This window comes from Psychromonas sp. B3M02 (assembly GCF_003318165.1).
Classification (GTDB): Bacteria; Pseudomonadota; Gammaproteobacteria; order Enterobacterales; family Psychromonadaceae; genus Psychromonas.
Genome location: NZ_QOCB01000110.1, coordinates 57,672 through 113,578 on the forward strand (window position 1 = coordinate 57,672; position 55,907 = coordinate 113,578).

Consider the following 55,907-nt stretch of genomic DNA (forward strand, 5'->3'; position numbering starts at 1 on the left):
TTTAGGCGGACTCCCTTTCTTGTTAATGATTAGAGGGTTGCATGAAAAATCACTAACACCACTTTGGCAAGATGCGCAAATTCAAGGATTCCTGAAGCTCATTTTAGTATGTACTTTGAGTTTAACTATCTATTTAGTAAATTCTGGCCAGTTCATGTGGTTAGATGCCTTACGTCTCAGCATGTTTAATGTTGTATCGGTTATCACTACCACTGGTTTTGGTCTAGACGACTTCTTAACTTGGGGTGATTTTAGTGTTATTGTTTTTGCTGGCTTATTATTTACTGGTGCCTGTTCAGGTTCAACATCCGGTGGTATTAAAATTTTTCGATTCCAAATAGCCTTTAGTTTGTTGCAACGCCAGCTGATGTTACTTATGCATCCACATGCGTTATTCCCTCAAAAATATAATAATCGTAAAGTCAGTGATGAGATATTGCGTTCTTTAGTGGCGTTTATTCTCGCTTATATGGCGACTATTGCTGTGTCTACATTATTGCTGACTGCATTTGGATCTGAAGCAATGATTTCATTAACGGCTTCAATTACCGCCGTATCGAATGTTGGACCTGGTTTAGTCCCTTCCATTGGTCCATCAGGTAATTTTGCTGACTTCCCTAATGCATCAAAATGGGTATTATCAATTGGCATGTTAATGGGACGTTTAGAGATATTAACGGTGGCAGTAATGTTGACTCGACACTTTTGGCGTCGTTAAGTCACTACTTAATACTTCGAAGTTAAGCGCTCGCTGCAAAGGTAAATCATGATCAATCAAAAACATTTAAATACATTTATAACATTAGCAGAAACTGGACACTTCACCCAAACCGCAGAGCGTTTATTTATGACGCAACCTGGGGTGACGCAGCATATAAAAAAGCTAGAAAAGCACTTTAATACCTTGTTATTAGAGCGTTATGGTAAGCAATTTGAATTAACTTTAGCGGGTGAAAAACTCTATCAAACTGCATTAACCATGCGTGATTTAGAAACACAGTTAAATGAACAAATTAACCATGATGAAATGACTAAGGGAATATGTTCAATTGCTTGCTCAGGTGCATTAGCGAACCTGTTATACCCTCACTTTGTACAACAACAGACGGTTCATCCAGAGTTAAGTGTATTCGTTGAAGCTGCCCCGAATAAGAATATTATTGCTGATTTACTGAGTAACAAAGTTGACCTAGGTATCGTCACTATTGAAAGTTCTCATGAACAACTTAAGCAAACCTTAGTAGGAGTTGAAGAGTTACAGCTTGTATTGCCAGCCAGTATAAAATTTGATGGCGTATGCCGCTTTGAGGATTTGAATGAAATTGGCTTTATCAATCATCCAGACGGATTACATTTTGCTGAAAAGGTATTGTCAGTCAACTTTAAAGCGGACTATAAAGGGCCAAATAGCTTAACAATTAAAGGCTATGTTAATCAGCTACAACAGATTCTGTTACCGGTAGCGAAAGGGGTTGGTTATACGGTGTTGGCAAAAAGTACCGTGGAGCAATTTCAACAACCAGCCTTATTACAGGTCTTACCATTAGAGCATGTTATTCAAGATTCATTGTATTTAACGCAGAAACGTTATCGTCAGATACCTGCGCGTTATCAATGGTTTGAAGATACGATCAAAACCCTATTAAGTGAGTGAGTTATTGTTGTTATTAGCGTGGTCACTTATCTGATTATTTTCTGCTGTTAACTTATCTGCAATAGGGCGCTTAATAGGAACACCAAGCCCTTTTAATTGCTCTGCTTGTTGAATCACATTCCCACGTCCATCACTAAGCTGTTTTAACGCACTTTGGTAAGTTTTCTGGGCTTTATCAAGCTGTGAACCAACTTCTAAAAAGTTATCGCTGAATAGGCGTAATTTGTCGTATAGTTTACTGGCTTGTTGTGCGATCAATTGACCATTCTTCTCTTGCCGCTCAAAGCGCCATAGATTTTCGATAGTGCGTAGGGCAATCATCAAGTTACTTGGACTAGCCAATAGAATGTTATTATCCAGTGCTAATTGTACTAAGCTAGGGTCGTGCTCTAAAGCCACAATAAAAGCAGGTTCAACGGCCACAAACAGCAATACGTAATCCAAAGTATTTGCGCCAATTAAGTCTTGATAATCTTTTTTACCTAAGCCTTTAATATGTTGTCTTATCGATAGGCAGTGCGCATCTATCGCTTGTTTCTGCTCACCGACATCTTGGCTATTAAAGTAACGTTCATAAGCTACTAATGACACTTTTGAATCGATAATGATATTGCGGTTTTGTGGTAAGTTAACAATCACATCGGGTAAAAAGCGTTGCCCTTTATTGTCTTTTAAATTGACCTGAGTTTGGTATTCATGCCCTTCGCGTAACCCTGAGCTCTCTAAAATGCGCTGTAAAACCACTTCACCCCAATTGCCTTGCTGTTTGTTATCACCTTTTAAAGCATTGGTGAGATTTTGTGTTTCTTGGTGCATTAAGCTATTTAAATTAGCAAGCTGATCAATTTCTCGCTTTAAGTTGTAGCGCTCTTTACTCTCGTTAATATAACAATCGCTAACTTGTTTTTTAAAGCCTTCTAACTGAGTGCTTAATGGATCAAGTAGTTGTTTAATTGATTGTTCATTTAATTGCTTAAATTGCGATGATTTATCATTAAAAATACGTTGTGATAATACTTCAAACTGCTGACTTAATTTGGCTTCTGTTGCTTGTTGATCGCGCAGACGTTGCTCACCAGCTTGTAAACGAATATCTGACTCTCTGACACGGGTTGTTAGCTTATTCGCCTGCATTTGTAAGCTTTCATTGTGTAATGATAAATCGCGCGCTTTATCTTCCAATATTTGGTTTTGCTGCTCTTGCTGCGCTAAATGCTGTTCGGTGAGCTTTAAGGTGAGGTGTTGTTCTGCCAGCTGGCTTTTAACATTCGATAATCTGTTAAATACTAGTACCAGTAGTACAATAAAGAAAATGCTTACAATTGCTAATAGAGTAAAGATATTGTCGGAAAATAGCTCCACAGACATACTAATATTCCATTTTTTTCAATGCACTAATTACGTGAGGATTAAGCCTATTCCAACACAGTAAAAAAGTGAGATAAATACCAATAATGCCCCACTTATGTAAATTCTTACCTTGGTCTAAATCAGAAAAAACAAAGGGACCGAAGTAGCTGTCTACCACTTCAACATAAATAACCATAATAATAGGCAAGATCAATACCGTTAATAACTTCCAAACTAAAGATAAGGCTTTGGTGAGTGGATGATTGAGCATGATATTTCCAACTAAGAACAACTGACCTGTAACTTTAAACAGTAAACTTAGAGAAGGGAATAGCTAGGCTGAAAAATAGCGATATTGGTAAAAGTCCAAAGTAGATGATGTAATTAACAATTTTACTGCTATTTGCAGGTTTTAAGTGTTTTTGCGCATAAAATGCTGCCGTTAATCTTTAGTGTTGCATGTTTTAGCAGTTTTTATGATGATCTTTTATAATAAATGCTCTAAAGTATGTTTAAATTAATTTCTAACTAACTATCTGGGGAAATGTATGTGCGGTATCGTTGGTGCAATTGCGCAAAGAGAAGTATCTGAAATCCTAATCGAAGGTCTAAAAAAATTAGAATATCGTGGTTACGATTCTGCCGGCGTTGCTGTTGTTGATAGCGAAGGCAAATTAACTCGTGTACGTCGTTTAGGTAAAGTGAAAGAGCTAGCCGATGCCGTTGATGAAATGCATACAATGGGTGGTACTGGTATTGCACATACTCGTTGGGCTACACACGGTGAACCATCAGAAGCGAATGCACACCCACATGTTTCTGCCAACATCTCTATCGTACATAACGGTATTATTGAAAATCACGAACCATTACGTGCACTATTGCAAGAACGTGGTTACATCTTCAATTCACAAACCGATACAGAGGTCATTGCACACTTAGTTGAATGGGAATTAAGAAGTTCTGCATCATTACGTGAAGCTGTGCAAAAAACCGTATTACAGCTTGAAGGTGCTTACGGCATGGTTGCGCTTGATAGCCATGACCCATCTCGTTTAGTCGTTGCTCGTTCAGGTAGCCCATTAGTTATTGGTCACGGCATTGGTGAAAACTTCCTAGCCTCTGATCAGTTAGCGTTATTAAACGTAACACGTCGTTTCACTTACCTTGAAGAAGGTGATGTCGCTGAAATTACACGTCGAGAAGTGGCTATTTTTGATAAAACAGGTAATGCCATTGAACGTGAAATGGTTGAATCAAATGTTGAACAAGATGCGGGTAGCAAAGGTAAATACCGTCATTTCATGCAAAAAGAGATTTTTGAACAGCCAAGCGCACTAATCAGTGCTTTAGAAGGCCGTATTAATGACGATAGTATTGTTGTTGAAAGCATTGGCAATGGCGCAAAAGAAATCCTAGCGAAAGTACAACATGTGCAAATCATCGCCTGTGGTACTTCATACAATTCAGGTATGGCGGCTCGTTACTGGTTTGAGTCATTAGCTGGTGTCAGTTGTGATGTTGAAATCGCTTCTGAGTTCCGTTACCGCGACTTTGTAGTACGTCCAAACAGCTTATTATTAACCCTTTCTCAATCAGGTGAAACCGCTGATACGTTAGCAGCTTTACGTTTAGCGAAAGAAAAAGGTTACATGTCAGCAATGTCTATTTGTAACGTATCAGGTTCTTCATTGGTACGTGAGTCTGACCTTGCATTCATGACCCGTGCTGGCACAGAGATTGGCGTAGCATCAACCAAAGCCTTTACTACACAACTTGCTGCAATGTTGATTCTAGTTACTGCGATCGGTAAAGAGCAGGGCACAATCAAACCAGAGAAAGAAGCTGAAATTGTTAAATCACTTCACTCATTACCAGCACAAATAGAAAAAGCCCTAGAGTTTGATAAAAAAATTGAAGCACTAGCAGCAGATTTTGCTGATAAACATCACACACTCTTCCTAGGTCGCGGTGAATACTACCCAATTGCAATGGAGGCCGCGCTTAAAGTAAAAGAGATCTCTTACATCCACGCAGAAGCCTATGCAGCAGGTGAATTAAAACATGGCCCGTTAGCGTTAGTAGATGCGGATATGCCAGTTGTTGTGGTAGCACCGAATAACGACTTATTAGAGAAACTAAAATCAAACGTAGAAGAAGTGCGAGCGCGTGGTGGTTTACTGTATGTATTTGCTGATGAGAATTCAGGTTTTGAACCTTGCGATGGAATGAAAATCATCTCATTACCGCATGTAGACCCAATTATTGCACCGATTTTCCATACCGTGCCAATGCAATTATTGTCATACCACATTGCCCTAATCAAAGGTACTGACGTAGACCAACCACGCAACTTGGCTAAGGCTGTTACGGTTGAATAATACTTAAAGGGTAAACCTTTATTAAGATGCATTAAAAAAACCGACGAAAGTCGGTTTTTTTGTTTTTAAGTTGTTTCAAGTAGAAATGGGAACGATAATCCGCGCTTATCGAATAATCATCTGCTCGCGTTCAGGGCCAACGGATACCATACTCACTGGCACACCCATCAGTTCTTCAATGCGTGTTACGTAGTTTTGTGCTGCGATTGGTAGGCTATCAAAGGTACGACAACCGCTGATATCTTCATTCCAGCTTTGCATTTGTTCATAAACGGGGGTTAATGATGCTGTTTGTGGCCAAATTGGGTTTTCTGGATGTTGTCCTTCATAAGCGACACAGATTTTTAAATCCGTCATGCCTGATAAACAGTCGATTTTTGTTAATGCAATTTCTGTTGCTGCTTGTAACTCAACGCCATTACGGGTAGCAACCGCATCAAAAAAACCCATATCACGAGGGCGACCTGTTACTGCACCATATTCATTGGCACTTTCACGGAAGTTATCTTGATGCTCCATTGCTGTTACTAGTGTGCCGGTACCTACTGATGAGCTAAATGATTTGGCTACTGCAACAACACGCTCAGGGTATAGCGCTGGTAAACCACTGCCGATACCTGCATAAGCAGCGGTTACATTCGATGATGTTGTCCATGGGTATTCGCCGTAGACTAAGTCTCTGCCTGCACCTAGTTGTGCTTCAAATACTAGATTCGCTTTCTCTTTTTGTAACGCTTTTAGTGGTTCTGTTACGTTACAAATAAATTGACGCCAAGGTGCGGTGACTTCTAATAACCAGTTTGTCATCTCTTCTGCTGTTTGGTTAAATTCGCAGTCAGGGTAAAGCGCTTTTAATTGAGGTAATTTCCAATCTAGTAGGAATTGAATGCGTTGTTGTAATACTTCAGGTTGTTTTAACCAGCCAACGAGAATCCCTTTTTTCATTACGCGGTCGCCGTAAGCTGGTGCGATACCTTGTCTTGTTGAGCCGTAAGCAGCATCGCCAAGGCGTTGTTCTTCTAAAGTATCTTCTAATGCGTGTAAAGGTAGACATAGGGTTGCACGGTCTGAGATAGACAGTTTTACATCAATATTTGCTTGTTTAACTTCGTTGATCTCTTCGGTTAATGCAGCAGGGCTGATCACCATGCCAGGGCCAAGTACCGCTAAACAATTTGGGTTAAAGATGCCACTTGGTAACTGGTGTAATTTAAAGGTACCGAAGTCATTGACTACAGTATGACCTGCGTTATTACCGCCTTGAAAACGAATACTTGCGCTTGCGTCTTCTGCTAAAAAGTCAACGATACGACCTTTACCTTCGTCGCCCCAGTTTGCGCCTACAACCACTATTGATGTCATGCTTTACCCCTTGAATGATGAAAAGGCTATGCTACATAATCATTATTAATATGATAAATTAATAATTGTTATTAGATTAATAAGTATTCCATATAGGTTGTGGTGCATTAGTTGGATAGGGTGGACGATATAGTATGTTTGATATTAATTGGTTAAAAACCTTTGTGACCTTAGCGGAGTTACAACATTTTGGTAAATCAGCTAGCGCATTACATATGACTCAACCTAATGTTAGTTTGCATTTAAAGCAGCTAGAGAAGGTGACTCGAACTAAGTTAATCGAGCGAAGTCCCTTTAGGTTAACGCAAGCAGGACAACGCTTATTAGAAAGTAGCCAGAAAACCTTACAAGAATTAACCGTGTGCCAAGCAGATATTAATGCCTTGAATGATCTTCGCCAAGGTACGTTAACTATCGCGGCCAGTGATATTATTTCCAGAGCATTGCTGATCGAACCTTTCCAATTATTCAAACAAGCTTATCCTAATATTGACCTTGCGCTGTTTAATACCACCTCTTCACAATCTTCTGCGTTAGTTAAAAGTGCAGAGGCCGAGCTAGGTTTTGTGATTGCTCAGAAAGAGAGTTTACCGTTACATTTTAGTGAATTAAAAGCGGTGCACTGGTGTGCTGTTGGACATCAACTGCAATTTGTACAAGGTGAAGTGGTACAAAAGGATAGTGCTGATCTACCGACTTTTATTCTACTTGGGCACGATACACGTACTCGCGATTTGATCGACCTAGCTTTACCTTCTTTAAACATTCCCCGTTACCGAGTAATGGAAGTTGGCAGTGTTGATGCGCAATTAGATTGGGCTGAAGCAGGCTTTGGTACAGCAATAGTGCCTGATTTTTCATTAGACAGCAGACCTTACTTAAAAGCGGAAGTGGTCACTTTGGTGGATTTTCCTTGTACCAGTTTGGGGTACGTCGTACGTAAAAACCAAATTTTATCCAAGGCTGTTAAGCATCTTTTACGTTTAGTGGGTGAGAAGATCGCTATTAATAAGCACCCGCTATAATTTACTGTTATGGGTAAGGCTTCATTATTTTTATCTAGCTTATGCTAATAAAAACATGACGGAGTCATTATAGGATAGGGAGTAAAATACGAATGATTCAATACACGCGATTTCTACCTAACGATTTGGCTTTGTATAAGGCTTTATCCGCTGCGTTGATTAATTTATCTAAATTCCAGCTAGTGATTCTATCGGTATGAGTTACGCCAATACTAACGGTGATCTTGATTGTATGCCCTGCAAATTGGTGTTCATTTTTTTCAATACTTCGGCGAATTTTCTCTGCTAAGCTAATTAATTGTTGGAACTCTATGCCTGCGCACGCCACTAAAAACTCTTCTCCCCCCATACGAATGAACAGATGCTCACTTGATAAGCAATCAGCAATCACTGCTACTACTTTTTGCAAGCTCATATCCCCAATGTGATGCCCATAATTATCATTGATCAGCTTAAATTTATCGATATCAATGGCCAGTAATCCACCTCGAAATGCCTTGCCCTCAAACAATTCTGGCAATTGGTTATCTAATGCGCGTCGGTTATTGCAACCAGTAAGTGGGTCTGTATTGGCCATTACTTCTAATTGCTTAGATTGATTTTTTAACTTTTCTTGATTGATCATCAGTTGTTGATTCATCACGGTAACATCCGTAATGTCATAGATGGTTCCTACTAAGTAAACTTCTCCATTAGCAAGGGTAAGGCGGCTTTTTCGCGTAATAACTTCTCGTTGTTCTGCATTACTATCAAATATTGATTCGTAAGCTTCATCTATTTCACCAGTGGCTAGTACACGTAAATCGCCGCCATTACATTGTGCTACTTGTCGGTCTGAAAATACTTCTTTATCTTGCTTCCCTAAGATATCTGCCCGATTAACTTGAAATAATGCTTCAAAGGCTTTGTTGATGAAAATGTATCTGTGTTGGGTATCTTTTATTAAAACGGGGGTAGGCAAAATCTCCATGACTTCTTTAAATAGAATAAAATCAGTAACGTGATGCATTTAAGGAGCCCTAAACTTAGTAGTCATTTAGATGAAATGTAAAATAGTTGTCTTGAACACAATGCGACTACATTCACCAGAAAATCAAAAAAATATAACTTAAGTGTTAATTGTTGACCATGTGCTAAGTTTTTTCAAGCGGTATGTTACAAGAATGTAAATATCGCTAGCTCTCTATACGATTTCTCCCTTTTTCTTTCGCTTTATAAAGCATATTATCTGCTTGGTGAACCAATGTATTTTCATGGAGACCGAAGCTTGGATGTAAGGTCGCTAAACCAATGCTGGCGGTTAAATAAGGTTGTACCGAAGAGTTTGGATTCGCTATGTCGAGATGAGCTATCTCATCTAATAGGCTAGCCAGTAATGCTTGCGCTTCAGTGGTTGAGGTATTGCCTAAAACAATAGCAAACTCCTCTCCGCCATAACGAGCGCAAATATCACTTGAGCGGTTAACAAATTGTTTGAGTAGCTTTCCTATTTTTATTAAGCATTGGTCACCATGTTGATGACCATAGGTATCATTCAGTAATTTAAAATGATCGAGGTCGATAATCGCTAAGCTTATGGGGAGTTCTAAACGCAAACAGCGCCGCCACTCCGCATTTAAGAATTCATCAAAGTAACGTCGATTAGCAATATTTGTTAGGCCATCCATTCTTGCTAGGTCTCTTACTTTTTGTTCTGCGAGTTTGCGTTCCGTGATGTTTTGGTGAGTGATGACAAAGTAATTTTGTTGATCATATTTAAGAGGGGTGACGCGCATCATAAACCATCGCTTTTGCTTTGGGCTATGGCATGGATATTCGAAATAGAAGTTTTCAATCGTTTGGTTAATAACACTTCTAATGCCTTGCGAGACTTGTTTCCCATAATCACTATCAACTTCACTGGCTTGATCGCAGGCTTCAATATAATTAATACCTTGCCACTTTTCTTTAATTAAACAGCCATTTTGAGATGCAAACTCTGTCCAGCTTTTATTGACATATTGGATAATGCCAGAGCTATCAATGACGGTGATATGGTCGGTTATAGAATCAAGTATTGCGCTCAAAAACCCTTTAACATCTTTCATGTGGTACTCGCTATTTGTATTTTCTATCCTTAAAAACACATATTCAAAGACATTACTTTTTGTGTATTAGCTTCGATTACTTAACTATTGTTATATTGTTTAAATATATCAATATCTTTAGCAGGTGAAGGGCCTTGAAATAAGTAACCTTGTGCAAAATCGCATTTTTGAGCACGTAGAATATCCAATGTTTTCTTTGTTTCAATCCCTTCTGCGACTATTTTCATATCTAATTGTTTGCCCATTGCAATAATAGTTGAGGCGATGGTGTCATAATCAGTAATAAAGCTTTTATCGATTTTTAATACATCAAATGGTAAGTGACGAAGGTTGCTCAAGCAGGAATAACCCGTACCAAAATCATCCATCAATAGCCTTACTCCCATCTCTGAGAGTTCGTTTAACGTTTTTAGGAAGTGTTCATTTTCAGTGATGATCATGCTTTCTGTTATTTCTAATTCCAGACAGTGACGTGGGATTTCAAACTCACTGATTACATCTTGAACAGAGTTAGCAAAATGAGGGTTATATAGTTGATAAGGAGAAACATTCACAGCTATTTTGAGATCTTTAGCTCCACTGTCTCGCCATTGTTTATTTTGTTTACAAGCTATTCTTAAAACCCAATCGCCAATTTCCACCATCTGTCCTGAATACTCTGCAATGGGAATAAATACTTCTGGAGAGACAAGCGTCTCTTGATCTAATTGCCAACGTAATAATGCTTCAGTGCCTTTAGTCGCAAAGTCATTGAGATCGACCACTGGTTGGTGCATGACCTGGAGTTGGTTCTTGTTAAGCGCAGATCTAAGTTTAGATTCGTAAGATAAACGACGAGTATGTTCTTTACTGAATCTATTTTTGTAAAATAGGTATTGGTTTTTTCCCTCTTTTTTGGCTTCATACATGGCGGTATCGGCGTATTTTATTAAATTCTCAGCGTTATTAGCGTTTGTAGGGTAAATTGAAATACCAATACTACCTGTGATGAACAGTTCTGTTTTTCCGATAAATAAAGGCTTTGAAATTACATTAATTAGTGACTCTGCAACGCGTTTTATATCACCTGTATTGGTGAAATGACTAAGTGCGACAAATTCATCACCACCAAATCTAAATACAGAATCTTCAATCTGTATTGCTTTCGATAAACGATCACTTACGGTAATTAATAATTTATCTCCTTCGGCGTGGCCTCGGGTATCATTGATGTCTTTGAATCGATCAAGGTCGATGAAAAATACAGCTAATCTTTTTTGCCCCGCTGTAGCTATGTATTGATTTATTCTTAAGTCTAAAGCGTTACGGTTAGGTAGTTTGGTTAGCGTATCTCTGTTGGCTAGTAAACGGTTACGCTCTTCACTAATCATTAACTCGTTGCTGGTTTTTTGCATTCGTTTGACGACTTTTAAAATTGCTTTAGCAATTGCCAAGGCGATTAGAAAAAATGCTATAGATAAAGTAATAACAGCAGTTTGTGAAGTATTTACAATGAAGTTGGTTAATTTATCTACCGGCTTCATAAACTCTACTGAGTTTAATCGAAATTTTGTATAACAATCAGTTAATAGCTGGTTAAGGTGAGTTTGACTGACTAACCCCTCTTCATAGAGAACGATATTTTTTAATAGGTCTTCTGCAAGATCAATATCATTTTGGCAAATAGTCATGATGCTTTGTGTATCAGTCAATCTCATGATCATTTGATCAAGTTGACTTGGCATAGCAATACAACCTTCTGGTTGTGCTTTGATATTCTGAATAATTGCTTTTAACTGGGTTGTGTCTGGAATTGGAGTATTGCTTTTACTAATAAGCTCATTAAGTTCAAGGACATAATGAAAATGTAAACTATTGAGTTGATGAAAGCGTGCAGACCCAGACATCTTTAATGTACTAAAGGCTACTATAATAGAAAATAGGGTGATAAGAAGCATTAAAACAGTGAGTTGTTTATTTATTGTCATTATTAGTAGCTTCTTTATCCGTTTTATTACGTATTAAAAATAGTGTTTCCTAACTTAAGCCTGTTAGTTTTATGAACTAATACTTTATATTTATCAAAAAGTACTTATTTTGAGTATAAACAGTTGGTTTTTTCATTCAAGACTTTAACGTATTATTTATTATTATCTTTTTGATAATTAATATATTTTCTTACTAAATCGCAAATACTGGCATTTTTAAAAACCAATGATTAAATTAATTTTAGCGTTTTTGAAATTAATTATAGACCAACAAGGTCTTTTAAGAGGAGTGATGATTATTAAAGTGGGATTTTTATGAAAAAGATAATTGGTTTAATACTGTCAACATCAATACTTGGTTATGCTTCCTTAGCAAACGCAGACAAAGCAGTGTTAGCAGGTGGTTGTTTTTGGTGTATGGAATCAGACTTTGAAAAGTTACCTGGTGTAACGGATGTGGTGTCTGGTTTTACAGGCGGAACAGTGGAAAACCCAACTTATAATGGTAATCATCGCGGTCATTATGAAGCGGTAGAGATAACTTACGACCCAGAGCAAGTGAGTTATCAAGAAATTTTGGATCATTACTGGGTGAATATCGATCCCTTTGATGCTCGTGGACAGTTTTGCGATAAAGGGCATAGCTATTTAAGTGCTATTTTTGTTGCTAATCAGCAAGAGCGTGACTTAGCAGAGCAATCTAAACAAGTTGTTGTGAATGAATTTGCAGATCAACAGGTGGTTACACCCATTCTTGATGCAAGTACCTTTTACCCAATTAAAGGCAATGAAAGTTACCACCAAGACTTTTATAAGAACAACCCAATACGTTACAAGGCGTATCGTTGGAATTGTGGTCGAGACCAGCGTTTAAAAGAGATTTGGGGCGAAAGAGCAACTCACAGCTAGTAACATGAAATAGTTATATATAGCAGGTGCCTAACGTTAGATACCTGCTAACGATTAAATAGCAAGTCACTACTTTTAGCGGCTTGCTAATGTTTATAGAGCAAGTAACTATTTGGATACTTGCTAGTGTTTATAGAGCAAGTGGCTAGTTTTAGCGGCTTGCTAATGTTTATAGAGCAAGTAACTATTTGGATACTTGCTAATGTTTATAAAGCAAGTGACTAGTTTTAGCTGCTTGCTGATGTTTATAAAGCAAGTGGCTAGTTTTAGCTGCTTGCTAATGTTTATAAGGCAGATAACTATAATCTAGTTGTCTGCCAATGCTCCTTTCTGATTCAAATCCTGTTTTTTATTCTAGTCACTGTCTTTATCTTTTATCTATTCGTTGTTTATCACTGCTTTAGTTATGCATTTATGTCATTAGTAATGAGCAAATTATTCTTAAAATTACACTTGTAGATTTAATGCTTCTCTGTATTATCTTATTTAGATGTCTATACGGCTATTTGATTTTAAGGGAGTGAAACATGTTCAACAAAAAATTTGCCAAGTTGCTTTATATTTTACCAATCATTTTTGGGTTAGCGGCTTGTGGAGAAACAGAAAAGAGTGAAGTGATCAAAGTAGGGGCAACAGTGGGGCCTCATGCGGAAGTGGTTGAAGCTGTTGCAGAAGAAGCTGCAAAACAAGGCTTACAAGTTGAAGTAGTGATTTTCTCTGATTATATTACACCTAATGCTGCATTAGCGGATGGTAGTTTAGATCTAAACAGTTACCAGCATTTACCATTTTTGAATAACTTTAATAAAAATAGCGATCAGAAAATAGTATCGATCGGTCATTCAATTTTAATGCGTATGGGTATTTATTCTAATAAATATAAATCAGTTACTGATTTACCTGAAAATGCACGTATCTCTATACCTAATGATCCAACCAACGGCGGTCGTGCGTTATTGTTATTAGCTGATGCAGGTTTAATTACCTTAAAGCCTGATGCAGATTCAAAAACGACGGTATACGATGTTGTTGAAAATCCTAAAAACTTTGAGTTTGTTGAAGTAGAAGCAGCACAATTACCACGTACATTAGATGATGTTGATGCATCTGTGATTACTATGAACTATGTGATGTCTGCTGGGTTAAGTCCAAAAGAACAAGGTATTTATTTAGAAGCGAAAGATGCTGAGTTTGCGGTAATGAACATTGCTGCGCGTGTAGAAGATAAAGATAATGCAACTTACAAAAAATTCGTTGAAATATTCCAGTCTGAAGCAACACGTCAATTCTTAGAAAAAACTTACAAAGGAACTATCGAAGCTGCTTTTTAAATCCTAATCTATTAACGTGACTGTTTGTAATGCAAGCAGTTACGTTTTTCTTACTGCCTTCCCTCAATATAATTGCCACCTCAGTATCCTTTTCATTTAAACATTGCTTTTGTTCCTATTAGATAGAGAGTAACCTAAGCTTTGTATTTCAAAAAATCTTACATATATTAATAAAATAAGGCTCCCATGATAAAAGGTTGGATACAAGTTATTATTGGCGTGATGTTATGGATAGCAGCTATCTCCGTAGGTATTACCTGGATTGGTTTCTGTTTTGGTACTGTCATTATTGGTATTTTATTACTGTTTTTTGCTCCTAGAATTTTGATTTTTCCGACTTTGTTTATCGGTACCTTTGCTAATGGTTTTTTACTGGTGGGTTTAGCGACTATTAAGCTGACTAACCGTGATAAGGATATTATTGATGTTGAAGCGGAATGGGTAAAAACCGATGACGATGATCAGCAAGTGATACAAGGTAAGCTCGAAGATAAACGCGACCAAGATTAATAGGATTAATAAGGCGATAAATGGATATTATCAGAGGCAAACAGTTTACAGCAGATCGCGCTTGGGGCGCTAAAGATATTGCCAATATGAATGGGATCACCACCCGTTTGCATTGGACGGATCAAGCTTATAAATGGCATGTAAATGATGGCCAAGAGGTCTTTGTTGTGCTCGATGGTGTTGTTAATATGCATTATAAAGAACAAGGCATACAGCAAAGCGTGTTATTAGAAAGCGGTGATATATTTTACGCGAGTATTGGTACCGAGCATGTTGCTTGCCCGGTAGGTGAGGCAAGAATTCTAGTGGTAGAAAACGAAGGCAGTGTTTAGGCTTTTTGATTAATGCTCAGACATTAATAATCTAACGCACTCTTCTCGTGTTACTCCATTTAAAAAACACTGTTTAATTTGTTGTTCCTGCTCAGGAGATAAAAGGTAGGGGCTTTGTTGTGTTTCTTTACTGAGATCACGAATGATGCGGCGACGGTAAACGGCTTTACGATTACGGTGAAATAAAAAGCTAGAAAGTCCAAAAACAACTACACCACAAACAATATAAAATATGAGCATTAGTTTCTCCTTTATTATTTTACTATGTTCATACTAACTTAGATTCCATACCAATTATATTAAAGAATAGATCACTGGATTGGTGTGATTGGCATTTGCATTTTTTAAGGATAATCCATGTCACTGGCAAGCGTTTTACGGTTAGTTTTATTAGCTTCAATGTGGGGCGGTTCGTTTCTATTTATGCGTTTAACGGCAAATAGCTTAGGCGCAGCGTATCTGATTGAAGGTCGCGTTTTAGCAGCTGCATTGTGTTTACTATTGATCAGCTGTTATTTACGTAGAACATTAGCCTTTATGTCGAATATTAAACACTTCTTTATTGTCGGCGCCTTTAATACTGCTTTTCCTTTTTTGATGTTTGCCTATGCAGCGCAAACCTTAAATGCGTCAACCCTAGCGATCCTTAATTCTACAGCGCCTTTATTTGGAGCGGTGATTGCCAGTATTTGGCAAAAAGAACGTATTAAATTAAAAGCGAGTATGGGCTTATTATTGGGGATATTTGGCGTAACGGTATTGGTTGGTCATCAAGCCTTAACATTAGGCGAGCAAGGTGTATGGGCTATTTTAGCGTGTTTAGCGGCTGCAATGATGTATGGATTCTCGGCTAATTATACTAAAGTTGCGCCTGTTGTTGCTCCCTTTGAAAATGCCCATGGCAGCATGTGGGCGGCGGTGATTGTGGTCTTGCCTTTATTGCCTTTGATTCCGATCCGTGACCCAATTACTTTACCGATTAGTTTATCTGTATTGACCTTAGGGATTGTTTGTACCGGACTTGCTTACTTATTATATTTTAGGTTAGTAAAGGATGATGGGCCTGCTTCTGCTTTATCTGTGACTTTTTTAGTGCCCTTGTTTGGTATTTTATGGGGATCGTTATTTTTAGGTGAGGAGATTGGCCTTAATACGTTATTAGGTGGGGTATTAGTTGTTGCGGGTACGGTATTAGTGACTGGTTTTTCCTTTAAAAAATCAGTGAAGGTGCCAGTTAAAGCATAACGTTATTGATAACGTTATGCTCAAAGCGACTCTGTTACACAGGCTTAAAGGTGACTTTATATTCTCCTAAACCTTTGTAAGTAACACCCATAGTGTTGATTGGTACTTCAATTGCTCCAGCGTAAGAGCCAGTAATAATTGCTTGACCCTTTTTGAAGCTAACACCTCGTTCGCGCATAAAGTTGATTAGCCAATAAACTGCTTTATGTGCCGAAAGATTAGGGTGCTTACCTTCATACCCTGTTGTTGTGGTATTGCCATTTTCATCAGTTGTTTCAAAAGTGATATCAATAGTACCCGCATGGTATGCTTGTTCTTTAGTGATTTCTGGGCCAACAAAAATACCTTGGTTGAATAAGCAGTCTGCTAAATTATCAAAGAACACACGATTATCATCAGGTAGGTAACGACGTTGCATTAATTCTAAAGCCATATGGCATGATGCGATGGCATCATCGACTTCAGCGTCAGAATAAGCGTTATCACGCGCTGGTAAGTCTTGACCTAATACAAAGGCAATCTCAGGCTCGATAAGCGTTTTACCTGGCTCAGTTGATTCTACTAAACAAGTTTCGCCTTGTTGTATTGTTCCTTCTAAAACTGGTGCCACCACCATCTGCTCAGGATCAAGAGGCACTAAACATTTCCATCCACCAATTGCTTTCTCACTCTCTTGTACAGTGGCAAATTGAATTGCTAGTGCATCATCTAAGTTGGTAGGGCGAATTGCTGCAGCAAGCAGATCACCTTTTATGTTGGTTTTACGTCTTGCTAGTAGTTCTTGAGCAGCCGCAGTACAAGCTTCTTGGGTTAATGTTTTAGTCATATTCAGTCTCTTTAATCAGGTTATTGAAAGTGAGTTGTTGGCACATAATAACGGCTATGAAATGAAAAAGTTAGTATTTGTATGACTTTTTAGGAAGTTTGTTATGAAGCGCAGATTTATCTGAAAAAGTGATAAGGTATTAAGAATAGTAAAGCCTATTAACTGAGTTAGTTAATAGGCTTTTCATCTGCTATTTCTCGTCGTCGATTAATAGCTGAGTCGCTTGAATATTATGTTGTTGTAAAAAACCCAGTAATTTTACCATATATTGCACATCGGAGGTTTTATCTGCGGCAATAATCCATTCTGTATCAGGCTTTTCTTGTACCGTTTTAATTAAGTGTGTTTGAAATGCTTCCCAGTTTGGTAGTGTTTCACCATCGATTGCCCAACGTGGCTCAGTCGCCAAGATGTTTATCGTTACTGCTTTATTATCAACAACCTGTACCGCACTTGTATCAGTGGTGGGTAAGTCAACCTGTAGTGATTGCAGCTTGATATTAGCCGATAGCATTAGAAACACCATCACGATAAAAATAATATCTAATAACGGCGTTAAATCTACCTGTACTGACTCAGATTCATTTTTAGCTTGGCTGCGTATCACGATTGTACTTCCTGGTTGGTCGCTTTTACTTTTGGTGCACGTTTTTGGTCAGGGAAGTCCACACCTTGTAGCCATAAATTACAGAAATTAAGTGTAAACTCTAGGCGGTAAGTTACTTTATCAGCCCATAAACCTAATAGTTGTGCGCCACAAATAGCTGGTAGTGCAACTAATAAACCGGCAGCGGTAGTACGCATAGCAATACCTAAACCATCGGCTAGGTCATTTGGTGTCACTGAACCTGTGGTTAAGGCAATGGCTTTAAACATTTCGATTAAGCCCAGTACCGTACCAAGTAAACCTAGTAACGGACTGATCATGCCGATCAGCGCTAGCATTTTTAATCCACTGCGAAGTTCTTGGCGTTTATCTTGTACCCAGATACTCGCGGTGTCTTCACGTAGTTGTTGGCTAAAGTGTTGGTGAGCAAATAACATCGACATGCCACGTTTTGCGAGATTTTTCTCAGTTTTTAAACGAATGCTTAAGGATTGTAATTTCTCAGTTTGTTTTGGGTCGTGATGCTCTAGGATTTTAATGATCTCTTTTTTGCTTAATGAGCCTGAACTGATCAGTTTTAATAAACGCTCACTAATGATCATTAATGTCAGTACAGAGCAAATAATAAGAGGCCAAGTCATTAAGCCTAGTTGTTCTTGTAAAATAGTAAATAAGGTCATGATTAATCCAGTTGAAAACTAATAGGTATGTAAATTCGGTGAGCAATACGTTTGCCGTTAACAATATGAGGAGAGAACTCCCATTTTTTAATGGCTTTTAGTGCCGCTACATCAAGCACTTTTGCACCCGATGAGTCTTTTAATAATAATTTCGTCTGCTTGCCTTTTTCATCTAACCAGACTTCATAGGTAACAGTCCCCTCTATTCCTCTGCGTTTTGCCATACGAGGATACTTTGGTGGTTTAGGTGTACTTAAAAAGCGACTTTTTTGTATTAATTGTGGTTTACTTTGTAACTCATTGCTTTGTTGAGCCACTTTTTCTTTAGTGATCTCGATTTTATCTTTGAGTACAGGTGCAGGAGGAGCAGGTGTTGATTTGACCACTTCTTTTGGCGGTTCGACTACTTTCTTTGGTTCTTTTTTTGGTGTTGGTTGCTTTTTAACAACCTTTTGAACCGGCTTAGGAGTCTCTTTTTTGATCTCTTTTGGTTTGGTTTTTTGTTTAACAATACGCTTTTTCTCAGTCGGTTTGACTGGTTTTTTGGCTACCGGTTTAGGTGTTGGTTTAACTACTTCTTTTGCTTCAACAACTGGCGGTGTTGGTGGCTCTACTTTTTTAGGTTCAACTTTGGCTGGTTTAGTAAAGCTAATACTCACACTTTGCGTTTGTTGAGAGAGTGGAATAGCCATTGCAGGTTGATCTAGCAAAGGCGAAAAAATTAAAAAATGGATCGCTACTGATAACAGTCCTGCACAGAGATAACGATACATAAAAAAACACCCCAAATACGAATAACGAAACGATACCTATTATCAACTAAAACAGGAGTGATATCAATTATCATTCATAAAAAGTTTAGTTGTTGCTGAGTGGGGGGAAGGAAGTAACAAGGACGATTTGTAGTGAGGTATAGTTGACCCTAAATATTTACTTATATTTAGGGTCATTTGGTTATCTAAAACTTATAACCGATAGTGATATTAGTTTGAGTTAATTCGATTTCTTCATCAATTAGATCTAAGAATTCAAAATTTACTTCTGATTTATTAAAGCTGATATCAGTATAAAAATTTTGATACTGCATGCGTAACCCTAAACCATAATAAGAAGTCGTATCATCTATAAAACTAAAACCTTCTACTTCAGAGTTAAAAGATTGCACTCCACCTGTAATATAGGGCTTGATGAAAAAGCTTTCTCCAGTATTAAAAGCATAACCTAAGTCGGCACCTAATCTAGCAGCTTTATTTTCTATATCAATACCATCTTCAGTATCAGTAGTCATTTCATAAGACAAATTTATACCAATAATTTTATTAAAGTCATAGCCAACTTCAATTTTGAATCCGTCGCCTGCATCTTCATCCTCTAGCTCGATTTCAGAGTATCCTAAACCAATTCTTGCACCGCTAAATTCATCTGCAATTACTGACGTTGATAATGCAGCTCCTATAAGCCCTAATGTTATTAGTTGTTTCAATGTAAAGTCCTATTTTATATGAGAAACTTATGCCATATGACATCAAGTAATTTTCTCTTAATTGTCAAAATAAAGCAAACTAAATGTATTTATTATAGGTTTATTTAATTGATTATAAAAGAGCATCTGTATTCGAATTGCTTAACTGTTAAACTACAGCAATATGCCTTTTAGATTGTTTGGAAATTACTATGTCATCTGTTGTACTTAATACCCTTGAAGATTTTTACCATTTACTATCACAAAGCCTTAATGATAATCAGATGGTGAAGTTGCTATTAAGTAAATATAGAGGGGCAGACAAAAGCTTAAACCGACTTAGTATTCGCCCAATAACATTACAAAATGAACCTGTATTGAGTTTTGTTTATGAGCATCAAACTAATCATATTACTAAAAACCATTCTTACGCAGCTGCATTAAATGAGATTAATCAATTAGTGGGTGAAGATTTTAAAAGTGCTTACCTGACATTATCTAACGTTGAAGTACAAATTGAGTTTAGTAAAAAAGGCAAACTTAAAATTTCTCATCATAAGGCAAAACAAGGGCAAGCAGTGGCTGCAACGCATAACCGACAAAAGAATCGCTTTGTCGATATTCAACGCCCATTTTTAACTGCACTTAAAGTGACTGATAAGCAGCATAAATTAATTCCTGCTATGTCTAACAAATGGAAGCAGATTAATAAGTTCATTGAGATATTCAGTCAAGCATTAGAGGTTTCGCCTCATGATAAAAGCACACCATTAAATGTTGTTGATTTTGGATCTGGTAAAGGTTACTTAACTTTTGCTATTCACGATTATCTTCGTCATACCCTAAACAATGATGCGCAAGTGACGGGTGTTGAGTTACGTCAAGCATTAGCAGACTTATGTAATGAAGCAGCACAAACGTTAGATCATCAGGGTTTAGACTTTGTATGTGGTGATGTTAAAACCCATGCACCTAAGCAGACTGATGTGATGATTGCCTTACATGCCTGTGATGTAGCTACTGACTATGCTATTCATTATGGTATTAGAGCGAATGCCAGTATTATTATGTGCTCTCCATGTTGCCATAAACAGATTCGTCCACAGATGCAAAGCCCTGAGTTGTTTCAACCTATGTTGCAGTATGGCGTTCATTTAGGTCAACAAGCGGAAATGGTAACGGATTCACTACGTGCGTTATTATTAGAAGCTAATGGCTATACCACTAAAGTGTTTGAATTTATTAGCTTAGAGCATACCAATAAGAATAAAATGATTTTGGCTGTTAAGAAAGACAAGGTTAATGAAAAAGAGCAACAGCAGTTATTAAAGCAAATTGCAGATATTAAAGACTACTATGGTATTTCAGATCATTGTTTAGAAACCTTATTAGCTGAAAGCGCTTAATGTAATTGATATAAGGTAAGTAATAGAAGGGCAGGGTGATACTACCTTTCTATTATTGTTCAGCAATGAGATTAAAAAGTATGGCGTTGTTTAGCTAGGTTAACGATTTTCGCGATCTCTTTATTTTCATCTATTAATATACCTTCCTCTTTAAGCAAGGCAATTTTCTTAGCGGTCCCCAATGCAAACTTACCTATAGCGCCATTACTATTCACCACTCGATGACAAGGTACTATGATTGGCGTTGGGTTGCTGGCCATTGCATTACCTACTGCTTGATAAGCTTTACCACCAAGTTGATGTGCTATATCTGCATAGGTCACCACTTTACCGCGTGGAATTTGCATTAATAATGCATAGCACTGTTCATTAAATGATTTATTTGAATCCATTGATCTCTTTCTCCGTTAAAAAGCGCGATTCACCTAATGCTAGTTCAGGGTCTAGTTGTACTGCGCCAATTTGTTCACGGTGTAATTCAGTAACAAAGTTGCCTACTGCAGCAAACATACGTTTTACTTGGTGGTATTTACCTTCGCTAATGGTTAATAGCACTTCTGTTTCTGTGAGCAGTTCAAGTTTGGCTGGTAAACAAGGTTGTGGTTCGCTTTTTAACTGTATACCTTTAGCGAACTGTTCAACGGTACTTTGGTCAACGGGTTCTTGTAAATGAACACGATAGCGTTTTTCACATTTTTTGCGTGGGCTAGTCACTTGGTGTGACCATTGGCCATCATCGGTGATTAATACTAAGCCTGAGGTATCTGCATCTAATCTGCCTGCAATAAATACGTTTTGCTTTTTCTCAATTTCAATTAAGTTTAATAAGCTAGGCATCTGTTCATCAACATTAGAGCTGATGAAACCAGGTGGTTTATTCAACATAAGGTAACGAAACCCACGAATGTTGAGTACTTGTCCTTTCATTTCGATAACATCATCGGCTGTCACTTTGTAAGCGCCGCTGCGTAACGTACCTGCTTGATTATTGATCATGCCTTTACGGATAACATTTTTAGCTTCGCTTCGTGTCAGTTCTGTTGATTCACAGATAAATTTATCAAGTCTCATTATGATGTGTTGTCTCTTGGTTGTGAGTAAGTAGCTCGCAGATACAGTCTTTTATATATGCTTGTGCTTGTTTTTGTCCGGTGAATTTATATTGCTTTACTAAGTTCGCCCAACTCTGGTTTTGAATTACTTTTGCAATGATACAATCTTGCTGTTGTTGAGTTAATGCTGTTAATGAACAATGGTAAATTAACTCAATAAGTAAATATTCTACATTTTCATAGCTGCGATTGGCATTTATATAAGCAGATAATGCATTCACAATATCAGTCGATGTACTTTTATCTATTAATTGTGGCCATAATACTTGGATTAGACCAGGCTCCAATTGTTGTAGTTGTCTAGGAAGTTGCACTTTTACTTGCTGTGTAAATGCGTGGTGAATGGATTGATGTAATTGTTTACCTGGTTCACTAATGGGTAAATTGACCATGAACGAATGTTGTCCACTGCTTTTATCTCGTTTAGTGCCAATGCGTAATACTTGCATCCCTTGCTTTAACCAAAACGCTAGCAGTCGCTGATCAGCTGAAAAACTTGCACATAGATGGTCAAACTCTTGTTGAATAGCCCAGTTTGTTATCCAGTTAATCAATTCACTGCCTAAGGTTTTGCCTTGTAATTGAGGTTGAACGGCAATACGTTGTATTCTCGCGTAGCACTGTATTGCGGCATGTTCAAAACCACTGTGAAAAGTGAGTGATTGCGCAACCAAGTGACCCTTAGGACGTCGCTTACCTTGATATATTTGTTCACTGATACTTTGAGAAAATCCACCTTCATGATTAATCAGGGCGACTGCTAATACTTGTTGTGACTGTTGCATCACTACGATTGATAAATCTGGATCATTTAATAGCGCGGATAAGTCAGAAGGTTTAGTTTGGTAATGTGCACTGACCAATAATGAAAATATCTGCTTAAGTAATCTAGGTGATTGTAATAATTGCGCTGAGGCAACTAAACCGATTGTTGGGTTATCACTGCTGAATTCTTGATTTTTGTTTTCATCATCGACTAAGCATAAGGTCGATAAAGTAAAGGCTTCAACCGGATCATGATTTGCCCATCGAATAGCTTGAGATAAATGGTGACTACGCCACTCTGGCGCTATTTGCTGTAACTGTTGTTGAAAGCGTAACGCAAAACCACGTCCTGAACCTTCATATCCAAATTGTGTACTAGAAAAAATCACTCGTGAATAACGTTTAGCAAAGGTAATTAGTAGCTTTAGAGGAATAGCGGCTGCTTCATCAATAATTAACAGGTCACATTTAGGTTGTTCGTCATAAAGAGCATCAGGCGCAATAAAGGTTAGAAGTGAAAAATCAGTGGCGACTTTAAGTGTAGCCTTAGCATGCTTATATAAGGTAGTCACAGATTGCTTGCTAGGCGCACAAACTAAAATATTACTTACACCTTGATTAATAAGGGTAGCGGCTGCGATACCTAATGCAGCAGACTTACCTCGACCACGATTAGCGGTTAACACTAAGGGTCTTCTACGATGACCGGTTTGCGTTTTGATAATATCTTGAATCGCTTGTTGCTGTTCATCTAGATTTAACTGTACAGCTTGATGTTCTGGATTGTGGCTGGCCTGCTGGTCAATAAAAGGTGCACTGCTGATATGTTTGCTGATACAGGGAAAAGCATGTTTATTAAATGCTGCCTTTATATAGCGCAAGAAGTTATCTTGTATTTCACTTGGTAGTAGCACAATAATCACGCCACCTCCACAAACTGCACCTTCTGCTGCGGCAAACATATTCGCATCAAACCCTTGCTGCATATTTAATATCAATAGCGCAATATCTTGGCCTAATAGCTGAGCATAAGGAATACTCCTCATAGAGGAGGGGGCTTGACCACACCAATGGTAGTCTTCTGTTTGTTGTTCGAGTATCTGTTGTGTCTGTGTAAAGCACCAAGTTTGACTACCTTGTAAGCACATTAACTGTCTATGGTTGGCTCGTTCAGCTAGTTGTTTCTGTTGTTGGTATAAGTGCAGGTGAGCAGACACAGGAGATCCTAATTGGTTAAAAAGTAGTAAATAAAGGTAAAATGTAACATAAAAAACAACAACACAGTCTAGTAAGGGTGGGATCTATTGTTGAAAAGTCACTTGCAGATCCTTTTGCATATTTTTTACACAAAACAGTAAGAAGTGCTTGCCATAGTCCACGGATAGTGTATTATACGCGCACTTGCCAATAAGGCAGGTGGGTTTTTAAGCCCATAGCCAGATAAGAATATTGGTTATCGAAAATGTCTCCCGATTGGGGAGCTACTAGTTTGAATATACACTTGAGATCTATCTAGGATAGATTGTCAGGTGTATATTTGTATGTTGTATTTTTAACTAGGAGTTTTGGTCCATGCAGAACCAAAGAATCCGTATCCGCCTTAAAGCTTTTGATCACAAGTTGATCGATCAATCAACGGCGGAGATCGTTGAAACTGCAAAGCGCACAGGTGCTCAGGTACGTGGTCCTATTCCACTACCTACTCGTAAAGAGCGTTTCACAGTACTAACATCACCGCATGTAAACAAAGATGCACGTGATCAGTATGAGATTCGTACTCACAAGCGCTTGATTGATATCGTAGAACCAACTGAAAAGACTGTTGACGCACTAATGAAGCTAGATTTAGCTGCTGGCGTTGATGTTCAAATCAGCTTGGGTTAGAAAGGAGTTATCGTAATGACAATCGGTCTAGTAGGTCGTAAAGTTGGTATGACTCGCATCTTTACTGAAGATGGTGTTTCTATCCCAGTTACAGTTCTTGAATGTTCACCAAATCGTGTTACTCAAGTTAAAACACTTGATACTGATGGCTACCAAGCTATTCAAGTAACAGCTGGCTCTAAAAAAGCAAGCCGTGTAAACAAGCCAGAAGCTGGTCACTTTGCGAAAGCAGGTGTAGAAGCTGGCCGTGGTCTTTGGGAGTTTACTCTTGATGACAACGAAGGTGCAGATATCAAAGTCGGTGCTGAGCTAAGCGTTGAGCTATTCAACGAAATTAATAAAGTAGATGTTACTGGTCAATCTAAAGGTAAAGGCTTCCAAGGCGGCGTTAAGCGTTGGAACTTCTCTATGCAAGATGCGACTCACGGTAACTCTATAAGCCACCGTGCTCCAGGTTCAATTGGCCAATGTCAAACACCTGGACGCGTATTTAAAGGCAAGAAAATGGCTGGTCACATGGGTGCTGAGCGTGTTACGACTCAAAACCTTGAAGTTGTACGCGTAGACATTGAACGCAACTTACTGCTCGTTAAAGGTGCAGTAGCTGGTGCGAAAAATGGCAACGTATTCATCAAACCTGCTGTTAAAGCATAGCCGAGGAGTTAGTAATGGAATTGGTATTGAAAGATGCACAAAGTGCTCTTGAAGTTTCTGACACTACCTTTGGACGTGAATACAACGAAGCCCTTGTACATCAGGTAGTCGTTGCATATGCAGCTGGTGCTCGTCAAGGTACTCGCGCTCAGAAAACCCGTAGTGAAGTTCGTGGTGGCGGTAAGAAGCCATGGCGTCAAAAGGGTACTGGCCGCGCACGTGCAGGTACAATCCGCAGCCCAATTTGGGTTGGTGGTGGTGTAACTTTCGCAGCTCGTCCACAGGACCATAGCCAGAAAGTTAACAAAAAAATGTACCGCGGTGCAGTAAGAAGTATTCTTTCTGAGTTAGTTCGTCAGGATCGTCTAATCGTTGTCGAGAAATTTACTGTTGAGGCTCCTAAAACTAAAGAGCTTGCAGCTAAATTAAAAGACCTGGATCTTAAAGATGTGTTAATCATCACTGAAGAATTAGATGAAAATCTATTCTTAGCAGCGCGTAACTTATACAAAGTTGACGTTCGTGATGTTCAAGGCATTGACCCAGTTAGCCTTATCGCGTTTGATAAAGTTTTAGTAACTGCTGATGCAGTGAAAAAGATTGAGGAGAGCCTAGCATGATCAGTGAAGCACGTTTACTGCAAGTTATTCTAGCTCCGCATATCTCTGAGAAGGGAACTTTGTCTGCTGAAAACCATAACACTATGGTATTCAAAGTTGCAGGTACTGCGACTAAAGCAGAAGTCAAAGCGGCAGTTCAGAAGTTATTTGATGTTGAAGTTACTGGTGTTCGCACACTAAACGTGAAGGGTAAAACCAAGCGTACAGGTCAACGTATGGGTCGCCGTAGCGACTGGAAAAAAGCATACGTTACTCTGGCTGAAGGTGCAGATATTAGTTTCGATGGCGCTGAGTAGAGGAATTATAGATGGCTATTGTAAAATGTAAGCCTACGTCTCCAGGTCGTCGCCACTTAGTTAAAGTGGTAAACAACGATCTGCATAAAGGCAAGCCATACGCACCACTTTTAGAGTCAAAATCTAAATCTGGTGGTCGTAATAATGGCGGTCGTATTACGGTTAGACATATTGGTGGTGGTCATAAACATCATTACCGTATTGTTGACTTTAAACGTAATAAAGATGGTATCCCAGCAAAAGTTGAGCGTTTGGAATATGATCCAAACCGTAGTGCAAACATTGCACTAGTACTTTATGCTGATGGTGAACGTCGTTACATCCTTGCCCCTAAAGGCATGGTTGCTGGTGATGTTATCCAATCTGGTGAAGATGCGGCGATTAAAGCGGGTAACTGCTTACCAATGCGTAACATCCCAGTAGGTACAACAGTACACGCTGTAGAAATGAAGCCTGCTAAAGGTGCACAAATTGCACGTTCAGCTGGTTCTTACAGCCAAATTATAGCTCGTGATGGTGCTTACGTTACTCTACGTTTACGTAGTGGTGAAATGCGTAAAATCCCTGCTGAGTGTCGTGCAACAATCGGTGAAGTTGGTAATGCAGAACATATGCTACGTCAACTAGGTAAAGCTGGTGCTACGCGTTGGCGTGGTGTTCGTCCTACCGTACGTGGTGTTGTAATGAACCCAGTAGATCACCCACATGGTGGTGGTGAAGGTAAAACAAGTGGTGGTCGTCATCCTGTTTCTCCTTGGGGTGTTCCAACTAAGGGTTACAAAACTCGTAAGAACAAGAAAACTGATCAGTATATTGTTCGTCGTCGTAATAAGAAATAAGCAGAGGTATCGCCATGCCACGTTCTCTCAAGAAGGGTCCTTTCATTGACCTACACTTGCTGAAGAAGGTAGAGAAAGCGGTTGACAGCAACGAGAAAAAGCCTATTAAGACTTGGTCTCGTCGCTCAATGATCATTCCAGATATGATTGGTCTAACTATCGCTGTCCATAACGGGCGTCAACACGTGCCAGTATTTGTAACTGATGAAATGATCGGTCACAAACTGGGTGAATTTGCACCAACGCGTACTTACCGTGGCCATGCTGCGGATAAGAAAGCGAAGAAATAGAGGTTATTATGGAAGCTTTAGCTAAACATTTATATGCTCGTTCTTCAGCACAGAAAGCGCGCCTGGTAGCAGACCAAGTACGTGGTCTTCCAGTAGAAAAAGCACTAGAACTTTTATCATACAGCCCTAAGAAAGCTGCTGTATTGGTTAAAAAAGTTGTAGATTCTGCAATTGCAAACGCTGAGCATAATGAAGGCGCTGATGTTGATGAGCTAGTTATCACAAAAATTTGTGTAGACGAAGGTCCAACAATGAAGCGTATCATGCCGCGTGCGAAAGGCCGTGCCGATCGCATTATGAAGCGTTCTTGCCATATCACAGTAGTGGTATCAGACAGGGGTTAAACAATGGGACAGAAAGTTCATCCTAACGGTATTCGCCTAGGTATCACTAAAGCATTTAGCTCTACTTGGTATGCAGGCAAAAACGATTTTGCAGATAACTTATACAGTGATTTTCAAATCCGTAAATTCTTAACAGAGAAATTGAAAAATGCTTCTTTGTCTAAAATTACTATTGAACGTCCAGCGAAAAGCGTACGTGTGACTATTCACACAGCTCGTCCTGGTGTTGTAATCGGTAAGAAAGGCGAAGATGTTGAATTGCTACGCACAGCTATTGCTAAAATGGCCGGCGTTCCAGCTCAAATCAATATCTCAGAAGTTCGTAAACCTGAACTTGACGCAAAACTAGTAGCAGATTCAATCTCTTCTCAGTTAGAGCGTCGTGTTATGTTCCGTCGTGCTATGAAGCGTGCGGTACAAAATGCTATGCGTCTAGGCGCTAAAGGTATCAAAGTTCAAGTTAGTGGTCGTCTTGGTGGTGCAGAAATCGCTCGTGACGAATGGTATCGTGAAGGCCGTGTGCCGCTACATACTCTTCGTGCCGATATTGATTACTCAACATCAGAAGCATTGACTGTTTACGGTATCATTGGCGTTAAGGTTTGGATCTTTAAAGGTGAAATTCTTGGTGGTTTACCACTTCAACAAGAAGAACAGCCAGCTAAACCAAAACGCAAAGGTCGCGGTAAGTAGGAGAAATACGCTATGATGCAACCAAAACGTATGAAGTTCCGTAAAATGATGAAAGGCCGCAACCGTGGTCTTTCTAAAGGTGCGGAAGTCAGCTTTGGCGAATTTGGACTAAAAGCAACTGGTCGTGGTCGAATTACTGCTCGTCAAATCGAAGCAGCACGTCGTGCAATGACTCGTCATGTTAAACGTCAAGGTAAAATCTGGATCCGTGTGTTTCCTGATAAGCCGATTACCAGCAAACCGTTAGAGGTTCGTCAAGGTAAAGGTAAAGGTAACGTGGAATATTGGGTTGCTCAAACTCAACCAGGTAAAGTTCTTTATGAAATGGAAGGTGTTCCAGAAGCATTAGCTCGTGAAGCATTTGCTCTTGCAGCAGCTAAATTGCCAGTGGCAACAACTTTCGTAACTCGTAAGGTGATGTAATGAAAGCTAACGAACTTAAAGAAAAAAGCGTTGAAGAGCTTAATGCTGAACTTCTAAACTTATTACGTGAGCAATTTAACTTACGTATGCAGTTAAACACAGGTCAGTTAGAAAAGCCGCACTCAATTAAACAAGTGCGTCGTGACATTGCCCGTGTTAAGACTGTACTAAATCAGAAGGCAGGTGCGTAATGAGCGATAAAAACACTCGTACTCTTCAAGGTAAAGTAATCAGTGCAAAGATGGAAAAATCTATCGTTGTAGCTATTGAACGTAAAGTGAAGCACCCGTTATACGGTAAATTCATGAAGCGTACTACTAAGCTTCAAGCACATGATGAAACAAACCAATGTAATGAAGGCGACTACGTAGAAATTACTGAATGTCGTCCTCTATCTAAGAATAAATCTTGGACATTGGCTAAAATCGTAAGCAAAGCATAAGTAACTGTTTTCAGTTAGTTAAGTTTGTTTACATAAGCGAAACGGTACTCATTTGATGAGTGCCGTTTTTTTAGACTATCTTTCTAAGAAAGTTGGTGGTATGATGCCGCTCCCTGAAAAAAGGGAACACGACTCATTAGAGAGTATCAATAGTAAATAGCGGAGCACTATAATGATCCAAATGCAAAGTGTGCTAGATGTCGCCGACAATAGTGGCGCTCGACGCGTAATGTGTATTAAGGTCCTTGGTGGCTCGCATCGCCGTTATGCAGCAATCGGTGACATCATCAAAGTTTCTGTGAAGGAAGCAATTCCTCGCGGTAAAATCAAAAAAGGTGATGTTCATTCAGCTGTGGTAGTGCGTACCAGAAAAGGTGTACGTCGTCCCGATGGTTCTGTTATTCGTTTTGATCGCAACGCTGCGGTTATCTTGAATGCAAACAACCAGCCAGTCGGTACACGTATCTTTGGCCCTGTAACCCGTGAACTTCGAAATGAAAATTTCATGAAGATTGTTTCACTGGCGCCAGAAGTACTGTAAGGAACCGAAAATGGCAGCAAAAATTAAACGTGACGATGAAGTAATTGTTATTGCCGGTAAAGATAAAGGTAAAACTGGGAAAGTTTCTCAAGTTTTAGCTAACGGTAAAGTAATTATTGAAGGTGTAAATGTTCAGAAGAAACACCAAAAGCCAAACCCTCAAGCGGGTGTGACTGGTGGTATCATTGAACAAAATGCACCAATTGAAGTATCAAATGTTGCGATCTACAACTCGGCAACGAGTAAAGCAGATCGTGTTGGTTTTAGATTAGAAGACGGCAAAAAAGTTCGTTTCTTCAAGTCTAATAATGAACTTGTGAAGTAACTGGAGTTTACGATGGCGAAACTGCATGATTTCTATAAAGACAACGTGGTGTCTGATTTGCAAAAGCAATTCGACTATACGTCTGTCATGCAAGTCCCTCGAATAGAGAAAATCACCCTAAACATGGGTGTTGGTGAAGCACTGGCTGATAAAAAAGTCCTAGAGCACGCTGCGTCAGATATGGCAGCAATCTCAGGTCAAAAGCCAATGATCACTAAAGCACGCCGCTCTGTGGCAGGCTTCAAAATTCGTGAAGGCTACCCGATTGGTTGTAAAGTAACACTACGTGGAGAGCGTATGTGGGATTTCTTTGAGCGTTTGGTAACAATCGCTATCCCGCGTGTACGTGATTTCCGTGGCCTAAATGCTAAGTCATTTGATGGTCGTGGTAACTACTCTATGGGTGTACGTGAGCAAATCATTTTCCCTGAAATCGATTACGATAAAGTTGATAAAGTACGTGGTTTAGATATCACAATTACTACTTCAGCTAAGTCTGACGAAGAAGCACGCGCACTTTTGTCTGCGTTCAACTTCCCATTCCGTAAGTAAGGAGTTAGAAAATGGCTAAACAATCAATGAAAGCGCGTGAAGTAAAACGTGAGAAGTTAGTTGCTAAGTTCGCTGAAAAGCGTGCGGCATTAAAAGCAACTATTAACAATGTAAATACATCTGACGAAGATCGTTGGAATGCAGTGTTAGAGCTTCAATCGCTACCTCGTGATTCAAGTTCAGTACGTCAACGTAACCGTTGTAACGTTACTGGTCGTCCACATGGTTATCTTCGTAAATTTGGCATGAGCCGTATTAAGGTTCGTGAGCATATGATGCGCGGAGAAATCCCTGGCCTGAAAAAAGCCAGTTGGTAATCAAATTAATCACGGAGTAAATAGTTATGAGCATGCAAGATCCTATTTCGGATATGCTAACGCGTATTCGTAACGGTCAAGCAGCAAGCAAAGTATCTGTTAAGATGCCTTCTTCTAAGCAAAAAGTTGCAATTGCAACTGTGCTTAAAGCTGAAGGTTACATTTCAGATTTCGCTGTTGCTGGTGACACAAAGCCTGAATTAGAAGTTACTTTAAAGTACTTCGAAGGCAAAAAAGTAATCGATACTATTAAACGAGTAAGCCGTCCAGGTCTTCGTATCTATAAAGGTGCAAACGATCTTCCTAAGGTTATGGCTGGTTTAGGTATTGCGATTGTTTCAACTTCTCAAGGTGTAATGACTGACCGAGCTGCGCGTAATGCAAGCATCGGCGGTGAGATCATCTGTTACGTATCTTAAGGAGTAATCTATGTCTCGTATAGCTAAGGCACCGATTACTGTTCCTGCTGGCGTAGAAGTTAAAGTAAACGGTCAAGAGATCACTGTAAAAGGTGGTAAAAGCGAACTAGTTCGTACTCTTAATGATGCTGTTGTTGTTAAATTAGAAGATGGCGTACTAACATTTGCACCTGTTGAAGGTGTATCTGGCGCATGGGCACAAGCAGGTACTGCACGTGCTAACGTTAACAACATGGTTGTAGGTGTAACTGAAGGCTTTAAGAAGACTCTTCTTCTTCAAGGTGTTGGTTACCGTGCACAAGTTAAAGGTCAAGAAATCAACCTAACTTTAGGTTTTTCACACCCTGTTGTTTACACTTTACCTAAATCGGTATCTGCAACGGCTACTAGCCAAACAGAAATCGTATTAGAAAGTGCTGACAAACAAGTTGTAGGCCAAGTAGCTGCAGAGATTCGTGCATTCCGTCCACCAGAGCCTTACAAAGGTAAAGGTGTTCGTTACGCTGATGAAAATGTGCGTCGTAAAGAAGCGAAGAAAAAGTAAGGTAAGACTATGGATAAGAAAGCATCTCGTCTTCGTCGTGCTACCCGCACACGTAAGAAATTGCAAGATCTTGGTGCAACTCGTCTTGTGATCAACCGTACACCTCGCCATACTTACGCGCAGGTAATTACAGCAGACGCACAAGTCGTAGCAAGCGCTTCTACATTAGAAAAAGAAGTGATTGCCCAAGTTAACAACGGTGGTAATAAAGAAGCAGCTCAACTAATTGGTAAATTAGTTGCAGAACGTGCGGTAGAGAAAGGAATTACTAAAATTTCTTTTGACCGTAGCGGTTTCCAATACCATGGTCGTGTTGCAGCACTAGCTGACGCAGCTCGTGAAGCTGGTCTACAGTTCTAAGGGTAAAGATTATGTCAAAAGTAGAATCTCAAACCGGTGATCTGAACGAAAAGCTAATCGCAGTAAACCGTGTTTCAAAAGTAGTTAAAGGTGGTCGCATCTTTAGCTTTACAGCACTAACAGTTGTTGGTGATGGTAATGGTCGTGTTGGTTTCGGCTATGGTAAAGCACGTGAAGTTCCAGCAGCTATTCAAAAAGCTATGGAAAAAGCACGTCGCAATATCAGCGAAATCCAATTAAAAGGTAACACTCTGCAGCATCCTGTTAAGGGCCGTCATTCTGGTTCTAAGGTATACATGCAACCAGCATCTGAAGGTACTGGTATCATCGCAGGTGGTGCAATGCGTGCCGTGTTAGAAGTTGTTGGTGTACAGAACGTACTATCAAAAGCTTACGGCTCAACTAACCCAATTAACGTTGTCCGCGCTACGATGGATGCACTAGAGAGCATGAACTCTCCTGAGCAAATCGCAGCTAAGCGTGGTTTAAACGTTAGTGATATTCTGGGGTAATTCAGCATGGCTACTAAAACGATTAAAGTAACTCAAACCAAAAGTGCAATTGGCCGTTTACCAAAGCACCGTGCAACACTAACAGGCCTAGGTCTGCGTCGCATCGGTCATACTGTTGAGTTGGAAGATACTCCAGCAGTACGTGGTATGGTTAATAAAGTTTACTACATGGTTAAGGTTGAGGGGTAATAATGAAACTTAATACTCTATCTCCAGCAGCTGGTTCAAAACCTGCTGCTAAACGTGTAGGCCGTGGTATCGGTTCTGGACTAGGTAAGACAGGTGGCCGCGGTCACAAAGGTCAAAAATCTCGTTCAGGCGGTACAGTACGTCCTGGTTTTGAAGGCGGTCAAATGCCTTTAAAACAACGTTTACCAAAATTTGGTTTCACATCTCGTAAATCTCTTGTTACCGGTGAAGTTCGTCTGAACGAAATCGCACAAGTAGAAGGCGATATCGTGACACTAGAAACGTTGAAACAGGCAGGTCTACTTGTAAACACTGTTAAGTTTGCAAAAGTAGTTCTATCTGGTGAAATCTCTCGCTCAGTTACAGTACAAGGCCTTGGTGTTACTAAAGGTGCTCGTGCTGCAATCGAAGCGGCGGGCGGAAAAATCGAGGAATAATAGGCAATGGCTAAGAAACCAGGGTTAGATCCGAAAGCGGCACAAGGAAGCAATTTAAGCGAACTTAAAACTCGTTTACTATTTGTTTTAGGCGCTATTTTAGTGTTCCGTGCAGGCTCTTTTGTTCCAATTCCTGGTATTGACGCCGCTGTCCTAGCTGATTTATTCGAACAGCAAAAGGGTACCATCATTGAAATGTTTAACATGTTCTCTGGTGGTGCGCTTGAGCGTGCTTCTATCTTTGCATTGGGTATAATGCCGTATATTTCTGCGTCTATTATTATCCAATTGCTTACGGTAGTTCATCCTCCTTTAGCTGAGCTAAAGAAAGAGGGTGAGTCTGGTCGTCGCAAGATTAACCAGTATACACGCTACGGTACTTTGGTTTTAGGTACGTTCCAAGCAATTGGTATTGCAACCGGTTTGCCAACTATGATGCCAGGACTTGTTGAAAATGCAGGTCTTAGCTTCTATGTAACGGCAGTTGTAAGTTTAGTGACAGGAACTATGTTCCTTATGTGGCTAGGTGAGCAAATTACTGAGCGCGGTATTGGTAATGGTATTTCTATCATTATCTTTGTAGGTATTATCGCTGGGTTGCCATCGGCAATCGGGCAAACAGCTGAGCAAGCACGTCAAGGTGAAATTCACCTTCTAGTGTTATTAGCATTAATTGTTATCGTTTTTGCAACTACTGCGTTTGTAGTATTTGTTGAACGTGGTCAACGTCGTATCGTCGTTAACTACGCAAAACGTCAACAAGGCCGTAAGGTTTTTGCTGCGCAAAGCACTCACTTACCATTGAAATTGAATATGGCTGGTGTAATTCCTGCAATTTTTGCCTCGAGTGTTATCTTATTTCCTGGTACTATTGCCCAGTGGTTTGGTCAGACTGAAGGTTTAAGTTGGTTATCGGATGTTTCTTTGGCTCTACAGCCAGGACAACCGTTGCATATGATGTTATATGCTGCTGCTATTATCTTCTTTTGCTTCTTTTATACTGCACTTACGTTCAATCCACGTGAGACAGCAGATAATTTGAAGAAAAGCGGTGCCTTTATCCCAGGAATCCGTCCAGGAGAACAAACATCACGTTACATTGATAAAGTGATGACGCGTCTAACATTAGCTGGTGCGTTATATATTACCTTTATCTGTTTGATTCCCGAGTTTATGATGGTTGCGATGAATACGCAGTTCTACTTCGGTGGTACTTCGTTATTAATTATCGTTGTTGTTATCATGGACTTTATGGCACAGGTGCAGACTCATTTGATGTCTAATCAATATGATTCTGTCTTGAAAAAAGCTAACTTGAAAGATTACGGAAAATAATTCCTAATCTGATAGTTATACTAACTACGGAGTGTTGCAATGAAAGTTCGTGCATCCGTTAAAAAAATCTGTCGTAACTGCAAAGTTATCAAGCGCAACGGTGTTGTGCGTGTTATCTGTGTAGAGCCAAAGCATAAACAACGCCAAGGCTAATCCAAGATAGATTTTGGATCTATTATCAGCTTAGGTGATTTTTTCATCTAAGCTGTGTTTTGTTTGCTAATTTATCATTTGTCGAGTATCCTACCGGGCTTTTCACAAATGAATCGTTAACTTTAAGGAGTGCATAGTGGCCCGTATCGCTGGCATTAACGTTCCTGATCATAAGCATGCAGTTATCGCATTAACTGCTATTTTTGGCATCGGCAAGACTCGTTCACAAATTATTTGTGCTGAGTCAGGCATCGCTGAAACTACTAAGCTTAAAGATCTGGATGAAACACAAATCGAAGCTCTTCGTACAGAAGTAGCTAAATTCGCCGTTGAAGGTGATTTACGTCGTGAAGTATCTATGAGCATCAAGCGTCTTATGGACCTTGGTTGTTACCGTGGACTTCGTCACCGTCGCAGCTTGCCTCTACGTGGACAGCGTTCTAAAACGAATGCTCGTACTCGTAAAGGTCCGCGTAAAGCAATTAAGAAATAGGGTAAGAGATAATGGCTAAAACACCAACTCGTGCTCGCAAGCGCGTTAAAAAGCAAGTTGCTGATGGTATGGCTCACATCCATGCTTCTTTCAACAACACAATCGTAACTATTACAGACCGTCAAGGTAATGCTCTTTCTTGGGCTACTGCAGGTGGTTCTGGTTTCCGTGGTTCTCGTAAATCTACTCCGTTCGCTGCACAGGTTGCTGCTGAACGTGCTGCTGAAGCAGCTAAAGAGTACGGTCTTAAAAACGTTGAAGTTTTTGTAAATGGACCAGGACCTGGTCGTGAATCTTCGATTCGCGCACTAAACGCGGCGGGTTTCCGTGTAACTAATATTACTGACGTTACACCAATCCCACATAATGGTTGTCGTCCACCAAAGAAACGTCGCGTTTAATCGCAACTTTCTAGGGTAATTGGAGAAAGAACAATGGCAAGATATTTAGGTCCTAAGCTTAAGCTTAGCCGTCGTGAAGGAACTGATTTATTCTTAAAATCAGGTGTCCGCGCGATCGATTCTAAGTGTAAGATCGAAAATGCACCAGGTGTACACGGTGCACGTAAACCACGTCTATCAGACTACGGTTTACAATTACGTGAAAAGCAAAAAGTACGTCGTATGTACGGTGTATTAGAAAAGCAATTCCGTAACTACTATAAAGAAGCTGCTCGTTTACAGGGCAACACTGGCGAAAACTTACTTCAATTACTTGAAGGCCGTTTAGACAATGTTGTATACCGCATGGGCTTTGGCGCAACACGTGCTGAATCACGTCAACTAGTTAGCCACAAAGCTATTCTAGTGAACGGTAAAGTTGTAAATATCCCTTCATTCAACGTTAAACCTAGCGATGTAATTTCAATCCGTGAAAAAGCTAAAAAGCAATCACGTATTGGCGCTGCATTAGAAATCGCTGGTCAACGTGAAGCCCTAGCTTGGGTAGAAGTTGATACAACGAAGATGGAAGGCGAGTTTAAACGTCAACCTGAACGTTCAGATTTATCTGCTGAGATTAACGAACAGTTAATCATCGAGCTTTACTCTAAGTAAAGTTAACTGTTAAGAGAGGGCACAAATGCAGGGTTCTGTAATTGATTTTCTAAAACCAAGATTAGTTGATATCGAACAAGTTTCAACAACTAGAGCAAAAGTGGTTCTTGAGCCACTAGAGCGTGGCTTTGGCCATACTTTGGGTAATGCTCTTCGTCGTATTTTGTTATCATCTATGCCGGGAACGGCGGTAACGGAAGTCGAAATTGATGGTGTACAACATGAGTACAGCACAAAAGAAGGCGTTCAAGAAGATATCCTAGAGATTCTTCTTAACCTTAAAGGTCTAGCTGTAAAGCTTGAAGGTAAAAATGAAGTTTTAGTTAGTTTAACTAAATCTGGCGCTGGTCCTGTTACTGCAGGCGACATCATTCATGATGGTGATGTAGAGATAGTCAACCCAGAACATGTGATCTGTAATTTAACAGGCAATGCTGAAATCAGCATGCGTATTAAAATTGAATCAGGTCGCGGTTATGTTCCAGCTTCATCTCGTATTCATAGCGAAGAAGATGAGCGTCCAATTGGTCGTCTATTAGTAGATGCGACTTTCAGCCCTGTTGAGCGTATTGCTTACAGTGTTGAATCAGCTCGTGTTGAACAACGTACTGATTTAGACAAGCTTGTTATCGATATGGAAACAGATGGTACTTTAGAGCCAGAAGAAGCAATTCGTCGCGCAGCTACAATTTTAGCTGAGCAATTAGACGCATTTGTTGATCTGCGCACTACTTATGAAGCACCAGTAGCTGAAGCTAAACCTGAGTTTGATCCAATTCTTTTACGCCCAGTAGATGATTTAGAACTAACTGTTCGTTCTGCTAACTGTTTGAAAGCAGAGTCGATTCACTATATCGGTGATCTAGTACAACGTACTGAAGTTGAACTTCTAAAAACGCCTAACTTAGGTAAGAAGTCTCTAACTGAAATCAAAGATGTACTTGCTTCACGTGGACTGTCTCTAGGTATGCGCCTAGAAAACTGGCCACCAGCAAGTCTAATCGAAGATTAGTATTAAACCGATTCACGAATAAATAAGGATTAGGTTATGCGCCATCGTCAAAGTGGACGTCAACTTAACCGAAACAGCAGCCACCGTCAGGCTATGTTTCGTAATATGGCAATCTCTATTGCTACGCACGAAGTTATTAAAACTACTGTGCCAAAAGCAAAAGAATTGCGTCGTGTAATTGAGCCATTAATTACACTAGCTAAAACGGATAGCGTTGCTAACCGTCGTTTAGCTTTTGCTCGTCTTCGTGATGATGCAGTTGTGGCAAAATTATTTAATGAACTAGGTCCTCGCTACGCGACTCGTCCTGGTGGTTACACTAGTATCATTAAATGTGGTTTCCGTACTGGCGATAAAGCTCCTATGGCTTACATCCAGTTCGTAGACCGTCCAGTTGTAGCGGACGAAGAAGCGTAAGCCTCTTTATAGTTGCAAGAAAAAAGCCGAACTTATGTTCGGCTTTTTTGTATCTAAAATTTGACCCGTCATAAATACTTATTTTAAGAATGGTATATTTTATATAAGCCATCTTATTAAAAAACGGCTTATATATATTAGGCGTTATATCTTAAAGGTACTCATCCAAGCGCGCCTGTACGGCTTTATTGATTACTTCTGCTAACTTATCAAAACAAGCTTGTCGTGCGCTGTTATTACGGCTTAATAGCACGATTTTACGTGATGGCACTGGTGGTTCAAATGGGATATATTTTACACCGGCTTGATAGCGGTTTAGTGGTATTGCTAGTTGGGGAAGTAACGTAACACCATTATCTGCACTGATCATATGACGTAATGTCTCTAAGCTTGTCGCTTTGAAACTATTATCTTCAATCGCACCTGCAGCAAAACAAAAACCTAAAGCTTGATCACGCAAACAATGTCCATCGGCTAACATCAATACATGTTCGCCACTCAACTCCTGTAAATTAATATGGCGTTGGTCAGACCAAGCATGCTTATCTGACAGTGCCAGCTCTAATGGCTCATCATAAAGTACTAATTGCTTAAATTGTTCCATCTCTGGCATTAGGGCGAGCATTAAACAATCTAACTCTCCCTCTTCTAACTGCTTGATTAACGTTTGTGTTTGGTTTTCATGTAAATACAGTTCTAAATCAGGAAATGCTTCTTTCATGACTGGCACAATCAAAGGTAGCAAGTAAGGTGCAACTGTTGGGATCAAACCGATATGTAATGTGCCACGCATTGGTTCATTATGACTTTTTGCGATCTCTTTTAATGATTTAGCTTCTAATAGGATGGTTTTGGCTTTAGCAACAATATCCAATCCAGCAGGTGTAAAAATCACTTTTCTCGAAGAACGTTCCATTAATTGAACATTAAGTTCCTCTTCTAATTTTTTGATCTGCCCGCTCAACGTCGGTTGACTAACAAAACATCTATCAGCGGCTTTACGGAAGTGTTTTAACTCTTCTAAAGCAATGAGGTATTCGAGATCTCTGAAATTCATAATTTTAACCTTGCGCAAAATATAATGCTTTCATCGTACCATATCCCTTGCATAGAGTTGTCGGATTATTTACTGCTTAAGAGGTAAATATATAGTGACGAGTGCATTTTATTATTTATTTGAAGTAAACATACATTTGCAGATTATCTTTTATTAAAAGATGACTTAAACTGTTTGTTTATATTCTAAAATATAATATTTATCTACATAATTTGCTCATTTCTAGTTAGTATTATTTTAGTTTGTGTTAATGTTTAATTCATACGGATATTAAGTCTATTTATTTATAAAATTGTAAGTGACAAGTTATAACTCTATTTTGAAAAGGAATTCTCATGAAATGGTACCAAGTTTTATCCATCGCATTACTTACATCACTATTATTTGCGTGTGGTGGAGGCGGTGATGGCGGTTTAAGCCTAGGTGGAAGCAGTTCTACTGATACGACGGACTCTACAGACTCAACAGATACTGACGATACAGATACAACGGAATCACCGGATTCAACCGATTCACTCTCTTTAAGTGCTGTGTTATACCTTTGTCCTAGTGATTGGGATAAAGATGATGGTACAGACTCTTGTACTGAAACAACTGAAGTCTCTGAAGTTAACCCAGGTATACTTGCTGTTACTTTATTATTGAATGGTGAAGCGGTTGTTGATAGTAATCAGATTATTTCGGCAACGACAACACTTGGTGAATTATCTGTTGATACAGCATTAACCAACAGCGAAGGTATCGCATACTTTACGGTCACTTCTGGTGATACGTTAGGAGCTGGTCGTATCTCCTTAGAAACTGATGCTTTTGAAGATGATATTGGTTCAGTAACAACCGATGAAATTAACTTTGAAATTGCAGAAGAAAATTTTGATATGACTATTGAAAACGAGCTTGAAGGCGTTTCATTAGCACAAAATGCATCTACTTTAATTACGGTTAGTTTAACGCTTGATGGAGAGGCTTATACTTCACCTGTTGAGGTTAGTTTTACTTCTGCATGTGCCGAAGATGACACGGCTAATTTAGATGAAACGGTAACGACTAGTAACGGTATTGCTCAAGCAACCTATCAAGCAGTGGGCTGTACCGGTGACGATACGATTACCGCATCTACTGAACTGAATAGTATTTCTGCTACTACAACGATAAATGTAGCGAGTTCAGCTGCAGACAGTATTCGTTTTATTAGTGCGACACCAACCAGCATTGCTATTGCTGGAACAGGTGGTGCAGACCGTCAAGAGACTTCTACCGTCGTGTTTGAAGTGGTCGATATTAATGGTTCTGCAAGCTCATTACAGGATGTAACGTTTTCATTAAATAATGCACCATCAGGTACAACACTAAGTGTTGAAGAAGCAACAACCAATAGTGATGGTCAAGTATCTGTTATTGTAAAAGCAGGTAGTGTTGCTGGTCCTGTAAGAGTACAAGTAGAAGTGACTGATTCGGATCCTGTTATTTCTAGTATTTCAGACCAATTAAGTATTTCTACTGGTTTACCCGATCAAGATAGTTTTTCGTTTTCTCTTGAGGACCATTCTCCTGAATCACTGAATATCGATGGTGTCACTGTTTCTGCCAATGTATTACTGGCTGATAGATTTAATAACGCAGTGCCAGATGGTACGACTGTTTTCTTTGATACAGAAGGTGGAGCAATTCGCGATACAGAAACAGGTACCACTGGATCTTGTACGACTTCAGGTAGCGGTTGCTCGGTTGAATGGGTGTCTCAAAACCCACGTCCAGAAGGTAATGTGTTATCTGATTTTAATACAGATGGTCAATGTGGTTACTATGCGTATGCACCAAGTGGGTCCAATAATATTGGACCTTGTATTACAGATGAAGATGCAGATGATATTGTTGGTATGGGGAGCCCTTGGGGAGGCCGAGTTACAATGACTGCCTATACCGAAGGCGAAGAGAATTTCATCGATAATAATGGGGATGGTTTATTTAGCGCTACTGATACATTTGATACAGATGACGATTTATCAGAAGTATTTTTCGATGATAATGAAAATGGCTCTTACGATTTTGGCGAAGAAGAATATCAGGATTATAACCAAGATGGCTTATTCAGTTCGGGTAACACTATCTACAATGGCACACTATGTGATGATGTTAGTTGCACAACAGACTTAGTACACGTACGAGATCAACAAATTTTAATCATGGCTTCTAGCGATCAATATATTCGAGTGCAGAGTGGTGGGGTTGATATTGGTGAAGTCGATATTACTGATACTAATATTACCTCTTATAGTGTGACCGCTTATTTTGCTGATATCTATAATAATAGACCACCAACAGGCACCACAATTAATGTGTCTACGGAGAATGGTGAATTATCAGGTCAAACATCATGGACTGTAAGCAGCAGTAGTGCGATTGGTCCTTATCAGATCGAATTCACCATCGTGCAAGAAGAAACCGCTAATGATAAAACCTTTGGTATTTTATCCATTGAGCTTGAGACACCAGCGGGCGGTACGCTTACATTCGAGATGGATGTTACTGACGCAGGTTAAGCTTGTTTTAGTGATTCATCATATTAAGGAGCTTCGGCTCCTTTTTTCTTATCTATTTTTTATTGAATATTACATGGTGGCATGTTTCCTGCTTATTTGAACCTGTGCAACAATTTTTTGGCAGGAGCTATTATGAAACAATTTTTACATCGTATGACAGAGCAACAAGGGATCACCACGACTATGATGTGGATGTGTGTAAGTTGTGCTGTTTTATTAGTTATTCCAAGTTCATTATTCTCTCTTAATAACTCAGATCTGTTACCCGCTTCTTATGCACCTTATTTATGGGTGTTAGCCTTACTAACTGGCTGTTATCTATTGACTCGATTGTTATCATTTTCATTTTCAGGATTAAAAGGGTATTACTTGAGCCAGCGTTTAGTCGTGCGCAGAAACAAGATGATTCGACAGTTAGATTTTGAAGAAAAAGCCCTGTTACGTGAGTTTATTATTCAACGTAAGACGGTATTAGCTTTGCCACTGACAGAACCCGCTGTCAGTAATCTATTAGCCTCTGGGGTATTAGCACCAGCATTTGAAACACAAGAAATTAAAGGCAGTAGTCGTATTATTAAACTATCTATTGCTATTGAAGCAAGGGAGCAACTAACGCATAAAGTGATAGGTTTGCCTGTTGGGAAATTGACAGAAGCGGAAGCTGAAGTGTTGAAAGCTGCACGCCCACAATACGCGCGTAATAACTATATTTCTCTGAAATAACTCCTTTTTCTTATCAATAATGTATAAGCAGTGTTTGAAAACGCTTTTTTGACACTGCTTTAGCCAAGCTCAAACTTTCTATATAATAAATGCTTTTCTAACTTACTTGTGTGAGAGAGTATGACTCCTGAACGTTTTGCCCGTATTACTTCCATGTTAAACCGCCGTCAACCTGATCTAACCGTTTTTATGGAACAGGTGCATATGCAACACAACTTAGCTGCGATTGTTCGTACAGCGGACGCTGTGGGCATTAATAATGTACATGCAACATGGGATATAGATTCCACACGTATTTCGCGTAATGTGGCATCAGGCAGTCAAAAATGGGTAAATGTACATTCTCATGATACGGTACAAGATGCTGTGGCTGTGATGCGTGAGCAAGGGATGCAAATTATTGCCACTAATCTGTCAGATACTGCCATTGATTTCCGCGAAGTTGATTACACTAAACCAACGGCTATTTTAATGGGTCAAGAAAAATACGGTATTAGTGACGAAGCGTTAGCTTTGGCGGATCAAGATGTGATTATTCCTATGGTTGGCATGTGTCAGTCATTAAATGTATCTGTGGCTTCAGCGTTGATTATGTATGAAGCACAACGTCAGCGTGAAATCGCTGGTATGTATGATCAAGTTTGTCAATTACCTAAAGAAGAGCAACACCGTATTTTATTTGAAGGTGGTCATCCTATTTATCGTCAATTATGTCGAGAAAAAAGTTTACCTTATCCACCGCTTGACGAAGAGGGGCAAATTGCCGCTTCTGATGATTGGTGGAATGCGATTCGTGGACGTAAATAATTAAAGGAGAGCGTTTAATGAGCTTATACCCAGACCGTTTATTAACGGAAGGCATACGTATCATTGAGAAAAGTACTCCATCAGACCAATTTCATGCAGATTACGCTGAGTTAAGTTTTGAACAAGCCTTAACTAAACGGACTAAATTAGCTGAATTACGCTATCAAGTTGCACCAGTGTTAAAACACTTTCAGCAATTGTTTACGGTATTTTGTAGCTTATTATGCCTATTATTTTTTATAGTAGGCGCATCAAGTGTCTCGCAGTTATTGGTCAATCAAAGCAACTCTCAAATTAACTTTTTTTGGGCGATTGTTTTATTTCTAGCCCCTAATCTATTATCACTTCTCGTCTGGTTATTTGTTTTTTGTAAACCCGGTGCTTTGAGCACCTCTTGGCTAGCTAATATGAGTCTCGCTTTGATCTCATTGTTAGATAAGTTATTACATAAAACCACCGACCAACACCCTCATTATGTTGGGCTGTTTCGTTTTTATTTTGAGCATCAATTTGGCTCCTATTTTGGGCGAGCACGCTTATCTTTACTGAGCCATTTATGGTGGACATCTTATTTACTTGGCGCAACACTCTCTTTAATACTGGTGTTGGCTACTCATCAAGTAGACTTTATTTGGCAAACGACCATTTTAAGTGAGGGGGTGTTCACTCAGATAACGCAATTATTAACTGCGTTACCAGATGCCTTGGGGATTGCAGTGCCCCATGCCAGTGATGTAACACAAGCCAGTATAAGTGCGGTTAATGAGTTGAATGCAGCACAACAAAGCAGAATCAGTTGGGCTAATCTCTTAATGTTTAGTCTAACCGTATATGCCTTGTTACCACGTGTTGTGTTGATGTTATTTTTTAAACGTCGAGTGAAGCTTAAAAAACAGCAGTTCAAGATTAATTTTTCATTGTCTTATTATGTGCAATTAAAAGGGCTATTACAGCCAGTCAGTAGTCGCTCTTTTATCAGCGACCCTGATCTGGATAAGCAGCAGGGTGCAGAGGTAAAACAAGCTGAGGCAATACACACTAAGACTACCAATGAATTACCTAAGCAATCGTACTCTTTAGCCATAGAGCTCAACACACAATTATTAAATAAATTACAAGGTCAGCTTGATACCTCGACTGCCTTGATTAACGTCATTGATGGACAAACACAACAGCAAGCTCTGGCAGCATTGGATATCGCTAATGTGATGTCGTTAGTCATCTATGTGGACATTAAGCGCGTTCCAGATCGTGGTTGGTTAAGCTTTGTTAAAAGGTGTTATAGCAATAGTTCGAGAACCCTTTATTTGGTGATTTTAGGTGACATGGCGCTACCTGAAGGAGAACAAGATTCACTGCGCTTCAATAACTGGGTGGAGATGGCAGAACAAGCTAATATCGATGCAACATGCATTACTTATCAACAAATAAGTGAGGTTGAAGGTGAATAAAGCATTATTATCCGTTGCGGTAGTTGGACACGCAAACACAGGAAAAACCTCATTAATTCGTACTCTATTACGCGATGCTAGTTTTGGTGAAATTGCAGATAAAGCGGGTACAACACGTCATGTGGAAGGGGCTGAAATTCGTGTGGACAACAGCCAAAACTTAGTGATTTATGATACGCCAGGCTTAGAAGATTCAATCTATTTATTACAAGTGATTGATGGCGCATCTCAACAATATGATGGTGTTGATCGCTTATTATCATTTATCGAAAATGAAAAAAAATTTCCCGATTTAAGTCAAGAGCTTAAAGTCTTAAAAGCGTTATTAAGCAACGATATTATTTTTTATGTGGTAGATGTACGTGAACCCATTTTAGGAAAATATCGCGACGAATTAAAAATATTAAGTTATGCCGCTAAACCTATTATTCCAGTATTAAACTTTATTGATTCACCAGGTGCCGATGTCGAAGCGTGGCAGACACAATTAGCACGTTTGAACTTACACGCCTTTGTGAGCTTCGATAGCGTCGTATTTCGTTTTTCTGATGAATTAAAAATCTATCAAAAGATGCAGACTTTACTGGCACATAGAGAGCAACAACTTGCGCAGCTAATCGAACAGCGTAAACAACAATGGCAAGAAAGAGAAGCCGCGGCGCAACAGCTAATAGCGCAACTCTTAGTAGAAGCGGCTGCGTGTCGTTTTAAAGCCGATAACAATGAACAAAGTATTGAAATATTTAGTGGAAAGCTACAATCGCGTATTCGTGATTTGGAAAGACAAACACTAACCCAATTATTAGCGCTGTATCAGTTTAAACAAGATGATATTGACCAACACGATTTACCTATCCAAGAAGGAGAATGGGAGCTAGATCTTTTTTCCTCGGATAACTTACAAGAGTTTGGGGTTAAAGCCACCAGCAATTTTGTTAAAGGTGCAGGTGTTGGTGTGGCCGTTGATCTAGTCGCTGCAGGGATGACCTTAGGTGCTGCTGCATTAGCGGGTGGTGTGGCTGGTGTGTTATGGGGGGTGAAGCAACGTTATTATGATGAAATTCAAGCTAAGGTAACTGGTCATCGTTACTTGTGTGCAGATGACCTAACCTTACAGGTGTTATGGGCAAGGCAACTCAGTTTGTTATTGGCTTTACAGCAGCGCGGTCATGCTAGTATGACTAAAGTTTCATTAGCTGCTGTTCAGTCAGATAAAATTGAGCTGCCTAAAAAGTGGGGAAAATGGCTACGCAGAGCTCGTCAGCATCCGCAATGGTTGGCCTCTAATAATAGTGACCAACCTCTGTTAGCAGATAAAAAACAGCTTATCATTGATCAAATAACCTCTGCTTTAGCGGCGATCAGCGAAGGAAAATAGCAGATTAAACCATACAAGCTTATAGTAAATCAGAAATAGAAATACCTAAGCCAACGGTATTTGTATATTCATTATATTCAATCAAGCTGTTCCCATACCCTGAGGTTACTTGTAAGTAACCCTTTACTTTTCCATAGAGTGGGAAGCTCCATGCTGCTTCAACGGAGCCTTTACTAAAGCCACTTTCAATATTATTTTGGCTGGTAAATGAAAAAACATGTTCGTTATGTTTATAGGCAATAATGGCTTTACCATGACCATAATAATCTAATAAATCAGGGTTATCGTCATCGTCACTGGCTTCTTCTAATCGATACCAAGGGTTGATCGAGATAACCAAGTTTTGTCGATCAAAGATAAAACTACTGTCAATGCGGTTCCAGCTGCGAGAGTTGGGCTCTGATTTACCGTTAGACTGATGCACAAAGCCAATACTGGCAGCCTTAAAACGCCAACCAGAGCCTAAATTTTTATCGGCATCCCAGATCAAAAAGGCTTCTGGTTCATAGTTTGTTTCACGGAAGGGAGACGATGAGGCTGTATTATAAGCTTGCCATAATGATCGTTGTGTATAAGCCACATAACCTGAGATAGGCAAATCACCTATATTATGAAATAAAGGCATTTTAAAACTGATTTGAAATTTCACCTCTAAGCGTCGATACGTATTACCATCATTCTGATATATATCATAATCTTGGATTTTATCGTTAAAAGATAAGGGCAATAAATAGTTAGGTTTATGCGGTATAATTGAAAAATTAACCAGTTCACTAATTGCCTCATCTTCTAATCGCTCATCGATGGCATTTGTTTCTGGTAACAAGGTAACATCATCTTCAATAGGCTCTACGAGTGGCACTGTTTCAGCCAATACAAAAACATTCCATGTTGTTATCAAGATAAAAAAAATAAAACGCATACTTATTCCCTTAAATAAAAGATGCATACCACAAAGTTTATGTATTACATTATCGTTAATGTAGGTTCAGTCTAAACTATTATAAGTTTACGTATAGATTATTAAGCTTATAAGTTGCTAGGATTCAAAATGAAATTAAATAAAATTCCTCTATCAGCACTAAAGGGTGTTGGTGCAAAAGTAGCTGAAAAATTGAGTAAAATAGGCTTAAACTCAGTTGAGGATATGTTATTTCATTTACCTTTACATTATCAAGATCGCACTCGAATTTACCCTATTACAGCCATTAAAGATGGGATGCAGGTCAGTGTGCAAGGTGAAGTGGTCAGTTGCCAAGTACAGTTTGGTAAGCGTCGTATTTTAAAGTGTAAAATAAGCGATGGTGAAGGTATCGCTACGCTTAACTTCTTTCACTTTAATGCTGGTCAAAAAAACAGTTTTAAAGAGGGGCAGTGGATACAATGTTTTGGTGAGTTCAAGCGAGGTTATCAAGGCTTAGAAGTGACTCATCCAGATTATTCATTAGTCAGCGAAAATATCACAGCTTCATTGGAAGAAGCGTTAACACCAATCTATCCAACAACAGAAGGGTTAAAGCAAAATAGCTTACGCCAGTTAACGGAACAAGCCTTACAACACCTACAACAAAACCAAGTTGAAGAGCTTATTCCTACCGCGTTGTTATCACACCCAATTAGCTTGTTTGATGCGTTAATGACCATTCATCGACCACCACCGTCGGCAAGTATTGAGCAGTTAGAAGATCGTTCGCATCCTGCTCAACAACGTTTAATTATTGAAGAGTTATTAGCGCAACAAATTAGTATGCTAGCGCTTCGTCATAAAGCCCAACAGCATCAAGCACCGGCATTGAATGGGACGGGACAGTTATCTAACAAACTACTGGCGAATTTACCTTTTACACCAACGGGCGCACAACAACGGGTTAATCAAGAGATTCAGCAGGATCTGTTGACCAATGCGCCAATGATGCGCTTAGTGCAAGGCGATGTGGGATCAGGTAAAACACTAGTGGCGGCATTAGCTGCATTAACAGCTATTGAGGCTGGGTATCAAGTCGCTTTAATGGCCCCGACAGAATTATTAGCAGAGCAGCATCTCTTAAATTTTCAACAATGGTTTGAGCCCTTAGATATCAGAGTGGGTATGTTATCAGGCAAGATGAAAGTGAAAGAGAAACGAGATCAATCTGAAAATATTACACTGGGCTTATCAAAAATGGTGGTAGGAACGCATGCGCTATTTTCCGATAATGTACAGTTTAATAACCTAGCCTTGATTATTGTTGATGAACAACATCGCTTTGGTGTGGATCAACGCTTATCACTCCGTGAAAAGGGTATTAATAATGGTTTAGTACCACATCAACTTACCATGACGGCAACCCCGATCCCACGTACCCTCGCTATGACCGCTTATGCGGATTTAAGTGTTTCTGTGATTGATGAGTTACCACCTGGCAGAACGCCAATTCAAACCGTTGCTTTGGCTGATTCTCGACGAGATGAAATTATTCAACGTGTATACAAAGCTTGTAAAAATGAAGGACGACAAGCTTATTGGGTATGTACCTTGATTGAAGAGTCTGAGGCCTTGGAGTGTCAGGCCGCGGAAGATACAGCCAATGAGTTACAATTGGCTTTAACTGATTTACGCATCGGTTTAGTGCATGGGCGTATGAAAGCCGCTGAGAAGCAATATGTCATGGATGCATTTAAAGCTGGAGAGTTGGATCTGTTGGTGGCGACGACGGTAATAGAAGTGGGTGTTGATGTGCCCAACTCCAGTTTAATGATCATTGAAAACCCTGAGCGACTTGGTTTAGCACAGTTACATCAATTACGAGGCCGTGTAGGACGTGGTGACGTTGCCAGCCACTGTGTATTGTTGTACAAGTATCCTTTATCTAAAACCGCGTTAAAACGTCTTAATGTGCTCCGTGAAAGTAATGATGGTTTTTATATTGCAGAGCAAGACTTGGCGATTCGAGGACCGGGTGAAGTATTAGGGACAAAACAAACAGGGGTCGCTGATATGAAGATTGCTGATCTGTTAAGAGACCAGGTATTAATTCCACAGGTACAGCAATTGGCGTTAACTTTAATTCAGTCTCACCCTGAGTATATCAAACCGCTGGTGGAGCGTTGGTTAGGGGATAAGCCTGTTTATGCTCAAGTGTAAAATGCAGAGTAGCTATTGAATAAAAACACCTAGTTTACGGGTAATAAACTAGGTGTCAGTATCAGCTAAATTTCAGCTAAGCTTAGTCGGATAAGTTAAGCTCTTTAAGTTTACGAGTGAGTGTATTACGTCCCCAGCCTAAAAGTTTAGCCGCTTCATGTTTTTTACCTTGCGTGTGTTTTAATGCACTTTGCAGCATTATTTTTTCAAACTCAGGTAATAATTGCCCTAAAATATTACTCTCGCCATTTTTTAATTGTGCATCAGCCCATTTCTTTAAGCTCTCTTGCCAAATCACTGGTTCGCCTTCTTGTTGCGGTGTTTCCTGTTCGCTTAATTCAGGTGGAAGGTCATTAATATGGACTTCTTGGCCACTGGCCATCACAGTTAACCAACGACAAATATTTTCTAATTGGCGAACATTACCTGGCCAAGGTAAATCACTTAAATAGTTAATAGTGGCTTTAGTAAGTTGTTTACTTTCTACAGTGAGTTCATTGGCGATATTCTGTAAAAAGTGGTTGGCTAATAATGCAATATCTTCACGGCGTTCTTTGAGTGCGGGTAGTTGCAAACGAATAACATTTAAACGGTGGAACAAATCCTCTCGGAAGTCGCCGGTTTGCACTTTCTTCTCAAGGTTTTGGTGAGTTGCTGCAATGATACGTACGTCTACCTTAATCGCTTGATGGCCGCCGACACGGTAAAACTGTCCATCCGCTAATACACGCAGTAAACGTGTTTGAACATCTAATGGCATATCACCAATTTCATCTAAAAACAGGGTGCCTCCATCAGCTTGCTCGAAACGTCCTTGGCGATTTGCAGCTGCCCCTGTGAAGGCGCCTTTTTCATGGCCAAATAATTCAGCTTCGATCAATTCTTTAGGAATCGCAGCCATGTTTAAAGCAATGAATGTTTCGTCTTTTCTTGGGCTATGCTTATGTAATGCCTGTGCAACTAACTCTTTACCTGTTCCCGATTGGCCGTTGATTAATACACTCATACTAGAGCGAGATAAACGTCCAATGACTCGGAAAACTTCCTGCATCGCTGGTGCTTCACCAATAATCTCTGGTGTTGCGATAGGTTGCAAATTAGGTTTTCTTTGTTGTTTTAGCTCTTTACTATGATTGAGGGCACGCTTGATAAGATCAGTTGCTTCATGAATATCAAAGGGTTTTGGGAGGTATTCAAACGCACCACTTTGATAAGCATTGACTGCACTGTCTAAATCGGAATGTGCGGTCATAATAATGATCGGTATCAGGGGGTAGCGTTGATGAATTTTCTGCATCAACTCTAAACCATCTATGCCAGGCATACGCACATCAGAGATAATAATCTCTGGTTGTTCAATAAGCAGTTGTTGCCATAAACATTCTGCATCTGGGAAGCTAGCATGTTCAATATTTTCTGCTTTTAATGTGCGCTCTAATACCCAGCGAATGGCGTGGTCATCATCTACAATCCAAGCGGTCATTATAGCTCCTTATTTTTTCTTATTATGTTCAATGTTATACCTACTAAATTAATGTGTGGCTCTGTTTTTTTGCACAATGTAGAGCGCATTATTAATGTAATGGGTATTAAATTGGCAAAAAGACTGAAAATTCTGTTTTGCCTTTACTACTCTTAAATTCAATTCGTCCGTGATGTTGCTTAATTAACTCTTGCGCAATGGATAACCCTAAGCCAGTACCATCTTTACGTCCAGTCACCATCGGATAAAAGAGGGTGCTGCGAAGGTGCATTGGGATACCAGGACCGGTATCGATAATCTTTATTTCAGTGGCTAAGCGTTGTGGCAAACCATTGATGGTCACTTGATGTGCAGTACGCGTACGCAATGTAATGGAGTTATTCTCCGGCATATTTTGTAAAGCTTGCACGGCATTTTGTATGATGTTCAAAAATGCTTGCTGTAATTGATCTGGTTGCATTTCAAAGTCAGGAATACTTGGGTCGTAATCGATATGTAAGGTGATATTGTCTGGAATATCTAAGCTCACTAATTTACGCACTTTTTCTAATACAGAGTGAATATTGTGAATGCTTTTAGCACCGGGCTTTTGTGGGCCTAATAATCGGTTAACAAGCGCACTCAAGCGGTCTGCTTGTTCAATAATAATCTGGGTAAACTCTTTAAGGTCTGGGTTTGGTAATTCAGCTTCTAATAATTGTGCTGCACCACGTAAACCACCTAGTGGGTTTTTAATTTCATGCGCTAAACCACGTACCAGTTCCTGTGCTGCTTTCTGTTGGTGTTCTTGATAGTGAACTTGACTAATACGCTTTTGTTGCTCAATACAACGCATTTCTATCAGTATGTAAGGCGTAGCTTGGGTGTCGATATAACTCGCACTTAAATCGATTAATAACGGGCTGCCATCAATAAGCAGTGTTGTTTCATTTTCAGTAAATGAAGACTCTTCAAATAATAGGTTTTCTATCGACTCTGGTGAAAAGTGAAATTGTTCGGCGATACTTTTTAAGGTTTGACCATATAGTCGTTGTTTACTTTGCGATAGTAGTTGTTCACTAGCTGGGTTTGCATAGATCAAAGTCAATGAAGAATCTAACGCAACAAAAGCGGTTTTGGCTTCTTCAAGAAAGGTAGAGATTAGATTGAGACTAGGTTCTTTTAGCATGTTTTTTAATCTACTTAATGGATATTCGTTGTAAATGAACGGTAACAATTTGTGTTGTTGCTAATACTTGCCCATCTTCACCAATTAAATGTGCCTGAACTTGGTGTGTGCCTCGGTCAACATTGAGGGCTCTGATGGTTGGTGATATTTGTGGAGAGCCTAATGCTTGTCCATCTAAATATAATTGCAGTAATTGGGTGCTTTCTTTTTCTGGTGTGGTTTTCACATTAATTTCTAATGTGCCTTCATTACTGCGGATCGCCGTATCGTCTTGCGGGTAGACAATTTCAGCTTGATATTTAACAGCCTCTTTTTTAACTTTTTCTAAATCTTGTTTATTTTTTTTTGCAGCTTGTGCTTGGTGTGTATCAACAGGTTCTTGATTAGAGACTAAATTTTTATTTTCTACTGTGATTTGTGGTGTACCAGGAGGTGCTGTATCTGCAAAATGTGTTTTACCTTGGCTATCCACCCAACGGTAGATTTTTGTTTCAGCAAAGGAAAGTGTGGAATAGGTGCAAAGTAATAATGCTAAAAATGTAGTTAATTTCATAATCTAAACCTTAAGTAGTAAATAGTTGATTGTCGAATAGCTAAAGGATTAAGACAATAAAAAAATTTACTGTAAACGAGGTTATTCTATAAATGTTAACCTTTGCTCATATAAATGAGGTTGTTCAATGTAACAGTGATCTGCATTTTCTATTGATATAGTACTTACTTTCAAAGTGATAAATATAAAATAAAAGGAGTGAGCGATAGCTCACCCCTGATTCTGCTTGGTCAATATTATTTAATAAATAACATTTCAGAGTATTTAGGCAATGGCCATAACTCATCAGCAACAAGTAACTCAAGTGCATCAGCATGCTCACGTGCTTCACCCATTAGAGGACAAAGAACGTCTGCGCTGTGACGCATATGAGCTTCAGCATCTGCAAAGTCGTGCTTAGCAATTTCAGTATCAATCTTAGTGATTGCAGCTAATAGACCATTTACATGTTCAGCAACTTGCTTAGTAATGCTTGTATCTAATTCAATGCCTAAGTCTTGTGTTGAAGTAGCCGCTAGGCTTAGCTCTGATAAGTAAGCAATTGCTGCTGGGTAGATTTTAGTCTTAGCAATATCACTTACTAATTTAGCTTCAACTTCAATCGCTAGATTGTATTGTTCAGCATAAACTTCATAACGGCTTTCCAATTCAACCGGTGTTAGTACACCTGTGTTTTGGAATAGGTCGATCACTTCTTGTGATTTGAATGCTGGTAAAGCATCTGCAGTTGTTGGGATGTTTTTAAGACCACGCTCTTCAACTGCGGCTTTATGCCATTCTTCTGAGTAACCGTCACCGCCGAATACTGCATTGCCGTGAAGTTCCATTAACTCTTTTAATACAGTAATAACTGCAGCTGTTTGATCTTCAGTTTTTAAAGCAGCTTCTAGTTTTTCTGCAATCCAGTTTAATGAATCAGCAAGCATTGTGTTCATTGCTACTAATGGACCTGATACTGATTGCTCAGAACCAACAGCACGGAATTCAAAACGGTTACCTGTGAATGCAAATGGAGACGTACGGTTACGGTCACCTGGATCACGGTCAAAGTTAAGAATTTGAGAAAGACCTAGATCCATCTCGCCGCCTTGAGTACAAGTAGTTAGTTTACCTGTTTTGATTTCATCAAATACTTTCTCTAACTGGTCACCTAGGTAAACAGAAAGGATTGCTGGTGGCGCTTCATTAGCACCTAAACGATGGTCATTACCAGCAGAAGCGATAACGGCACGTAATAATGGACCGTATTTATGTACACCACGAATTACCGCACCACAGAATAGTAAGAACTGTAGGTTTTTATGCGGCGTTTTACCTGGGTCAAGTAAGTTACCTTGTGTGCTGTTACCAACAGACCAGTTAACGTGTTTACCTGAACCATTCACGCCTGCGAATGGTTTTTCATGTAATAGACATAGGAAGCCGTGCTCTTTAGCCGTTTGCTTCATCATTGTCATTAACAATTGTTGTTGGTCTGCACCTACGTTTGCTGCGCCGTAGTAAGGAGCAATTTCGAATTGTCCTGGTGCAACTTCGTTATGGTGAGTTTTAGCTGGGATACCTAGCTTGTATAGTTTGTCTTCAAAATCTTGCATGAACACTTGAACACGGGCTGGAATTGCACCGAAGTAGTGATCATCAAACTGTTGACCTTTAGCTGGTGCTGCACCAAATAAAGTACGACCTGCTAATAGTAAGTCTGGACGTGCATTAGCAAAGTTCTCATCAACTAGGAAGTATTCTTGCTCAGGACCACAGCTTGAATTTAATGTAGCAACTTCAGTTTCGCCCATTAATTTAAGTACTTTCTGTGCTGCTGCATCCATTGCTGAATTAGAGCGTAATAGCGGGATTTTTTTATCTAGTGCTTCACCAGTCCAAGACATGAATACACTTGGAATCATTAATGTTGCGCCATTCGCTGTTTGTTGGATATAAGCAGGGCTTGTTGGATCCCATGCTGTATAACCACGTGCAGCGTTAGTCATACGTAGGCTACCGTTAGGGAAAGAAGAACCATCTGGTTCACCTTTAATTAACAGGCTACCTGTAAATTCGTTAATTGCATTACCTTCAGAGTTAGTCAGGATGAATGCATCATGTTTTTCAGCGGTAATGTTAGTCATTGGGTAGAAAACATGAGAGAAGAACTTAGCACCTTTAGATAGCGCCCAGTCTTTCATTGCTGCTGCAATAATATCAGCTGTTGCTTTATCTAAAGCAACACCTGTTTGAACTGTTTTTTTGATCGCTTTAAATGCATTTTTTGATACTGCTTCTTCCATCTTAGCTAGATTAAAAACATCAGTAGCCCAGATTTGATTGAGTGGCTCAGTTTGAGCGACCTCTTTTGGTGCACGGTTAGTAATTTGTTCAATTGCTTGTAGGCGGACTTGGTTTCCACTCATGTAATGCTCCTTGCTGATATTAATAGCGCTATTGTTATTTGTGATAACTATTATTAGATGTTAAATACAAAAATATGAAGTTATGACAACTAGATAACAATGAAATTAGCAAGAAGTAAGCCAGTTTTATATTTTTAAGGGGATTTATCAATAAAGACAAAAAAGGACCGCAATATGCAGTCCTTCTTTAATTTAAAAAGAGAGAGGGATTATACGCTGTAGTATAGGTCAAACTCTTTAGGATGTGTTGCTTGTGAAACAGCTTCACATTCAGCCGTTTTTAGTTCAATAAATGCATCGATTGCTTCATTTGAGAATACACCACCTTCAATTAAGAAGTCACGGTCAGCATCTAGTGCTGCTAATGCTTCTTCGAAAGAAACCGCTACTTGTGGGATTGCATCTGCTTCTTCTTTTGGTAAGTCGTATAAATCTTTATCTAAAGATTCACCTGGGTGGATCTTGTTTTTAATACCGTCAAGACCCGCCATTAACATCGCAGAGAAACCTAGGTAAGGGTTCATTGTTGGGTCTGGGAAACGTACTTCAATACGTGCTGCACGTGCTGTTGGTACGATTGGAATACGGATAGATGCAGAACGGTTACCCGCAGAGTAAGCTAGCATTACTGGTGCTTCAAAGCCTGGGATCAGACGCTTGTATGAGTTAGTTGATGCGTTAGTAAATGCATTAATTGCTTTAGCGTGCTTGATGATACCGCCAATGTAGTAAAGCGCTAGCTCAGATAGGCCGCCGTAACCGTCACCTGAGAATAAGTTAACACCATCTTTACCTAATGATTGGTGACAGTGGTTACCAGAACCATTATCGCCAACTAATGGCTTAGGCATAAACGTTGCTGTTTGGCCGTAGGCGTGTGCTACGTTATGTACAACGTACTTGTAGATCTGAATCTCATCGGCTTTTTCAACCATAGTGTTAAAGCGACAAGCGATCTCATTTTGACCCGCTGTTGCTACTTCATGGTGGTGTGCTTCAACGACTAAGCCCATTTCTTCCATGATTAAACACATCGCTGAACGTGTATTTTGTGA

Annotated in this window: 66 protein-coding genes (2 of these 66 cut by a window edge); 44 read left to right on the forward strand and 22 right to left on the reverse strand. The window is 39.5% G+C overall.

The annotated features are described in order from the left end of the window. Both DS885_RS11910 and DS885_RS11915 read left to right on the forward strand, forming a co-directional pair. Nucleotides 1-718, forward strand: the final stretch of a protein-coding gene (locus DS885_RS11910; RefSeq protein WP_113819650.1) for a TrkH family potassium uptake protein. It extends 728 nt beyond the left edge of the window; the window shows 718 of its 1,446 coding nt (coding positions 729-1,446); its start codon lies off the left edge, out of view; its stop codon occupies nt 716-718. Nucleotides 719-766: 48 nt separating this feature from the next. Beyond that, nucleotides 767-1,654, forward strand: a complete 888-nt coding sequence (locus DS885_RS11915) for a LysR family transcriptional regulator (RefSeq protein ID WP_113819651.1) — start codon at nt 767-769, stop codon at nt 1,652-1,654. On the opposite strand, the gene rmuC is transcribed toward DS885_RS11915, so the two are convergent. Further along, complete coding sequence (gene rmuC, locus DS885_RS11920) at nt 1,643-3,022, reverse strand: DNA recombination protein RmuC (protein WP_113819652.1); 1,380 nt, start codon at nt 3,020-3,022, stop codon at nt 1,643-1,645. The two genes, DS885_RS11915 and rmuC, sit on opposite strands and share 12 nt — an antisense overlap. A gap of 1 nt (nt 3,023) precedes the next feature. Beyond that, the gene (locus tag DS885_RS11925; protein WP_113819653.1) at nt 3,024-3,275 is read right to left on the reverse strand and encodes a hypothetical protein; all 252 of its coding nucleotides are present in this window, start codon (nt 3,273-3,275) and stop codon (nt 3,024-3,026) included. Nucleotides 3,276-3,552: 277 nt separating this feature from the next. Between DS885_RS11925 and glmS the strand changes: the two genes are divergently transcribed. Next, a complete protein-coding gene (glmS, locus tag DS885_RS11930; protein WP_113819654.1) occupies nt 3,553-5,385 on the forward strand; it encodes a glutamine--fructose-6-phosphate transaminase (isomerizing) in 1,833 nt (610 codons plus the stop codon). Nucleotides 5,386-5,490: 105 nt separating this feature from the next. Here glmS and DS885_RS11935 read toward each other — a convergent pair whose 3' ends face one another. Continuing rightward, nucleotides 5,491-6,747, reverse strand: a complete 1,257-nt coding sequence (locus DS885_RS11935) for an adenylosuccinate synthase (RefSeq protein WP_113819655.1) — start codon at nt 6,745-6,747, stop codon at nt 5,491-5,493. Nucleotides 6,748-6,881: 134 nt separating this feature from the next. Between DS885_RS11935 and DS885_RS11940 the strand changes: the two genes are divergently transcribed. Continuing rightward, a complete protein-coding gene (locus DS885_RS11940) occupies nt 6,882-7,772 on the forward strand; it encodes a LysR family transcriptional regulator (protein ID WP_113819656.1) in 891 nt (296 codons plus the stop codon). 97 nt (nt 7,773-7,869) lie between these two features. On the opposite strand, the gene DS885_RS11945 is transcribed toward DS885_RS11940, so the two are convergent. The 3 genes from DS885_RS11945 to DS885_RS11955 all read right to left on the reverse strand — a co-directional run bounded on the left by DS885_RS11945 (nt 7,870) and on the right by DS885_RS11955 (nt 11,826). Then, on the reverse strand, nt 7,870-8,781 hold the full coding sequence (locus DS885_RS11945) for a sensor domain-containing diguanylate cyclase (protein ID WP_113819657.1): 912 nt from the start codon (nt 8,779-8,781) through the stop codon (nt 7,870-7,872). Nucleotides 8,782-8,947: 166 nt separating this feature from the next. After that, nucleotides 8,948-9,859, reverse strand: a complete 912-nt coding sequence (locus DS885_RS11950; RefSeq protein WP_113819658.1) for a sensor domain-containing diguanylate cyclase — start codon at nt 9,857-9,859, stop codon at nt 8,948-8,950. A gap of 80 nt (nt 9,860-9,939) precedes the next feature. Further along, entirely contained in the window at nt 9,940-11,826 is a 1,887-nt protein-coding gene (locus DS885_RS11955) for a putative bifunctional diguanylate cyclase/phosphodiesterase (RefSeq protein ID WP_113819659.1), read from the reverse strand. Nucleotides 11,827-12,141: 315 nt separating this feature from the next. Between DS885_RS11955 and msrA the strand changes: the two genes are divergently transcribed. From msrA to DS885_RS11975, 4 genes are all read left to right on the forward strand, one after another. Further along, nucleotides 12,142-12,735 (forward strand): peptide-methionine (S)-S-oxide reductase MsrA, encoded by a 594-nt coding sequence (gene msrA, locus DS885_RS11960; RefSeq protein ID WP_113819660.1) that lies wholly within the window; start codon nt 12,142-12,144, stop codon nt 12,733-12,735. Nucleotides 12,736-13,262: 527 nt separating this feature from the next. Next, complete coding sequence (locus DS885_RS11965) at nt 13,263-14,066, forward strand: MetQ/NlpA family ABC transporter substrate-binding protein (protein WP_113819661.1); 804 nt, start codon at nt 13,263-13,265, stop codon at nt 14,064-14,066. Nucleotides 14,067-14,252: 186 nt separating this feature from the next. Further along, nucleotides 14,253-14,576 (forward strand): hypothetical protein, encoded by a 324-nt coding sequence (locus tag DS885_RS11970; protein WP_113819662.1) that lies wholly within the window; start codon nt 14,253-14,255, stop codon nt 14,574-14,576. A gap of 20 nt (nt 14,577-14,596) precedes the next feature. After that, a complete protein-coding gene (locus tag DS885_RS11975; protein ID WP_113819663.1) occupies nt 14,597-14,908 on the forward strand; it encodes a cupin in 312 nt (103 codons plus the stop codon). Nucleotides 14,909-14,917: 9 nt separating this feature from the next. On the opposite strand, the gene DS885_RS11980 is transcribed toward DS885_RS11975, so the two are convergent. Further along, nucleotides 14,918-15,148, reverse strand: coding sequence for a hypothetical protein (locus DS885_RS11980; RefSeq protein ID WP_113819664.1), 231 nt, complete (start codon nt 15,146-15,148; stop codon nt 14,918-14,920). Between the two features lie 117 nt (nt 15,149-15,265). Here DS885_RS11980 and DS885_RS11985 point away from each other — a divergent pair, with 117 nt between their 5' ends. Beyond that, on the forward strand, nt 15,266-16,153 hold the full coding sequence (locus DS885_RS11985; protein ID WP_113819665.1) for a DMT family transporter: 888 nt from the start codon (nt 15,266-15,268) through the stop codon (nt 16,151-16,153). 34 nt (nt 16,154-16,187) lie between these two features. On the opposite strand, the gene DS885_RS11990 is transcribed toward DS885_RS11985, so the two are convergent. The 5 genes from DS885_RS11990 to DS885_RS12010 form a co-directional block, all read right to left on the reverse strand. Continuing rightward, the gene (locus DS885_RS11990; RefSeq protein ID WP_113819666.1) at nt 16,188-16,979 is read right to left on the reverse strand and encodes a fumarylacetoacetate hydrolase family protein; all 792 of its coding nucleotides are present in this window, start codon (nt 16,977-16,979) and stop codon (nt 16,188-16,190) included. 190 nt (nt 16,980-17,169) lie between these two features. After that, complete coding sequence (locus DS885_RS11995) at nt 17,170-17,586, reverse strand: ExbD/TolR family protein (RefSeq protein ID WP_113819667.1); 417 nt, start codon at nt 17,584-17,586, stop codon at nt 17,170-17,172. Further along, nucleotides 17,583-18,266, reverse strand: a complete 684-nt coding sequence (locus DS885_RS12000; protein ID WP_113819668.1) for a MotA/TolQ/ExbB proton channel family protein — start codon at nt 18,264-18,266, stop codon at nt 17,583-17,585. The genes DS885_RS11995 and DS885_RS12000 overlap by 4 nt, the downstream gene beginning before the upstream one ends. A 2-nt stretch (nt 18,267-18,268) precedes the next feature. Further along, nucleotides 18,269-19,039, reverse strand: a complete 771-nt coding sequence (locus tag DS885_RS12005) for an energy transducer TonB (RefSeq protein WP_113819669.1) — start codon at nt 19,037-19,039, stop codon at nt 18,269-18,271. A gap of 185 nt (nt 19,040-19,224) precedes the next feature. Next, nucleotides 19,225-19,749, reverse strand: a complete 525-nt coding sequence (locus tag DS885_RS12010; protein WP_113819670.1) for a porin family protein — start codon at nt 19,747-19,749, stop codon at nt 19,225-19,227. Between the two features lie 191 nt (nt 19,750-19,940). Here DS885_RS12010 and DS885_RS12015 point away from each other — a divergent pair, with 191 nt between their 5' ends. Next, nucleotides 19,941-21,134, forward strand: coding sequence for a class I SAM-dependent methyltransferase (locus tag DS885_RS12015; RefSeq protein ID WP_113819671.1), 1,194 nt, complete (start codon nt 19,941-19,943; stop codon nt 21,132-21,134). 71 nt (nt 21,135-21,205) lie between these two features. Here DS885_RS12015 and DS885_RS12020 read toward each other — a convergent pair whose 3' ends face one another. From DS885_RS12020 to DS885_RS12030, 3 genes are read right to left on the reverse strand one after another with little or no spacing between them, the layout of a single operon-like run. Then, complete coding sequence (locus tag DS885_RS12020) at nt 21,206-21,526, reverse strand: MGMT family protein (RefSeq protein WP_113819672.1); 321 nt, start codon at nt 21,524-21,526, stop codon at nt 21,206-21,208. Continuing rightward, nucleotides 21,513-22,205: a pseudouridine synthase gene (locus tag DS885_RS12025; protein WP_113819673.1), complete on the reverse strand. Its 693-nt coding sequence runs from the start codon at nt 22,203-22,205 to the stop codon at nt 21,513-21,515. The genes DS885_RS12020 and DS885_RS12025 overlap by 14 nt, the downstream gene beginning before the upstream one ends. Then, entirely contained in the window at nt 22,195-24,228 is a 2,034-nt protein-coding gene (locus tag DS885_RS12030; protein WP_258546903.1) for a tRNA(Met) cytidine acetyltransferase TmcA, read from the reverse strand. The genes DS885_RS12025 and DS885_RS12030 overlap by 11 nt, the downstream gene beginning before the upstream one ends. 355 nt (nt 24,229-24,583) lie before the next feature. Here DS885_RS12030 and rpsJ point away from each other — a divergent pair, with 355 nt between their 5' ends. The 28 genes from rpsJ to rplQ all read left to right on the forward strand — a co-directional run bounded on the left by rpsJ (nt 24,584) and on the right by rplQ (nt 38,157). Then, entirely contained in the window at nt 24,584-24,895 is a 312-nt protein-coding gene (rpsJ, locus tag DS885_RS12035) for a 30S ribosomal protein S10 (protein WP_025563085.1), read from the forward strand. 15 nt (nt 24,896-24,910) lie between these two features. Beyond that, a complete protein-coding gene (gene rplC, locus DS885_RS12040; RefSeq protein WP_113819674.1) occupies nt 24,911-25,549 on the forward strand; it encodes a 50S ribosomal protein L3 in 639 nt (212 codons plus the stop codon). Nucleotides 25,550-25,563: 14 nt separating this feature from the next. Then, nucleotides 25,564-26,169, forward strand: a complete 606-nt coding sequence (rplD, locus tag DS885_RS12045; RefSeq protein ID WP_028869307.1) for a 50S ribosomal protein L4 — start codon at nt 25,564-25,566, stop codon at nt 26,167-26,169. Next, nucleotides 26,166-26,465, forward strand: coding sequence for a 50S ribosomal protein L23 (rplW, locus tag DS885_RS12050; protein WP_113819675.1), 300 nt, complete (start codon nt 26,166-26,168; stop codon nt 26,463-26,465). Before rplD ends, rplW begins: the two co-directional genes overlap by 4 nt. A gap of 11 nt (nt 26,466-26,476) precedes the next feature. Further along, entirely contained in the window at nt 26,477-27,304 is an 828-nt protein-coding gene (gene rplB, locus DS885_RS12055) for a 50S ribosomal protein L2 (RefSeq protein ID WP_113819676.1), read from the forward strand. Nucleotides 27,305-27,318: 14 nt separating this feature from the next. Further along, nucleotides 27,319-27,594 (forward strand): 30S ribosomal protein S19, encoded by a 276-nt coding sequence (rpsS, locus tag DS885_RS12060; protein ID WP_113819677.1) that lies wholly within the window; start codon nt 27,319-27,321, stop codon nt 27,592-27,594. Between the two features lie 8 nt (nt 27,595-27,602). Continuing rightward, nucleotides 27,603-27,938 (forward strand): 50S ribosomal protein L22, encoded by a 336-nt coding sequence (rplV, locus tag DS885_RS12065; RefSeq protein WP_113819678.1) that lies wholly within the window; start codon nt 27,603-27,605, stop codon nt 27,936-27,938. 3 nt (nt 27,939-27,941) lie between these two features. Next, on the forward strand, nt 27,942-28,631 hold the full coding sequence (gene rpsC / locus DS885_RS12070; protein ID WP_113819679.1) for a 30S ribosomal protein S3: 690 nt from the start codon (nt 27,942-27,944) through the stop codon (nt 28,629-28,631). Nucleotides 28,632-28,643: 12 nt separating this feature from the next. Then, a complete protein-coding gene (gene rplP, locus DS885_RS12075) occupies nt 28,644-29,054 on the forward strand; it encodes a 50S ribosomal protein L16 (protein ID WP_025563077.1) in 411 nt (136 codons plus the stop codon). Then, complete coding sequence (gene rpmC / locus DS885_RS12080) at nt 29,054-29,245, forward strand: 50S ribosomal protein L29 (protein ID WP_028869303.1); 192 nt, start codon at nt 29,054-29,056, stop codon at nt 29,243-29,245. The genes rplP and rpmC overlap by 1 nt, the downstream gene beginning before the upstream one ends. Further along, entirely contained in the window at nt 29,245-29,496 is a 252-nt protein-coding gene (rpsQ, locus tag DS885_RS12085) for a 30S ribosomal protein S17 (protein WP_113819680.1), read from the forward strand. The genes rpmC and rpsQ overlap by 1 nt, the downstream gene beginning before the upstream one ends. 172 nt (nt 29,497-29,668) lie before the next feature. Next, entirely contained in the window at nt 29,669-30,037 is a 369-nt protein-coding gene (rplN, locus tag DS885_RS12090; protein WP_025563074.1) for a 50S ribosomal protein L14, read from the forward strand. 10 nt (nt 30,038-30,047) lie between these two features. Then, complete coding sequence (gene rplX / locus DS885_RS12095; protein WP_113819681.1) at nt 30,048-30,362, forward strand: 50S ribosomal protein L24; 315 nt, start codon at nt 30,048-30,050, stop codon at nt 30,360-30,362. A 12-nt stretch (nt 30,363-30,374) separates the two neighbouring features. Further along, nucleotides 30,375-30,914, forward strand: coding sequence for a 50S ribosomal protein L5 (gene rplE, locus DS885_RS12100; protein WP_113819682.1), 540 nt, complete (start codon nt 30,375-30,377; stop codon nt 30,912-30,914). A gap of 11 nt (nt 30,915-30,925) precedes the next feature. Beyond that, nucleotides 30,926-31,231: a 30S ribosomal protein S14 gene (gene rpsN / locus DS885_RS12105; protein ID WP_028869300.1), complete on the forward strand. Its 306-nt coding sequence runs from the start codon at nt 30,926-30,928 to the stop codon at nt 31,229-31,231. A gap of 26 nt (nt 31,232-31,257) precedes the next feature. Continuing rightward, entirely contained in the window at nt 31,258-31,650 is a 393-nt protein-coding gene (gene rpsH, locus DS885_RS12110; protein WP_113819683.1) for a 30S ribosomal protein S8, read from the forward strand. 10 nt (nt 31,651-31,660) lie between these two features. Further along, the gene (gene rplF / locus DS885_RS12115; RefSeq protein WP_113819684.1) at nt 31,661-32,194 is read left to right on the forward strand and encodes a 50S ribosomal protein L6; all 534 of its coding nucleotides are present in this window, start codon (nt 31,661-31,663) and stop codon (nt 32,192-32,194) included. 9 nt (nt 32,195-32,203) lie between these two features. Further along, on the forward strand, nt 32,204-32,554 hold the full coding sequence (gene rplR / locus DS885_RS12120; protein WP_113819685.1) for a 50S ribosomal protein L18: 351 nt from the start codon (nt 32,204-32,206) through the stop codon (nt 32,552-32,554). 11 nt (nt 32,555-32,565) lie between these two features. Further along, nucleotides 32,566-33,066 carry a 30S ribosomal protein S5 gene (rpsE, locus tag DS885_RS12125; RefSeq protein ID WP_025563067.1) on the forward strand — a complete coding sequence of 167 codons (501 nt, stop codon included), beginning with the start codon at nt 32,566-32,568 and terminating at the stop codon, nt 33,064-33,066. A gap of 6 nt (nt 33,067-33,072) precedes the next feature. Further along, the gene (gene rpmD / locus DS885_RS12130) at nt 33,073-33,255 is read left to right on the forward strand and encodes a 50S ribosomal protein L30 (protein ID WP_113819686.1); all 183 of its coding nucleotides are present in this window, start codon (nt 33,073-33,075) and stop codon (nt 33,253-33,255) included. A 2-nt stretch (nt 33,256-33,257) separates the two neighbouring features. Next, the gene (rplO, locus tag DS885_RS12135; protein ID WP_113819687.1) at nt 33,258-33,692 is read left to right on the forward strand and encodes a 50S ribosomal protein L15; all 435 of its coding nucleotides are present in this window, start codon (nt 33,258-33,260) and stop codon (nt 33,690-33,692) included. 6 nt (nt 33,693-33,698) lie between these two features. Continuing rightward, nucleotides 33,699-35,027 (forward strand): preprotein translocase subunit SecY, encoded by a 1,329-nt coding sequence (gene secY / locus DS885_RS12140; RefSeq protein ID WP_113819688.1) that lies wholly within the window; start codon nt 33,699-33,701, stop codon nt 35,025-35,027. Nucleotides 35,028-35,066: 39 nt separating this feature from the next. Beyond that, on the forward strand, nt 35,067-35,180 hold the full coding sequence (rpmJ, locus tag DS885_RS12145; RefSeq protein WP_005417265.1) for a 50S ribosomal protein L36: 114 nt from the start codon (nt 35,067-35,069) through the stop codon (nt 35,178-35,180). A 136-nt stretch (nt 35,181-35,316) separates the two neighbouring features. After that, complete coding sequence (gene rpsM, locus DS885_RS12150; RefSeq protein WP_113819689.1) at nt 35,317-35,673, forward strand: 30S ribosomal protein S13; 357 nt, start codon at nt 35,317-35,319, stop codon at nt 35,671-35,673. Between the two features lie 11 nt (nt 35,674-35,684). Further along, nucleotides 35,685-36,074, forward strand: a complete 390-nt coding sequence (rpsK, locus tag DS885_RS12155) for a 30S ribosomal protein S11 (RefSeq protein ID WP_019613697.1) — start codon at nt 35,685-35,687, stop codon at nt 36,072-36,074. A 33-nt stretch (nt 36,075-36,107) separates the two neighbouring features. After that, a complete protein-coding gene (gene rpsD / locus DS885_RS12160) occupies nt 36,108-36,728 on the forward strand; it encodes a 30S ribosomal protein S4 (protein ID WP_113819690.1) in 621 nt (206 codons plus the stop codon). Between the two features lie 25 nt (nt 36,729-36,753). Beyond that, a complete protein-coding gene (locus DS885_RS12165) occupies nt 36,754-37,740 on the forward strand; it encodes a DNA-directed RNA polymerase subunit alpha (RefSeq protein WP_113819691.1) in 987 nt (328 codons plus the stop codon). Between the two features lie 36 nt (nt 37,741-37,776). After that, nucleotides 37,777-38,157 carry a 50S ribosomal protein L17 gene (gene rplQ / locus DS885_RS12170; RefSeq protein WP_028869287.1) on the forward strand — a complete coding sequence of 127 codons (381 nt, stop codon included), beginning with the start codon at nt 37,777-37,779 and terminating at the stop codon, nt 38,155-38,157. Nucleotides 38,158-38,308: 151 nt separating this feature from the next. Here the strand turns inward: rplQ and oxyR are convergent, their stop codons facing one another. Then, nucleotides 38,309-39,214 carry a DNA-binding transcriptional regulator OxyR gene (gene oxyR, locus DS885_RS12175; RefSeq protein WP_113819692.1) on the reverse strand — a complete coding sequence of 302 codons (906 nt, stop codon included), beginning with the start codon at nt 39,212-39,214 and terminating at the stop codon, nt 38,309-38,311. A 335-nt stretch (nt 39,215-39,549) separates the two neighbouring features. On the opposite strand from oxyR, the gene DS885_RS12180 reads away from it, so the two are divergent. From DS885_RS12180 to DS885_RS12200, 5 genes are all read left to right on the forward strand, one after another. Then, the gene (locus tag DS885_RS12180) at nt 39,550-41,757 is read left to right on the forward strand and encodes a hypothetical protein (RefSeq protein WP_113819693.1); all 2,208 of its coding nucleotides are present in this window, start codon (nt 39,550-39,552) and stop codon (nt 41,755-41,757) included. 132 nt (nt 41,758-41,889) lie between these two features. Next, nucleotides 41,890-42,480, forward strand: coding sequence for a superinfection exclusion B family protein (locus tag DS885_RS12185; protein ID WP_113819694.1), 591 nt, complete (start codon nt 41,890-41,892; stop codon nt 42,478-42,480). Between the two features lie 120 nt (nt 42,481-42,600). Then, a complete protein-coding gene (gene trmH / locus DS885_RS12190; RefSeq protein WP_113819695.1) occupies nt 42,601-43,287 on the forward strand; it encodes a tRNA (guanosine(18)-2'-O)-methyltransferase TrmH in 687 nt (228 codons plus the stop codon). Nucleotides 43,288-43,304: 17 nt separating this feature from the next. Next, nucleotides 43,305-44,738 carry a DUF2868 domain-containing protein gene (locus tag DS885_RS12195; RefSeq protein WP_113819696.1) on the forward strand — a complete coding sequence of 478 codons (1,434 nt, stop codon included), beginning with the start codon at nt 43,305-43,307 and terminating at the stop codon, nt 44,736-44,738. After that, complete coding sequence (locus DS885_RS12200) at nt 44,731-46,116, forward strand: GTPase/DUF3482 domain-containing protein (RefSeq protein WP_113819697.1); 1,386 nt, start codon at nt 44,731-44,733, stop codon at nt 46,114-46,116. The genes DS885_RS12195 and DS885_RS12200 overlap by 8 nt, the downstream gene beginning before the upstream one ends. Nucleotides 46,117-46,135: 19 nt before the next feature. On the opposite strand, the gene DS885_RS12205 is transcribed toward DS885_RS12200, so the two are convergent. Further along, complete coding sequence (locus DS885_RS12205) at nt 46,136-47,038, reverse strand: phospholipase A (RefSeq protein WP_113819698.1); 903 nt, start codon at nt 47,036-47,038, stop codon at nt 46,136-46,138. A 129-nt stretch (nt 47,039-47,167) separates the two neighbouring features. On the opposite strand from DS885_RS12205, the gene recG reads away from it, so the two are divergent. Then, nucleotides 47,168-49,240 (forward strand): ATP-dependent DNA helicase RecG, encoded by a 2,073-nt coding sequence (gene recG / locus DS885_RS12210; RefSeq protein WP_113819699.1) that lies wholly within the window; start codon nt 47,168-47,170, stop codon nt 49,238-49,240. A gap of 82 nt (nt 49,241-49,322) precedes the next feature. Here recG and glnG read toward each other — a convergent pair whose 3' ends face one another. The 5 genes from glnG to glnA all read right to left on the reverse strand — a co-directional run. Beyond that, nucleotides 49,323-50,723 (reverse strand): nitrogen regulation protein NR(I), encoded by a 1,401-nt coding sequence (glnG, locus tag DS885_RS12215; RefSeq protein WP_113819700.1) that lies wholly within the window; start codon nt 50,721-50,723, stop codon nt 49,323-49,325. A gap of 106 nt (nt 50,724-50,829) precedes the next feature. Further along, nucleotides 50,830-51,891 carry a nitrogen regulation protein NR(II) gene (gene glnL, locus DS885_RS12220; protein ID WP_113819701.1) on the reverse strand — a complete coding sequence of 354 codons (1,062 nt, stop codon included), beginning with the start codon at nt 51,889-51,891 and terminating at the stop codon, nt 50,830-50,832. Between the two features lie 10 nt (nt 51,892-51,901). Next, nucleotides 51,902-52,444, reverse strand: coding sequence for a DUF4124 domain-containing protein (locus tag DS885_RS12225; protein WP_113819702.1), 543 nt, complete (start codon nt 52,442-52,444; stop codon nt 51,902-51,904). Between the two features lie 236 nt (nt 52,445-52,680). Continuing rightward, complete coding sequence (locus DS885_RS12230) at nt 52,681-54,852, reverse strand: glutamine synthetase III family protein (protein ID WP_113819703.1); 2,172 nt, start codon at nt 54,850-54,852, stop codon at nt 52,681-52,683. A 209-nt stretch (nt 54,853-55,061) separates the two neighbouring features. Continuing rightward, nucleotides 55,062-55,907, reverse strand: partial view of a glutamate--ammonia ligase gene (gene glnA, locus DS885_RS12235; protein ID WP_113819704.1) — the 3' portion only. 573 nt of this gene lie beyond the right edge of the window; 846 of the gene's 1,419 nt are visible here — the last part of the coding sequence; its start codon lies off the right edge, out of view; the stop codon is at nt 55,062-55,064.

Excerpts from the sequence above, each read along its gene's own strand:
- DS885_RS11915 (WP_113819651.1), top strand. The coding sequence starts at position 767 with ATGATCAATCAAAAACATTTAAATACATTTATAACATTAGCAGAAACT.
- rmuC (WP_113819652.1), bottom strand. The coding sequence starts at position 3,022 with ATGTCTGTGGAGCTATTTTCCGACAATATCTTTACTCTATTAGCAATT.
- DS885_RS11925 (WP_113819653.1), bottom strand. The coding sequence starts at position 3,275 with ATGCTCAATCATCCACTCACCAAAGCCTTATCTTTAGTTTGGAAGTTA.
- glmS (WP_113819654.1), top strand. The coding sequence starts at position 3,553 with ATGTGCGGTATCGTTGGTGCAATTGCGCAAAGAGAAGTATCTGAAATC.
- DS885_RS11935 (WP_113819655.1), bottom strand. The coding sequence starts at position 6,747 with ATGACATCAATAGTGGTTGTAGGCGCAAACTGGGGCGACGAAGGTAAA.
- DS885_RS11940 (WP_113819656.1), top strand. The coding sequence starts at position 6,882 with ATGTTTGATATTAATTGGTTAAAAACCTTTGTGACCTTAGCGGAGTTA.
- DS885_RS11945 (WP_113819657.1), bottom strand. The coding sequence starts at position 8,781 with ATGCATCACGTTACTGATTTTATTCTATTTAAAGAAGTCATGGAGATT.
- DS885_RS11950 (WP_113819658.1), bottom strand. The coding sequence starts at position 9,859 with ATGAAAGATGTTAAAGGGTTTTTGAGCGCAATACTTGATTCTATAACC.
- DS885_RS11955 (WP_113819659.1), bottom strand. The coding sequence starts at position 11,826 with ATGACAATAAATAAACAACTCACTGTTTTAATGCTTCTTATCACCCTA.
- msrA (WP_113819660.1), top strand. The coding sequence starts at position 12,142 with ATGAAAAAGATAATTGGTTTAATACTGTCAACATCAATACTTGGTTAT.
- DS885_RS11965 (WP_113819661.1), top strand. The coding sequence starts at position 13,263 with ATGTTCAACAAAAAATTTGCCAAGTTGCTTTATATTTTACCAATCATT.
- DS885_RS11970 (WP_113819662.1), top strand. The coding sequence starts at position 14,253 with ATGATAAAAGGTTGGATACAAGTTATTATTGGCGTGATGTTATGGATA.
- DS885_RS11975 (WP_113819663.1), top strand. The coding sequence starts at position 14,597 with ATGGATATTATCAGAGGCAAACAGTTTACAGCAGATCGCGCTTGGGGC.
- DS885_RS11980 (WP_113819664.1), bottom strand. The coding sequence starts at position 15,148 with ATGCTCATATTTTATATTGTTTGTGGTGTAGTTGTTTTTGGACTTTCT.
- DS885_RS11985 (WP_113819665.1), top strand. The coding sequence starts at position 15,266 with ATGTCACTGGCAAGCGTTTTACGGTTAGTTTTATTAGCTTCAATGTGG.
- DS885_RS11990 (WP_113819666.1), bottom strand. The coding sequence starts at position 16,979 with ATGACTAAAACATTAACCCAAGAAGCTTGTACTGCGGCTGCTCAAGAA.
- DS885_RS12000 (WP_113819668.1), bottom strand. The coding sequence starts at position 18,266 with ATGACCTTATTTACTATTTTACAAGAACAACTAGGCTTAATGACTTGG.
- DS885_RS12005 (WP_113819669.1), bottom strand. The coding sequence starts at position 19,039 with ATGTATCGTTATCTCTGTGCAGGACTGTTATCAGTAGCGATCCATTTT.
- DS885_RS12015 (WP_113819671.1), top strand. The coding sequence starts at position 19,941 with ATGTCATCTGTTGTACTTAATACCCTTGAAGATTTTTACCATTTACTA.
- DS885_RS12020 (WP_113819672.1), bottom strand. The coding sequence starts at position 21,526 with ATGGATTCAAATAAATCATTTAATGAACAGTGCTATGCATTATTAATG.
- DS885_RS12025 (WP_113819673.1), bottom strand. The coding sequence starts at position 22,205 with ATGAGACTTGATAAATTTATCTGTGAATCAACAGAACTGACACGAAGC.
- rpsJ (WP_025563085.1), top strand. The coding sequence starts at position 24,584 with ATGCAGAACCAAAGAATCCGTATCCGCCTTAAAGCTTTTGATCACAAG.
- rplC (WP_113819674.1), top strand. The coding sequence starts at position 24,911 with ATGACAATCGGTCTAGTAGGTCGTAAAGTTGGTATGACTCGCATCTTT.
- rplD (WP_028869307.1), top strand. The coding sequence starts at position 25,564 with ATGGAATTGGTATTGAAAGATGCACAAAGTGCTCTTGAAGTTTCTGAC.
- rplW (WP_113819675.1), top strand. The coding sequence starts at position 26,166 with ATGATCAGTGAAGCACGTTTACTGCAAGTTATTCTAGCTCCGCATATC.
- rplB (WP_113819676.1), top strand. The coding sequence starts at position 26,477 with ATGGCTATTGTAAAATGTAAGCCTACGTCTCCAGGTCGTCGCCACTTA.
- rpsS (WP_113819677.1), top strand. The coding sequence starts at position 27,319 with ATGCCACGTTCTCTCAAGAAGGGTCCTTTCATTGACCTACACTTGCTG.
- rplV (WP_113819678.1), top strand. The coding sequence starts at position 27,603 with ATGGAAGCTTTAGCTAAACATTTATATGCTCGTTCTTCAGCACAGAAA.
- rpsC (WP_113819679.1), top strand. The coding sequence starts at position 27,942 with ATGGGACAGAAAGTTCATCCTAACGGTATTCGCCTAGGTATCACTAAA.
- rplP (WP_025563077.1), top strand. The coding sequence starts at position 28,644 with ATGATGCAACCAAAACGTATGAAGTTCCGTAAAATGATGAAAGGCCGC.
- rpmC (WP_028869303.1), top strand. The coding sequence starts at position 29,054 with ATGAAAGCTAACGAACTTAAAGAAAAAAGCGTTGAAGAGCTTAATGCT.
- rpsQ (WP_113819680.1), top strand. The coding sequence starts at position 29,245 with ATGAGCGATAAAAACACTCGTACTCTTCAAGGTAAAGTAATCAGTGCA.
- rplN (WP_025563074.1), top strand. The coding sequence starts at position 29,669 with ATGATCCAAATGCAAAGTGTGCTAGATGTCGCCGACAATAGTGGCGCT.
- rplX (WP_113819681.1), top strand. The coding sequence starts at position 30,048 with ATGGCAGCAAAAATTAAACGTGACGATGAAGTAATTGTTATTGCCGGT.
- rplE (WP_113819682.1), top strand. The coding sequence starts at position 30,375 with ATGGCGAAACTGCATGATTTCTATAAAGACAACGTGGTGTCTGATTTG.
- rpsN (WP_028869300.1), top strand. The coding sequence starts at position 30,926 with ATGGCTAAACAATCAATGAAAGCGCGTGAAGTAAAACGTGAGAAGTTA.
- rpsH (WP_113819683.1), top strand. The coding sequence starts at position 31,258 with ATGAGCATGCAAGATCCTATTTCGGATATGCTAACGCGTATTCGTAAC.
- rplF (WP_113819684.1), top strand. The coding sequence starts at position 31,661 with ATGTCTCGTATAGCTAAGGCACCGATTACTGTTCCTGCTGGCGTAGAA.
- rplR (WP_113819685.1), top strand. The coding sequence starts at position 32,204 with ATGGATAAGAAAGCATCTCGTCTTCGTCGTGCTACCCGCACACGTAAG.
- rpsE (WP_025563067.1), top strand. The coding sequence starts at position 32,566 with ATGTCAAAAGTAGAATCTCAAACCGGTGATCTGAACGAAAAGCTAATC.
- rpmD (WP_113819686.1), top strand. The coding sequence starts at position 33,073 with ATGGCTACTAAAACGATTAAAGTAACTCAAACCAAAAGTGCAATTGGC.
- rplO (WP_113819687.1), top strand. The coding sequence starts at position 33,258 with ATGAAACTTAATACTCTATCTCCAGCAGCTGGTTCAAAACCTGCTGCT.
- secY (WP_113819688.1), top strand. The coding sequence starts at position 33,699 with ATGGCTAAGAAACCAGGGTTAGATCCGAAAGCGGCACAAGGAAGCAAT.
- rpmJ (WP_005417265.1), top strand. The coding sequence starts at position 35,067 with ATGAAAGTTCGTGCATCCGTTAAAAAAATCTGTCGTAACTGCAAAGTT.
- rpsK (WP_019613697.1), top strand. The coding sequence starts at position 35,685 with ATGGCTAAAACACCAACTCGTGCTCGCAAGCGCGTTAAAAAGCAAGTT.
- rpsD (WP_113819690.1), top strand. The coding sequence starts at position 36,108 with ATGGCAAGATATTTAGGTCCTAAGCTTAAGCTTAGCCGTCGTGAAGGA.
- DS885_RS12165 (WP_113819691.1), top strand. The coding sequence starts at position 36,754 with ATGCAGGGTTCTGTAATTGATTTTCTAAAACCAAGATTAGTTGATATC.
- rplQ (WP_028869287.1), top strand. The coding sequence starts at position 37,777 with ATGCGCCATCGTCAAAGTGGACGTCAACTTAACCGAAACAGCAGCCAC.
- oxyR (WP_113819692.1), bottom strand. The coding sequence starts at position 39,214 with ATGAATTTCAGAGATCTCGAATACCTCATTGCTTTAGAAGAGTTAAAA.
- DS885_RS12180 (WP_113819693.1), top strand. The coding sequence starts at position 39,550 with ATGAAATGGTACCAAGTTTTATCCATCGCATTACTTACATCACTATTA.
- DS885_RS12185 (WP_113819694.1), top strand. The coding sequence starts at position 41,890 with ATGAAACAATTTTTACATCGTATGACAGAGCAACAAGGGATCACCACG.
- trmH (WP_113819695.1), top strand. The coding sequence starts at position 42,601 with ATGACTCCTGAACGTTTTGCCCGTATTACTTCCATGTTAAACCGCCGT.
- DS885_RS12195 (WP_113819696.1), top strand. The coding sequence starts at position 43,305 with ATGAGCTTATACCCAGACCGTTTATTAACGGAAGGCATACGTATCATT.
- DS885_RS12205 (WP_113819698.1), bottom strand. The coding sequence starts at position 47,038 with ATGCGTTTTATTTTTTTTATCTTGATAACAACATGGAATGTTTTTGTA.
- recG (WP_113819699.1), top strand. The coding sequence starts at position 47,168 with ATGAAATTAAATAAAATTCCTCTATCAGCACTAAAGGGTGTTGGTGCA.
- glnG (WP_113819700.1), bottom strand. The coding sequence starts at position 50,723 with ATGACCGCTTGGATTGTAGATGATGACCACGCCATTCGCTGGGTATTA.
- glnL (WP_113819701.1), bottom strand. The coding sequence starts at position 51,891 with ATGCTAAAAGAACCTAGTCTCAATCTAATCTCTACCTTTCTTGAAGAA.
- DS885_RS12225 (WP_113819702.1), bottom strand. The coding sequence starts at position 52,444 with ATGAAATTAACTACATTTTTAGCATTATTACTTTGCACCTATTCCACA.
- DS885_RS12230 (WP_113819703.1), bottom strand. The coding sequence starts at position 54,852 with ATGAGTGGAAACCAAGTCCGCCTACAAGCAATTGAACAAATTACTAAC.